The sequence below is a fragment of the Proteus sp. G2675 genome (genome assembly GCF_963886535.1).
In the GTDB taxonomy this organism is placed as follows: Bacteria; Pseudomonadota; Gammaproteobacteria; order Enterobacterales; family Enterobacteriaceae; genus Proteus; species Proteus mirabilis.
On sequence record NZ_CAWPCB010000014.1, the window covers coordinates 173,014 to 215,784 of the forward strand.

General features: G+C 38.2%; 34 protein-coding genes and 1 pseudogene (1 of these 35 only partly in view). 25 read left to right on the top strand and 10 right to left on the bottom strand.

Translation table 11 applies throughout. The features are described from left to right. The 3 genes from AACQ49_RS04160 to AACQ49_RS04170 all read right to left on the bottom strand — a co-directional run. Positions 1 to 1,621: the 5' end (the start) of an Ig-like domain-containing protein gene (locus tag AACQ49_RS04160; RefSeq protein ID WP_161778900.1), read on the bottom strand. 5,456 nt of this gene lie to the left of the window's left edge; only the first 1,621 of its 7,077 coding nucleotides appear in the window; it begins with the start codon at positions 1,619 to 1,621; its stop codon lies off the left edge, out of view. Positions 1,622 to 1,919: 298 nt separating this feature from the next. Continuing rightward, complete coding sequence (gene dkgA / locus AACQ49_RS04165; RefSeq protein WP_012367446.1) at positions 1,920 to 2,750, bottom strand: 2,5-didehydrogluconate reductase DkgA; 831 nt, start codon at positions 2,748 to 2,750, stop codon at positions 1,920 to 1,922. A 27-nt stretch (positions 2,751 to 2,777) separates the two neighbouring features. Then, positions 2,778 to 3,935, bottom strand: coding sequence for an iron-containing alcohol dehydrogenase (locus tag AACQ49_RS04170; RefSeq protein ID WP_087740912.1), 1,158 nt, complete (start codon positions 3,933 to 3,935; stop codon positions 2,778 to 2,780). A gap of 187 nt (positions 3,936 to 4,122) precedes the next feature. On the opposite strand from AACQ49_RS04170, the gene AACQ49_RS04175 reads away from it, so the two are divergent. Further along, a complete protein-coding gene (locus AACQ49_RS04175; RefSeq protein WP_004245193.1) occupies positions 4,123 to 4,905 on the top strand; it encodes a class I SAM-dependent methyltransferase in 783 nt (260 codons plus the stop codon). A gap of 177 nt (positions 4,906 to 5,082) precedes the next feature. On the opposite strand, the gene AACQ49_RS04180 is transcribed toward AACQ49_RS04175, so the two are convergent. After that, complete coding sequence (locus tag AACQ49_RS04180; RefSeq protein ID WP_004248983.1) at positions 5,083 to 5,754, bottom strand: DedA family protein; 672 nt, start codon at positions 5,752 to 5,754, stop codon at positions 5,083 to 5,085. 124 nt (positions 5,755 to 5,878) lie between these two features. Continuing rightward, positions 5,879 to 7,072, bottom strand: coding sequence for a cystathionine beta-lyase (gene metC / locus AACQ49_RS04185; protein WP_049217034.1), 1,194 nt, complete (start codon positions 7,070 to 7,072; stop codon positions 5,879 to 5,881). Between the two features lie 329 nt (positions 7,073 to 7,401). Here metC and exbB point away from each other — a divergent pair, with 329 nt between their 5' ends. The 14 genes from exbB (at position 7,402) to yedF (ending at position 21,944) form a co-directional block, all read left to right on the top strand. Continuing rightward, complete coding sequence (gene exbB / locus AACQ49_RS04190; RefSeq protein WP_046334269.1) at positions 7,402 to 8,412, top strand: tonB-system energizer ExbB; 1,011 nt, start codon at positions 7,402 to 7,404, stop codon at positions 8,410 to 8,412. A 6-nt stretch (positions 8,413 to 8,418) separates the two neighbouring features. Then, positions 8,419 to 8,847 (top strand): TonB system transport protein ExbD, encoded by a 429-nt coding sequence (exbD, locus tag AACQ49_RS04195; RefSeq protein ID WP_004245188.1) that lies wholly within the window; start codon positions 8,419 to 8,421, stop codon positions 8,845 to 8,847. Between the two features lie 1,838 nt (positions 8,848 to 10,685). After that, positions 10,686 to 11,810, top strand: a complete 1,125-nt coding sequence (gene hybO, locus AACQ49_RS04200) for a hydrogenase 2 small subunit (protein ID WP_004245185.1) — start codon at positions 10,686 to 10,688, stop codon at positions 11,808 to 11,810. After that, entirely contained in the window at positions 11,807 to 12,820 is a 1,014-nt protein-coding gene (hybA, locus tag AACQ49_RS04205; RefSeq protein WP_004245184.1) for a hydrogenase 2 operon protein HybA, read from the top strand. Before hybO ends, hybA begins: the two co-directional genes overlap by 4 nt. Further along, positions 12,807 to 13,988, top strand: coding sequence for a Ni/Fe-hydrogenase cytochrome b subunit (hybB, locus tag AACQ49_RS04210; protein WP_004245183.1), 1,182 nt, complete (start codon positions 12,807 to 12,809; stop codon positions 13,986 to 13,988). Before hybA ends, hybB begins: the two co-directional genes overlap by 14 nt. Beyond that, positions 13,985 to 15,688, top strand: a complete 1,704-nt coding sequence (gene hybC, locus AACQ49_RS04215) for a hydrogenase 2 large subunit (protein ID WP_004248989.1) — start codon at positions 13,985 to 13,987, stop codon at positions 15,686 to 15,688. The genes hybB and hybC overlap by 4 nt, the downstream gene beginning before the upstream one ends. Beyond that, entirely contained in the window at positions 15,688 to 16,176 is a 489-nt protein-coding gene (locus AACQ49_RS04220) for a HyaD/HybD family hydrogenase maturation endopeptidase (RefSeq protein ID WP_004245181.1), read from the top strand. Before hybC ends, AACQ49_RS04220 begins: the two co-directional genes overlap by 1 nt. Next, on the top strand, positions 16,173 to 16,667 hold the full coding sequence (hybE, locus tag AACQ49_RS04225; RefSeq protein WP_004245180.1) for a hydrogenase-2 assembly chaperone: 495 nt from the start codon (positions 16,173 to 16,175) through the stop codon (positions 16,665 to 16,667). The genes AACQ49_RS04220 and hybE overlap by 4 nt, the downstream gene beginning before the upstream one ends. A 61-nt stretch (positions 16,668 to 16,728) precedes the next feature. Next, positions 16,729 to 17,889 carry a hydrogenase nickel incorporation protein HypB gene (hypB, locus tag AACQ49_RS04230; protein ID WP_049256151.1) on the top strand — a complete coding sequence of 387 codons (1,161 nt, stop codon included), beginning with the start codon at positions 16,729 to 16,731 and terminating at the stop codon, positions 17,887 to 17,889. After that, positions 17,880 to 18,146: a hydrogenase maturation factor HybG gene (gene hybG, locus AACQ49_RS04235; protein WP_036919746.1), complete on the top strand. Its 267-nt coding sequence runs from the start codon at positions 17,880 to 17,882 to the stop codon at positions 18,144 to 18,146. The genes hypB and hybG overlap by 10 nt, the downstream gene beginning before the upstream one ends. After that, positions 18,133 to 19,269 (top strand): hydrogenase formation protein HypD, encoded by a 1,137-nt coding sequence (gene hypD, locus AACQ49_RS04240; protein ID WP_004248992.1) that lies wholly within the window; start codon positions 18,133 to 18,135, stop codon positions 19,267 to 19,269. The genes hybG and hypD overlap by 14 nt, the downstream gene beginning before the upstream one ends. Next, the gene (gene hypE, locus AACQ49_RS04245) at positions 19,266 to 20,285 is read left to right on the top strand and encodes a hydrogenase expression/formation protein HypE (protein ID WP_004245176.1); all 1,020 of its coding nucleotides are present in this window, start codon (positions 19,266 to 19,268) and stop codon (positions 20,283 to 20,285) included. Before hypD ends, hypE begins: the two co-directional genes overlap by 4 nt. Before the next feature lie 193 nt (positions 20,286 to 20,478). Continuing rightward, positions 20,479 to 21,705 (top strand): selenium metabolism membrane protein YedE/FdhT, encoded by a 1,227-nt coding sequence (yedE, locus tag AACQ49_RS04250; protein WP_004245174.1) that lies wholly within the window; start codon positions 20,479 to 20,481, stop codon positions 21,703 to 21,705. Beyond that, the gene (gene yedF / locus AACQ49_RS04255; protein ID WP_004245173.1) at positions 21,702 to 21,944 is read left to right on the top strand and encodes a sulfurtransferase-like selenium metabolism protein YedF; all 243 of its coding nucleotides are present in this window, start codon (positions 21,702 to 21,704) and stop codon (positions 21,942 to 21,944) included. Before yedE ends, yedF begins: the two co-directional genes overlap by 4 nt. 82 nt (positions 21,945 to 22,026) lie before the next feature. Here the strand turns inward: yedF and rdgC are convergent, their stop codons facing one another. After that, entirely contained in the window at positions 22,027 to 22,935 is a 909-nt protein-coding gene (gene rdgC / locus AACQ49_RS04260; RefSeq protein WP_004245172.1) for a recombination-associated protein RdgC, read from the bottom strand. A gap of 1,332 nt (positions 22,936 to 24,267) precedes the next feature. Between rdgC and AACQ49_RS04265 the strand changes: the two genes are divergently transcribed. The 4 genes from AACQ49_RS04265 (at position 24,268) to AACQ49_RS04280 (ending at position 29,994) form a co-directional block, all read left to right on the top strand. Then, positions 24,268 to 25,452 carry a porin gene (locus AACQ49_RS04265; RefSeq protein ID WP_223310093.1) on the top strand — a complete coding sequence of 395 codons (1,185 nt, stop codon included), beginning with the start codon at positions 24,268 to 24,270 and terminating at the stop codon, positions 25,450 to 25,452. An 86-nt stretch (positions 25,453 to 25,538) separates the two neighbouring features. Next, positions 25,539 to 27,494, top strand: a complete 1,956-nt coding sequence (locus tag AACQ49_RS04270) for a bifunctional 2',3'-cyclic-nucleotide 2'-phosphodiesterase/3'-nucleotidase (protein WP_004248998.1) — start codon at positions 25,539 to 25,541, stop codon at positions 27,492 to 27,494. 82 nt (positions 27,495 to 27,576) lie between these two features. Further along, complete coding sequence (locus tag AACQ49_RS04275) at positions 27,577 to 28,353, top strand: ribonuclease T2 family protein (protein ID WP_004245169.1); 777 nt, start codon at positions 27,577 to 27,579, stop codon at positions 28,351 to 28,353. A gap of 18 nt (positions 28,354 to 28,371) precedes the next feature. After that, positions 28,372 to 29,994, top strand: a complete 1,623-nt coding sequence (locus tag AACQ49_RS04280; protein ID WP_004245168.1) for a bifunctional metallophosphatase/5'-nucleotidase — start codon at positions 28,372 to 28,374, stop codon at positions 29,992 to 29,994. Positions 29,995 to 30,307: 313 nt separating this feature from the next. Here AACQ49_RS04280 and AACQ49_RS04285 read toward each other — a convergent pair whose 3' ends face one another. The 3 genes from AACQ49_RS04285 to sbcD all read right to left on the bottom strand — a co-directional run bounded on the left by AACQ49_RS04285 (position 30,308) and on the right by sbcD (position 35,991). Next, positions 30,308 to 30,907, bottom strand: a complete 600-nt coding sequence (locus AACQ49_RS04285; RefSeq protein ID WP_004245165.1) for a nitroreductase family protein — start codon at positions 30,905 to 30,907, stop codon at positions 30,308 to 30,310. 129 nt (positions 30,908 to 31,036) lie between these two features. Beyond that, positions 31,037 to 34,762: an SbcC/MukB-like Walker B domain-containing protein gene (locus tag AACQ49_RS04290; RefSeq protein ID WP_161778901.1), complete on the bottom strand. Its 3,726-nt coding sequence runs from the start codon at positions 34,760 to 34,762 to the stop codon at positions 31,037 to 31,039. After that, positions 34,759 to 35,991, bottom strand: coding sequence for an exonuclease subunit SbcD (sbcD, locus tag AACQ49_RS04295; RefSeq protein WP_004245162.1), 1,233 nt, complete (start codon positions 35,989 to 35,991; stop codon positions 34,759 to 34,761). The genes AACQ49_RS04290 and sbcD overlap by 4 nt, the downstream gene beginning before the upstream one ends. Before the next feature lie 221 nt (positions 35,992 to 36,212). On the opposite strand from sbcD, the gene phoB reads away from it, so the two are divergent. The 3 genes from phoB to brnQ all read left to right on the top strand — a co-directional run bounded on the left by phoB (position 36,213) and on the right by brnQ (position 40,053). Then, a complete protein-coding gene (gene phoB / locus AACQ49_RS04300; protein ID WP_004249004.1) occupies positions 36,213 to 36,902 on the top strand; it encodes a phosphate regulon transcriptional regulator PhoB in 690 nt (229 codons plus the stop codon). Between the two features lie 23 nt (positions 36,903 to 36,925). Continuing rightward, positions 36,926 to 38,218, top strand: coding sequence for a phosphate regulon sensor histidine kinase PhoR (gene phoR / locus AACQ49_RS04305; RefSeq protein WP_004245160.1), 1,293 nt, complete (start codon positions 36,926 to 36,928; stop codon positions 38,216 to 38,218). Positions 38,219 to 38,715: 497 nt separating this feature from the next. Continuing rightward, complete coding sequence (brnQ, locus tag AACQ49_RS04310) at positions 38,716 to 40,053, top strand: branched-chain amino acid transport system II carrier protein (RefSeq protein ID WP_161778902.1); 1,338 nt, start codon at positions 38,716 to 38,718, stop codon at positions 40,051 to 40,053. 280 nt (positions 40,054 to 40,333) lie between these two features. Here the strand turns inward: brnQ and AACQ49_RS04315 are convergent, their stop codons facing one another. Further along, on the bottom strand, positions 40,334 to 40,627 hold the full coding sequence (locus AACQ49_RS04315) for a helix-turn-helix transcriptional regulator (protein WP_004245158.1): 294 nt from the start codon (positions 40,625 to 40,627) through the stop codon (positions 40,334 to 40,336). Positions 40,628 to 41,036: 409 nt separating this feature from the next. On the opposite strand from AACQ49_RS04315, the gene AACQ49_RS04320 reads away from it, so the two are divergent. From AACQ49_RS04320 to AACQ49_RS04330, 3 genes and pseudogenes are all read left to right on the top strand, one after another. Further along, a complete protein-coding gene (locus tag AACQ49_RS04320; RefSeq protein ID WP_004252601.1) occupies positions 41,037 to 41,510 on the top strand; it encodes an Hcp family type VI secretion system effector in 474 nt (157 codons plus the stop codon). A gap of 21 nt (positions 41,511 to 41,531) precedes the next feature. Next, positions 41,532 to 42,383 carry a DUF3289 family protein gene (locus AACQ49_RS04325; RefSeq protein WP_004245156.1) on the top strand — a complete coding sequence of 284 codons (852 nt, stop codon included), beginning with the start codon at positions 41,532 to 41,534 and terminating at the stop codon, positions 42,381 to 42,383. After that, positions 42,383 to 42,771 (top strand): annotated as a pseudogene (locus tag AACQ49_RS04330) (DUF943 family protein); the annotation flags it as partial. The gene AACQ49_RS04325 and the pseudogene AACQ49_RS04330, both read left to right, overlap by 1 nt.

Genomic DNA, 42,771 nt, shown 5'->3' on the forward strand with positions numbered 1-42,771 from the left:
ACTTTTGGGTTGCTTCACCGTTAGCGAATAGTTGGCTCTGTTTAGGTGAAAATAGGCTATTACGCGTATTGATTAACGATTTATCTACAATAACCGTTGTTTGAACAGGCGCTGAACGATTGCCATGGGTATCAATGGCAACAGCACTAATGATATAGCTATTTTTCTCAATTGCACCAATTTGATATTGAGGCAAAATCACGGTGTAGTGAGTTCCACCATGATGTTTTATTTGCCCGCCTTGGGCATTTAACTTACTTGCGGACCATTCAATATTGGCTAACGGATATTTTGTTTTTACTTGAACTTGTAAATCGCGCTCCTCTTTAGCATAACCATTTATTGAATCAACCATAGAAAGGAAAACTAAAGTTTCCTTTTTATATTCTAAAATCATATCGTTATTACGATTAACAAAGTCATAACGACTTCCTGCTAATGTACGTATTGCTTTGACATTATCAGGATTAAGTTGTGAAGCGAGTGATTCTCCTATGCGGTAGGACAAGCTGATATTCAAGTTATTATCAGCACGATCATGTAAGCCAATACGACGCTCGGCATTTAATGTGACTAATGGTATCGGAGTATAATTAATCCCTAATGTGTAGGTATGTGGATTTTTGTCCCGTTTATCTTTGCCAAATAGACCAACTTCTTTACCGTAGTATTGTTCAAAGATTAATTTAGTGCCTAATTGTGGATAAGCTGGAAAATAGCCTTCTGTTCGAATGTCCCAACCATTCGCAGGGCGTTCACTATAATCTAAGATATTATTAGAGGCTCGCCAACTTGATAGACGGTGATAATGGTTAGAACTTAATTTGAAATAGTCTCGCCAAATTTCGGCGCCAATTCCCAAACGATTATGATGATGCGTTAAATCATGATCATAAAAGCCATTAATGCCGACCATAAATTTTTCAGTAAAATAGCGATAACCAATACCATAATTAAATTGGCTACGAAGATCTTTGCGATGATAGTTAGTTTGAGCAAAGATCAGCTTTTCTTTTTGTTCATATAATGGAATTAACAATTCCGCTGAGCTATTTTTTAAGGTGAGATTTTTATCTGCTGAAAGTGAAACTCGCGCATGCCCAAATTGATTAAGCCATTGTTCTATTTTCTGATTGGATTTACTGGAGATTTGGCTAATTGCATATTGTGTTACATCGATATCTTTATTGAGTAAAAATGAATTATCAACAATAATTTTAGCGAGCTCTTCGCCCTCTGTTGAGGGGATTGCCTCATCTTGATTATTGAGCCACTTTTTTTTTAATAAATATTCATTAGGAATATTAAGAATAGTTCCATCATTTATTTTTAGCTCACCCGTTAACGATACATGTTGTGGATTAGCTTCAATCAATTTAAATAATTTTATATTAAATTTTTTTGCGATAGATTCTGGGGTATCACCCGCTTTGACTTGATAAGTATTTTGTTGATTTATATCGCTAATATTATGTTTTTTAAAATTATTCTCATTGGCAAAAGTCTGCGTAGGCATGGTTGTCACAATAGGAAATGCTAATTGTATAAAAATATTAAGCCAAGCGACTTTTCTCGTAATAGAACTGGGGCGTGGGGAAGGTACATTATTTAACGTCGTCATTTTTAAACTCATCGTAACAAATAATGATGAGATTTTCGTATTTATAGTTTTTTTAGATATCAGAAACTGAACTTTAAGTAACTAACTTAACAATATATAAAAAATAGCAGATGAAAATTTTAAATGTAAATAAAGATTTAATTTGACTTAGTTAGACATGCGCTAATCATATATTAAAAAACAATAAATTTACTTTGTCTTATTTTAAAGTGTAATGATATAAAATATATATCATTGGTATAGTTAATAAAAAGCCAATAGCAAGAGTACTATTGGCTTACTTATAGAGCGTGAAATACTAGATATCAACAAAAGTATCAGGATCAGGCCCCAACCGCTTTCCTTTATCTAGTTGTTTTATTTCAGCAACTTCTTCTTTTTCTAATTTGAAATCAAAGATATGGAAGTTTTCTTCAATACGAGAAGGGGTAACTGATTTAGGAATAACAACCAAGCCACTATCTAAATGCCAACGTAACACAATTTGTGCCGGTGTTTTTTGGTATTTTTCTGCCAGTTTCTGAATAATAGGTTGATCAAACACGCCTTCACCACCTTGTGCTAAAGGACTCCATGATTCTGTCACAATATTATGGGTGGTATTCCAAGCTCTTAATGAAGCTTGTTGCATCAATGGGTGAATTTCAATCTGATTAATGACAGGGGAAACGCCCGTTTCTGTAATAATGCGCTCAAGATGCTCTTCTTTAAAATTACATACCCCAATACTTTTAACCAGTCCCTCTTTTTGTAACACAATCATCTGCTTCCAAGCGTCAAGGTATAGCTCGCGAGATGGCACTGGCCAATGCATTAAATAGAGATCAACATAATCAAGTTGTAATCGCTCAAGGCTTTCAAGTAATGCACCACGAGCATGGGATTGATCGTTGTTCCATAATTTGGTGGTAATAAATAATTCGTCTCGAGGAATAGTGCTTTGCTTTAATGCCTTACCAACACCTTCTTCGTTATGATAAATAGCGGCGGTATCAATCAGACGATAACCTGTGTCTAAAGCATGATGTACCGCTTTAATAACTTGATCATTATCTGCTTGCCAAACCCCAAGTCCAAGTTGTGGGATAGTGTTGCCATCAGATAGTTGGATCAATTTAGGATTACTCATTATATACCTCCAGTTGCCTTTAAGTACTTAGAGTGCTGCCATATAGATACGCTGGCTGACTTCCAAGGTGATATCCTGATGTTCACCGAGTGCGGTTTGTCCATGTTGTTGCAGTTTTTGCACTAAGGCAGGAATATCCGCTTCACTGATATTAAAGTCAGACAGCCGTGTTTTAAGTCCCATGCGTTCAAAGAATTTACGAGTCTCATTGATGGCGCTATCGATTTTAAATGCATCAGAGCCTTGATGGATCCCCCACACTTTTTGTGCATATTGGATCAACTTAGCGTATTTCTCCTGACGTTTTTCGTTTAATAGCGCGGGTAAGACAATCGCGAGGGTTTGTGCGTGATCAAGCCCGTGTAATGCAGTAATTTCATGGCCTAATGCATGGGTTGCCCAATCTTGCGGTACACCGACACCAAGAATACCATTAAGTGCTTGGGATGCTGTCCACATTATATTAGCACGGATATCGTAGTCTTGTGGTGAGGTGAGGGCTTTCGGTCCTTCTTCGATTAAGATCCTTAATAGGCCTTCTGCATATTCATCTTGTACAAGCGCATTTACCGGATAAGTAAGATATTGCTCTAAAATATGAATAAATGCGTCAACAACGCCATTAGCGGTTTGTCTTGGTGGTAAAGAAAACGTTGCAGTTGGATCTAAAATAGCGCAATGAGGATAAACATGTGGGCTAGCAAAACTTTGTTTATCCATCGTTTGTTTTTTACTGATCACGGAAAAACAATTGGTTTCAGAGCCAGTTGCTGGAAGGGTTAGTACACAGCTTAATGGCAGTGCTTTTTCAATTGCCTGACCTCGGCTAGAGACAATCTCCCAAGGCTCTCCTTGATAAGGTATTGCAGCCGCAATAAATTTGGTTCCATCAACAACAGAGCCTCCTCCTACAGCCAGTAAATGAGTAATACCGTGATAACGAGCGTAAGCAACAGCTTTCATTAGCGTTTCATACGAAGGATTGGGTTCAATACCGCCAAACTCATGAATTTGATACCCTGGTAAGGCCGCATGCACTTGATCAAGTATCCCATTGCGCTTAATACTTCCACCGCCATAAGTTAATAAAATTCTTTCATTTTTCCCAATTTCAGAACGTAATTTTGCAATTTGTCCTTGACCAAAATGAATTCGAGTGGGGGAGTAATAAGTGAAATTTTGCATGGTTGTTTCCACCTTAATTTTATGTTCTTGATATGCTGTAGCATGACAAATCATTAGGAAAAATTATTTCACTGTATATAGACGGGATAATATGACATGACTATAACAGCGGGGTTATGAATGCGGGTGTTAAACCCTTTTTTTCATAACTATAGTTATTAATTGTAGTTAATTTATAAGGAGTAGTATGAAAAGTCATTATTTAACATTAAACCAAGCTCATTGGGATAAACAAGCCGCAATGCAAAATCAATGGTCTAAACCCGTGGACGATAAAGAAATTATCGAGGCAAAAAAAGGAAACTGGAAAGTACATTTAACGCCGAATCCCGTTAAAAAGGAGTGGTTAGCAGATATTAAAGGTAAAAACATACTCTGCTTAGCTTCAGCAGGTGGGCAACAAGCACCTATTTTAGCTGCTGCTGGTGGCATTGTGACCGTTTTTGATTTATCTGAAGGGCAACTGAGTAAAGATAGTCAATTGGCACAAAAACATCAGTTAGCTTTAACTACTCAACAAGGGGATATGGCTGATTTATCGGTATTTTCTGATGAAAGTTTTGATATTGTTTTTCATCCAATTTCAAATCTTTATGTACCTGATGTTAATCCTGTTTGGCAAGAATGTTATCGTGTATTGAGAAAAAACGGGGTTCTTATGGCGAGTTTTTATAACCCTGTAGTTTTTGTTGATGACAGAAATCAGGCATTGCGTGCACAAGGATTAATGAGACCGACTTATCGTTTGCCTTATAGTGATCAAAATTCATTACCTTCAGATATTTTGCAAGAAAAAATTGCAAAGGGAGACGGACTTGTATTTGGTCATTCGTTGACAGATTTGATTGGTGGGCAATTAAGAGCAGGTTTTTTATTACAAGATTTTGTTGAAGATTTTGCTCCTCAGGCTCGTTTTTTAATTGATAGTTATATTCCAACATTTCTTGCTTCGAAAGCCATTAAAATATAATAAATCAATTAGTTGAAATATTACCATTACAATAATAAATCTGTTTTATAAATATCTTAATAGGATAGGAGATAAGAAAATGAACAACTGAACGTGTGTCACAGCATCGAATAATACATAAAAAACGCCATTATTTTCACTTTAAATAATGGCGTTTTTGGTGTTACTCGAAATGGCTTATTTGGCGCTGTTATTGCTACTTTTACGATGACGAATATACATCACAATAGAGCCAATTAAACCGGCAGTTAATAGTAATACTGGTAATGTCATAAGAATATTCATCACCAATGTTTCATGTTTTTGAATAAAAGGGATCAGGTTCAGTATATAACCTAATGAGACAATAAGACCGACCCATAAGAAGCCACTAATCCAGTTAAATAGTTGGAAGCGACGTTGTTGTAATTCAGATAAACCGGCCAAAGTTGGTAGTAATGTACGTACAAAACCGATAAAACGGCCAATTAATAGTGCGTACAGGCCTCGACGATGGAAAAGATCATTGGCTTTATGGTGATATTGTTCGGGTAATTGAGCCATCCAACGTTTGACCACTTTAGTATCACTTAGCCAGCGGCCTTGCAGAAATCCAAGCCAGCTACCAATACTCGCGGCAGTACCTAACACAATAATGGTTGGCAAGAAATGTAAAACATCTTTGGCAATTAATGCACCACAGAGAATTAATAATGTATCGCCGGGTAGAAATGCGGCAGGTAGAACCCCATTTTCCAGCATAATAATAACAAAAAGAACAATATAAATAATCCACAAAATATTTGGATCAGCTAGCACCATATAATCATGTTGCAGTAGCGCGTGAATTATCTCTTTTAATGTACCCATTCGGCGAACTCGCATCACAAAAAAACTATATGAGAGCTATTCTAACGTAAAAAGAAGATGATCGTTTGATTTAATCCCTGTGAAACCACAGGGATAGCTTTTTTTTAATAAAAAAAGAGATGAATTAGTTAGAAATACGTAAAAATGCTTGCTCTAGATCTTCAATTAAATCATCAATATTTTCTAAGCCGATATGTACTCTAAATAAGGTTCCTGCGAGAGTGGGCTGAGTGTCATATTGTCGCATCGCTTTAATATCATTGGGATGATAGCCTAAAATAAGAGATTCAAATCCACCCCATGAAAAGGCCATTTTAAACAGGGATAAGTTATCAAGAAAACGTGAAAATTCCTCAGTGGTGAGGATCTTTTTTAGACTAAAAGAGAACAACCCATTACTTCCAGTAAAATCACGTTGAAAATAGGTGTGCCCCGGACAAGAAGAGAGTGCTGGATGGTAGACATTATCCACTAGCGGGTGCTGTTTTAACCAACGCGCAATTTCTAATCCACTTTGCTCATGTTGTTTCATTCTAACTGCTAAGGTTCTTAAACCACGAGCTGCCATATAAGCTGTATCCGGATCTGCGCACTGGCCTAATAAATACGTGTTTTCACGTAATTGTGGCCAACAACGTTGATTAGCAACAGCAAAACCTAACATACCATCTGAGTGACCAATAATATATTTGGTCGCTGATTGGATAGAAATATCAGCACCTAAAGTAAGAGGTTTAAGTAATAAACCTGCTGCCCACGTATTATCAATCATTATAATAATATTTGGGTTATAGTGTCTTACCGCAGTGATAATACCTTGTAAATCTTGCACTTCCATCGTAATAGAGCCGGGTGATTCTAGAAAAACAATTTTTGTTTCAGGGCGTAATAATTGACTAATTTCAGTGCCGATTAAGGGATCAAAATAGGTTGTGGTGACAGAAAATTTACTTAATATCTGATCACAAAAATTTTGCGTGGGATCGTAAGCGGAACCAGTCACAAGGATATGACAACCTTGTTCAATAAACGCAAGAATAGATTGAGTAATAGCCGCCGCACCTGATGGAAATAATGCGCAACCGATCCCTTGTTCTAGTTCGGTTAGTGCCTCTTGTAGTGCAAAATGCGTGGTAGTACCTCTTCGCCCATAAAATAGAGCGCCTTCAGCTCGTTTTTGGGTGGCTTCACGTTTTTGGGCAACCGTATCAAAAATAACCGATGAAGTTCGCTGTATAATAGGGTTTACTGCGCCTTGTGAATATTTTTTTGATCGACCACTTAATAGCAGTGAGGTTTCTGGTTTTTTTTGCGTCATCCTTTATACCTACTTGTTATGTAATGATGTGTTTACCTCAAGTTAATGCATTTTTTACTGAAGTACAAAAGAGGATCGCGACAGTTGATAAAATTTCACGTTATATGAAATAACGAAAAATTGTCTTAAAAATCGACAAATGAAAAAAAATGGCTAAATAGTAATGATAATTACTATCAAAATGCTTCATGTTTGATATCATCTGAGCGTTTCTCTTTTTCCTGATGGCAACAGGATGATTGTAAATAAACGATTTTGGGTAAGTAGTGAAATAGAAACTTCATTACTGAATAGATAATTAGATAAGAAAGAGAGTAAAAGGCCAACTGATGCGTAATTTGACAGCTTCTATTATATTGGCAATCGGTCTGACAGGCTCTGCTTTTGCGGATACGACACCGGCTAAGCAAACTGAGCAACCTGCGACTACGGCCACTTCTTCAACCGCTTCTACACAGGGAACGGCGACTACAACGATTGCACCAACAGCAGAAAATACGGCAACGCCAACGGGGGAAGCAGCCAAAACGGCAACTTCTGAAACACCAGTGGCAGAAGAGAATACATCGACGAGTACAGGAGATGCTGCACAGACAGCTCTAGAGCCAGAAAATGCCACGCAAGGTGCGACACCTGAAATCGTCACTGGAGGGGGATTTGCTGAAGATCTCTCTGTTATGGGAATGTATCGCAATGCAGATCTCGTGGTAAAAAGTGTCATGATCGGTTTGCTACTCGCCTCTATTGTCACTTGGGCGCTGTTCTTTGCTAAAGGTAGCTACTTATTAGCATTACGTCGTCGTTTAAGAAATGAAAGTGCGCAATTAGTAGAAGCGAAATCCCTCAAAGAGGCATTAGCGATTAGCCAAAAATTTGGCAATAAAAGTGCGACAGCCGACTTTTTTAATGATGCTGAATTAGAGCGTACTTACTCTCAAGAGAGTCACGTTGCATCAGGTATTAAAGAGCGTGTTGAGATGCGCATGGAGCGTCGTGTCGCCGCTATTATTCGTGAATTAGGACGTGGTAATGGTTATTTAGCGACCATTGGGGCAATTTCTCCTTTTATCGGTTTGTTTGGTACGGTTTGGGGGATCATGAATAGTTTTATTGGTATTGCGCATTCTCAAACTACCAACTTAGCGGTGGTTGCCCCCGGTATCGCAGAAGCATTATTAGCAACCGCCATCGGCTTGATTGCAGCTATCCCTGCGGTCATTATTTACAATATTTTTGCACGTATGATTTCCGGTTATCGTGGTGAAATTGGCGATATTGCAACAGGTGTAGTGACCTTAGTCAGTCGTGACTTAGATATTGAAAACAGCAAATCAAGGTAATGAATTATGGCAATGAATCTTGGTAATGATTCAGGTGAAGATAATGAATTGCATGATATTAACGTCACACCTTTTATTGATGTGATGTTAGTACTGCTGATTATCTTCATGGTAGCAGCCCCCTTAGCGACGGTTGATATTAAAGTCAATTTACCTGCTTCGAGTGCCAAGCCTCAACCTCGGCCAGAAAAACCTGTTTATTTGACGATTAAATCAGATAAACAGATTTTTATCGGTGAAGAGATGGTAACTCATGAGACGATGGCCAGTGTCTTGGATTCTATGACGCAGTCGAATAAAGAAACGACTATCTTTTTCCAAGCCGATAAAACGGTCGATTATGAAACTTTAATGGGGGCAATGGACTCATTAAGGAAAGCGGGATACCTCAAAGTAGGGCTAGTGGGGATGGAAACCGTATCATCGGGTAACTAATTTTTTACTCATATTATACTTAAAAATATCAGCACTCTATCAGTCATATTGTAATGATTAATAGAGTGCTTTTTTTATTCACCAAAGATATAAATATGGTTATCTTTTTGTACTATTTATTTTTCTAGTATATTAATAGTTGCGCTAAAATAAAATTTAGCTTTAGTGTTAAATGTTATTAATCGTCTTTAGATTAAATTTTGTATAGCAGTATTAATTAAATTACTTAAGTGATTATGTGCTGAATCAATTAATAATAAGTAGATACTATTATTAAAGTTCCAATAGTATCAATATTCGTTAACTATTCATATTTTTTCACTTTTTATTTGATAAATATTTTTGTTCTTATGGTAAATATGACTATAACCACATGATTAATAATGTTTTTATTGCTATTTGGTTTAAGTGTAAAAAAACTTGCGCAAAAAATTCTATTGGATATAATGCATCCCAAGTTACAAATTGAAACATGTTGTAACCTGTAACAACGCCTAATTTATTTATTATCTAAGTTTCCGTTTTGGTTACTTACTTTTTTTATTACACCAGGTAGATCGTTGTTTTCAGTCATTCAATTACTGATAAGTTGATTTTATTTACTTATCTATACTGCAACGGATATTTTTGTCGGTTGTGAGTAAAATATAAAGAGAAAGGCAGAGAACTACACATAGCATTTTTATTATTTTAATAAATTTAAAAGCCATAGTACTTCGCGGTACTATGGCTTTTTGTTTTATTACGCAGCAAATGTGTGTTTCATCTTGTCGAGAGCCCGCTTATATCATCGGTTGTTTTCTTTCTATCTTTCTATCTATCTATCTATGTAAGTCCTGCTACACCAACAAATTGTTAACATTCTTCGAGAGGCGTTTTTAGATTTTGTGACACATTTTTCTGCTATTGTGTCAAAAACACATTATTACTTTGTCTTTGTCAGTATCAAGCATCAATTTGCTACCAATATTTAACATCAAAATTGAGTTAGCGTTATCCAACTAGCAAAATCGCAATGTTATAAAATAACTATTAGTAATAATTTCAAAATAATATTAATTAGCTATTGTGGAGTATTTCTGGGAGATAACCACCGGTTGTTATAATGGATTACTTATCTAACAAGTCGTTTTTACGACACTAAATTGTTATTCCAAAAACGAATATACTTATAACTATATGAAAAATTATGAGAAAAACAGGTTGATTGCTGGTTAAAATATAGACGGTTTAAGTATTGATTACGATAAAGTCATCAATAAAGATCATAATGAAGATAACTTTGTTGATTAATCAATCTAGTAATGAAATTAGAGATATTAATGTAATTATTTATTATTTATAAAATCCAGTTTTTAACAATTTATATAATGTAATACAAAGGTTGATAATATGAAAATAACCATCATATTTATAATTAAAAAAATATATTAAGTTATTTCTAATAATGTGGGTTGAAAATTAGAAATAATAAATTATTATTTTTGTATTATTTTAAATATATTGTCTTATAAATTGATTGTTTTTTGTGTTTTCCATATCTATTTGATTTTAAATGATTTGTATTATTTTTAATTAGCTCATTTTTTGATAATAAGAATTATTACTACTTATTTTATCATTACTATATAAAGAATAATTAATTTTAAATTGACCATATATATTAAAAATCCATCTTAAACATTAAATAGCTGAAACGTTTTTTCTCGCATAAAAGAATAATTTATTTTTTAATGAATTATCGCTTGATAATGATCAAGTCATTATTGTGTCGGAGTGTTAAAAAGGCGGTGTTTTAAAATTATTCCAATTAAAAATCATCATATCAGGAGAGATATATGGCCTTGGGGAATAATGTTTTTTCCCAACATGGTATTAACCGACGCGATTTTATGAAATTGTGCGCAGCGTTATCAGCTACCATGGGATTAAGCGGCAAAGCAGCCGCGCAAATGTCACAAGCAATGACATCACCTGAACGTCCACCTGTTATTTGGATTGGTGCTCAAGAGTGTACAGGTTGTACGGAATCTTTATTACGTGCGACTCACCCAACACTTGAAAACCTTGTTCTGGATGTTATCGCACTTGAATATCACGAAGTGCTCTCTTCCGCTTTTGGTTATCAAGCAGAAGAAAACAAACATAATGCGATGGAGAAATACAAAGGTAAATACGTCCTTGTTGTCGACGGTTCTATCCCTGACAAAGATGGCGGTATTTACTGTATGGTGGCAGGCAAACCTATTCTTGAGCATATCAAAGAAGCCGCTGAAGGTGCGGCGGCAATTATTGCTATCGGTTCTTGTTCTGCATGGGGTGGTGTGCCAGCTTCTGGAGGTAACCCTACTGGCGCTAAATCACTGGAAGCTATTTTACCGGGTAAAACAGTTATCAATATTCCAGGGTGTCCACCAAACCCACATAACTTCTTAGCTACAGTTGCACATATTATTACCTTTAATTCATTACCTAAGTTAGATAGCAAAAACAGACCGCTATTTGCATATGAGCGTCTAATACATGAAAACTGTGAACGCCGTCCTCATTTTGATGCGGGTCGTTTTGCTAAAGAATTTGGTGATGAAGGACACCGCCAAGGCTGGTGTTTATACCATTTAGGTTGTAAAGGACCTGAAACTTACGGTAACTGCCCAACATTAGAATTTTGCGATATTGGTGGAGGAATTTGGCCTGTTGGTATTGGTCACCCTTGCTATGGCTGTAATGAAGAGGGTGTCGGGTTTACGAAAGGTATTTTCCAACTTGCGAATGTTTATCAGCCAACACCAAAAGCACAAGTACCCGATGTTAACGCCAAAGAAGGTGGTGGTGTTTCTTATGGTGCAGCAGGCTTATTAGGTGCAGTTGTTGGTGCTGTTGCTGGGGTAAGTGTGATGGCTGTGCGTCAATTAGGCCGTGACAAAAATACCACAGGAGCCTCACAGGAGGATAAACGGTGAATAGGCGTCATTTCTTTAAGCTGGCATCAGGTGGGGTTCTCCTTGCGGGAATGGCACCCACTGCGAGTCATGCTGCGGCGCAGAACCGTCCTCCAATTCCTGGGGCTCTCGGTATGCTCTATGACTCTACACTCTGTGTAGGCTGTCAAGCATGTGTGACAAAATGTCAGGAAATTAATCATCCGGAACCCATGGAGCGTGGTGATACTTATGCTAATGGTGATCCGATCTGGTCAAACAATGACAAACTAAGTCCTTACACAAATAACATTATTCAAATTTGGCGTGATGGAACAGGTGAAAATAAAGATCAACTGGAAAACGGTTATGCCTTTATTAAGAAACAATGTATGCATTGCGTTGATGCTAATTGTGTTTCTGTGTGTCCTGTTTCAGCGTTAACCAAAGATCCGAAAACCGGTATTGTGCATTATCATGCAGATATCTGTACAGGTTGTCGTTACTGTATGGTGGGTTGTCCTTATAACATTCCTAAATACGATTATGATGATCCCTTCGGTAAGCTTTATAAATGTGAACTATGTAACCAAAAAGGGGTAGAGCGCTTAGATAAAGGCTTATTACCCGGCTGTGTTGAGGTTTGTCCAACAGGTGCTGTGATTTTTGGTACTCGTGAAGAGTTGCTTGAAGAAGCAAAACGCCGGTTAGCGAAAAAAGCGGGTGAAGAATATCACTATCCACGCCAAACCATTAATGGTGGCGATACTTATCTACATAAGATCCCAGAATATCAAGATCATATCTATGGTGAGTTTGAAGGTGGTGGTACGCAGGTGATGGTACTTTCCGCGGTGCCTTTTGAAAACCTAGGTATGCCAGAAGTGGCTCCATTATCAACGGGTGCGCGTTCTGAACATATTCAACATACGCTGTATAAAGGTATGGTTTTACCAATAGCAGCGCTTGCGGGCATTACTTATTTGGTTAACCGTAATAGTAAAAAACAAGAGCAGGAACACCATAAGGAGGATAACGATGTCGAGTCATGATCCTCGTCCACTTGGCGGTAAGTTATTTACTTTAGCTGTTAGAGTGTTTTTACCGCTTGCTGTGCTTGGTTTTATTCTTATTGGTAAGCGTTTGGTATTGGGTCTTGGGGATGTTTCCGATCTAAATGGCGGTTATCCTTGGGGTATTTGGATAGCCTTTGACTTACTTATCGGAACAGGCTTTGCGTGTGGTGGTTGGGCACTGGCATGGGCTGTTTATGTTTGTAATAAAGGTGAATTTCATCCCTTAGTACGTCCTGCATTATTAGCGAGCTTGTTCGGCTATTCGTTAGGTGGATTATCCATTGCAATCGATATTGGTCGTTACTGGAACATGCCTCACTTCTTTATGCCTCAATACTTTAACGTTAACTCCGTGTTGTTTGAAACAGCAACTTGTATGACCATCTACATTATGGTGATGGCATTAGAGTTTTTACCTGCACTACTGGAACGTTTAGGTTGGAAAGTTTCGTTAAGACGCCTTAATAAAGCGATGTTCTTTATTATTGGTCTAGGCGCCTTATTGCCAACCATGCACCAATCCTCCATGGGATCATTAATGATTTCGGCAGGTTGGAAGGTGCATCCTCTGTGGCAATCTTATGAAATGCTACCGCTGTTCTCTTTATTAACCGCTTTTATCCTCGGTTTCACTATCGTTATTTTTGAAGGCTCTTTATTAAAAGCGAGCCGTACTATTAATGACGATGAAACACCGCTATTTACCAAGTTAACTAAAATCATAGAAGTACTTCTGATCACCTTCTTAGTATTACGTTGGGGTGAAGTGATTTGGAACGGTAAGCTGAGTTATATCGCTAAAGGGGATATGTTCTCTTGGTTATTCCTTGCAGAAAGTGCCTTGTTGTTTATTCCTCTGGTATTGATGCACCTGAAAAATAATCGTCGTAGCCCAAGAATGTTATTTGTCTGCGCATTATTTATGTTAGTGGGTGCGGCAATGTGGCGTATGAACTATTCATTAGTCGCTTATAACCCAGGCAACGGCTATCACTATTTCCCAACTGCAAGTGAGTTGTTGATTTCTATTGGCTTCGTTGCATTCGAAGTTACTGCTTACATTCTTATTATCCGTTTACTGCCGGTACTACCAGCACAAACAGAGTCAAATATACAATTAAAAAAGGCTGAGGTTAAATCATGAGCCAACGCATTACTATTGATCCTATTACCCGTATTGAAGGGCATTTACGCGTCGACTGTGAAATCGATAACGGAAAAGTCGTTAAAGCTTGGTCTTCCGGTACCATGTGGCGTGGAATGGAGGAGATCCTAAAAGGAAGCGATCCTCGTGATGCATGGATTATTGTGCAACGCATTTGTGGTGTTTGTACAACGGTTCACGCAATAGCCTCAGTACGTGCTGTAGAAGATGCCTTAGGGATGGATATTCCGGTTAATGCTCAGTATATCCGTAACTTAATTCTGGCTTCTCACATTATTCATGACCATATCGTCCATTTCTATCAGTTATCTGCGATGGATTGGGTTGATATTACGGCAGCATTACAGGCAGATCCTGAAAAAGCCTCAGCGATGCTTAAAGGGGTTTCTCAATGGCAACTGAACTCTGCTGAAGAGTTCAGAAAAGTGCAGAAGAAAATTCAAGATTTGGTTGATAGCGGTCAGTTAGGTATTTTCGCCAATGGTTACTGGGGTCACTCGGCCATGAAATTACCTCCTGAAGTTAACTTGATTGCGGTAGCCCACTATCTACAAGCATTGGAATGCCAGCGCGATGCAAACCGCATTGTGGCCGTGTTAGGGGGTAAAACACCGCATATTCAAAACTTAGCAGTGGGCGGTGTTGCTAACCCAATTAACCTTGATGCACCGAATGTTCTCAATTTAGAACGTTTAATGTATGTAAAACACTTTATTGATAACTTGGGTGATTTTATTGAACAAGTTTATAAAGTGGATACTGCTATTTTTGCTGCTTATTATCCAGAGTGGTTAAAAATCGGTAAAGGGGCTAATTACTACTTATCTGTGCCTGAATTGCCTATTAATGGCAATAATACTGAGTTTTTACTCTCAGGTGGCTATATGGAAGGCGTTGATTTTTCTACTTATCGTCCAATCAAAGATTGGAAAGATCAAAACCTGAAAGACGGCATTGAAGAGAGTGGTAAACACGCATGGTATGAAGATGATGAACCATTAAAACCATGGGAAGGTTTAACTCGTCCTAAATACACCGGTTGGGATGAAAATAATAAATACTCATGGGTTAAGTCACCCACATTTTACGGCAAACCTGTAGAAGTAGGTACTTTAGCATGGTTAGTGTGTGGTTTAGCGGGTAAACATGAAGGCACAGTAAAACACTATAACGAAGTTAATCAGATCTACACCAAATTAACCGGTCAAACCTTGGTGACAGAGCAGTTAGAGTCAACTTGGGGACGCATTATTGGTCGTACTGTTCATGCTTGTGTATTACAAGATTCGCTTAACTTCTTATGGCAATCACTGGTTGATAATATTGGCCGTGGAGATACTGCTTCCTTTATTAAACCTGAGTTTGAGCCGGGTAAAGAGTATCGTGGCGTCGGTTTTGAAGAGGCTTCGCGCGGTATGCTATCTCACTGGATAGTCTTTAAAGATGGCAAAATCACAAACTATCAGGCTGTTGTTCCTTCAACATGGAATGCGGGTCCTCGTAACTTTAATGATGAACCGGGTCCTTATGAGTTATCACTAGTGGGAACGCCGGTGGCTGATCCTAACAAACCTCTGGAAGTGGTAAGAACCATTCACTCTTTCGACCCATGTATGGCTTGTGCTGTGCATATGGTTGATTTAACAGGTAAAGAATTAAGTAAGGTGAAGGTATTGTAATGCGTACACTTGTCTTAGGTATTGGTAATTTATTACTAAGCGATGAAGGCATTGGTGTTCGTATCGTAGAAGCGCTCGAAGAGCGCTTCTCTTTACCGGAGAACGTCGATGTTATTGATGGTGGCACATCAGGCATGGAAATTTTGCAAGATATTGCTGCAAGAGATTTATTGATTGTTGCTGATGCAGTAAGAAGCCAGCACGAGCCGGGCAGTATCTTTGTATTACATGATGATGATGTACCTGCATTATTTACCCAGAAAATTTCACCGCATCAACTCGGGCTATCGGATGTATTAATGGCCTTACGTATGACTGATGAATTTCCTCGCAAACTAATTTTAGTGGGTATTGAACCTGCTTCATTAGCGCCAAGTATGTCATTGTCAGATATTGGTCAGCAATCGATGGAAATAGCACTTGAACAAGTGGTTAATATTTTGCGTGAACATGGGATCACCGTAACCCCTAAAGAGGTAACAGCATGAGTGAATTAAATTGGGATATCACGGGATACGATGAACCACCTATTGAATTACTTGAAAGCAGTTTTCGAGAGATTGCCAAAAAAGAGATGCAAGCATTGCCTTTTTATAGAGAAAATATTCCCGTAAAAGCAGGGGGATTTACTTTATTTGAAAAGCAATGGATTGGAACAATTTTAACGCCTTGGATGCTAGAGCTTATTGTGTTGCCCGGGCCATCACAAGAGTGGCCAAGACGTAAAATTGGTGAGCGTATCGCCTTAGCGCTTCCTTGTGGTCAGGTTAAATTTGTCGTTGGTGAACTTGCTAATGGTGCTCAATATCTGGCTTGTTCATTAATGTCGCCACTTGATCGCCATTTACAAGGTGAGCAAGCGGTTGAGTTAGCAGAAAACAGTGCAAAAATGGCTCTTTCTCTTCCTGTTCAGACACAATCCGTCACAGAAGTTGATTTAAGTCGGCGTTCCCTGTTTCGTGGTCAGTTAAGATCATAATGTAGAACGTTTACGCGACACCGAGTCAAATTCTTCTTATTGAATAGTCAGGAGTCAGAATATGTGTAGCACTTGCGGTTGTGGTGAAGGTAATGTCAGCATTGAAGGCGTAGCGCCTCATTCACACGATCACCACCATCACTCTCACGACCATGATCATCACGACCATGGCCATCACCATCACGGTCATCACCATCATCATGGGCATGATCATCATCATGAACACAATGCTACTCCAGCGAATACTGTTCATAAATATATTGATAAGTCTGAGCAAAAGCATAAGCACAATTACGAAACTCATGGTCAGCCTATCATTATTCATCATCACCATTACCATAATAGTGGCGATGTTCATCTCCATTTTTATCATGATGCACAGCAAAATGAAGCCCAAGTGTTCCATGAGCATCATCATGGGAATGACGATCATCATGCACATTCTCATGAACATACTCATAGCCATGAACATAGCCATGAACACGAAGAACAATTTAGTCCAGTTATTGATAATGACAACATGCATTATGGGCAAGGGGAAGCCGGTACTCATGCTCCCGGAATTAGCCAAAAACGAATGTTAAAAATTGAGATGGATGTACTGGATAAAAATAATCGAATTGCCGTTCATAATCGTGAACATTTTGCCCAGCAAAATGTATTGGCGCTGAATTTAGTTTCAAGTCCCGGCTCCGGTAAAACAACGTTGCTAACTCAAACGTTAAAACAGCTAACGCAACGTGTACCTTGTGCGGTGATTGAAGGTGATCAGCAAACGACGAATGATGCTGATCGTATTCGTGAAACCGGGGTTGCTGCTATTCAAGTCAATACGGGTAAAGGTTGTCACCTTGATGCACAAATGGTGCATGATGCTACCCATCAATTAGGTTTAAAAGACAACAGTATTCTCTTTATTGAAAATGTTGGCAATCTGGTTTGCCCTGCTAGTTTTGATCTGGGTGAAAAACATAAAGTGGCTATCCTTTCGGTAACGGAAGGGGAAGATAAACCATTAAAATATCCACATATGTTTGCCGCTGCAGATCTGATGATTATCAATAAAATTGATTTAGTACCACATCTTAATATCGATGTGCAAGCGTGTATTGAATCAGCGCGTCGCGTCAATCCTAATATTGAGATCATCGCATTATCTGCGACAACTGGCGAAGGTATGGAAGAGTGGTTAGCTTGGTTGGAGAGCCGTTTATGTGCTTAGGTGTTCCTGCCAAGATAGTTGAGGTGGGCAATGATGTCCACCAACTCGCTTATGCTGAAGTCAGTGGCGTAAAACGTGCCGTCAATATCTCTATGGTTTGTGAGGGTGACCCGTCAGAGTTATTAGATAAGTGGGTGCTTATTCATGTTGGATTTGCCATGAGTATTCTTGATGAACAAGAAGCTCAAGATACTCTGGATGCATTACAACATGTATATGGTGTTACCCTTGAAGAGGCTGATGATGCAATACGTTGATGAATTTCGTGATCCCGAATTGGCCAAAGCATTATTAGCTCAAATACGTGAAACTATTTCACAATGGCCTCATCCCATCACTCGCCCATTACAGATTATGGAAGTGTGTGGCGGACATACGCATGCAATTTTTAAATTTGGTCTCGACCGCTTATTACCACAAGAGATTGAGTTTGTTCATGGTCCCGGTTGCCCGGTATGTGTGTTACCTATGGGGCGCATTGATGCTTGCTTAGAAATTGCAGCCCGTCCAGAAGTCATTTTCTGTACTTTCGGTGATGCGATGCGGGTGCCCGGTCGTCATGGTTCAATGCTTGATGCTCGTCGTCGCGGTAGTGATATCCGTATTGTTTACTCACCGCTTGATTCATTAAAAATTGCGCAAGATAACCCTGATAAACAAGTGGTATTTTTTGGCTTAGGCTTTGAAACTACCATGCCAAGTACGGCGATGACGCTGCAACAAGCGAAATTACGTGGACTGAAAAATTTTTCGCTATTTTGTCAGCACATTACTATCGTACCGACTTTACGTTGCTTATTAGAGCAAGAAGATGTACGTATTGATGGTTTTATTGCCCCCGGTCATGTCAGTATGGTGATTGGCTGCACGCCTTATCAACCTTTATGTGATGAATTTGAAAAACCCTTTGTGGTGACAGGTTTTGAACCGTTGGATTTATTACAAGCTATACTGATGGTAGTAAAACAGCTTAAAGCAAAAGCTGAGAATGCAGATTATGTTTTAAGTATTGAAAATCAATATAGTCGTATTGTCCCTAATGAAGGCAATAAACTTGCGCAAAAAGCATTGAAAGATGTTTTTATGCTAAAAGAGAGCAGTGAATGGCGTGGACTTGGGGAGATCCCTATGTCTGGTATTCAACTAACACCCGCTTACGCTGAGTTTGACGCTGAACGACGTTTTACACCAGCACCACAACAAGTGGCTGATAATCCACAATCACGCTGTGGCGATGTATTAACCGGACGATGTAAACCTTCTGATTGCCCATTATTTGGTAAAAGTTGTACACCAGAAACGGCATTAGGTGCCTTAATGGTGTCATCAGAAGGTGCATGTGCGGCTTATTATCAGTATCGCCGTGAAGGTAATATATGAAACAACCTGATGAAATCACCTTAGCTCAAGGAAATGGTGGGCAAGGTATGCAACAACTTATCGAAGGGCTATTTTTGAAAGCATTCGATAATCCATTATTGAATGAAAAAGAAGATCAGGCTCGTATTGCATTAGCCGATCTCACAGCACAGGGCGATCGTCTGGCATTTAGTACCGACAGTTATGTGATTGATCCGATCATTTTCCCAGGTGGAAATATTGGTAAATTATCTGTTTGCGGAACCGCGAACGATCTTTCTGTAGGTGGGGCTGTACCTCGCTATCTCTCTTGTGGTTTTATTTTAGAAGAGGGACTTGCTTTTGAAACGCTAGAAACATTGGTGATGGCGATGGCAAAAGCCGCACAACAAGCAGGTATTCAGATTGTAACGGGGGATACCAAAGTGGTTCCTCGTGGTGCTGCGGATAAGATCTTCATTAATACTGCGGGTATTGGGGTGATCCCAAGTAAAATTGATTGGGCAGCGAGTCACATTAAAGCCGGCGATAAGATCATCGTCAGCGGTACAATAGGCGATCATGGTGCCACTATCTTAAATTTACGTGAAAATTTAGGATTGGAAGCTGATCTGCAAAGTGACTGTGCCGTGCTTGAACCAATGATCGCGCCTTTACGTCAAATTGACGGTATTCGTGCATTACGTGATGCAACTCGTGGTGGCGTGACCGCTATTTTACATGAGTTTTCTCAAGCCTGTGGCTGTGGCATGAATGTATATGAAAACAAACTGCCAATGAAACAGTCTGTACGTGGTGTGTGTGAATTATTAGGGCTGGAAGCACTCAATTTTGCTAACGAAGGTAAAATTGTATTAGTCGTGTCACCGCAAGCAGAAAAACAAGTTCTTGAGGCTTTACATCAACATACTTTAGGCCAAGATGCTTGTACCATTGGTGAAGTAACTGAAGAGCGTTATATTCGTTTAACGGGAATTTTTGGCACAAGTCGTATTTTAGATCTCCCTTATAACGAGCCATTACCCCGTATTTGTTAATTAAATCAAATCACTCAACTGATCTTTTAAATACTCATAAGTTATTTCTCTGTTACAGAAGTTTGTTATAACGCAAACTTCTGTCATTTATCTTAATTCTGATCCTTTGATAAAAATATTTTTGGAGTAACATGTTCGACCAATCCTACTGCGTGGAGAGGGTCTCTCGTGGGGGTAAGTTCTAGGGAAAAACATGTCTTGGTCAGAATTTAAATCTCAATACCTGATCCGTTTCTGGAAGCCTCTTCCGGCGGTTATTGCAGCAGGTATCTTATCTACTTACTACTTTGGTTTAACCGGCACTTTCTGGGCAGTTACTGGTGAGTTTACTCGCTGGGGCGGTCATGTGATGCAATGGTTTGGTGCGCATCCAGAAGAATGGGGTTACTTTAAAATCATTGGTCTTGAAGGGACACCACTCACTCGTATTGATGGGGTAATGATTATTGGGATGTTTGGTGGTTGTATTATGGCAGCACTTTGGGCCAATAATGTCAAACTTCGTCATCCTCAACATAAAGTGCGTATTCTTCAGGCCGTTTTGGGCGGTATTATTGCCGGATTTGGTGCACGTTTAGCCATGGGGTGTAACCTCGCGGCATTCTTTACCGGTATTCCTCAATTTTCATTGCATGCTTGGTTCTTTGCTGTTGCTACTGCTATTGGCTCTTATTTTGGTGCCAAACTTTCATTAATGCCACTATTTCGTATACCGGTAAAACTGCAAAAAGTCAGTAAAGCATCACCTATTACGCAAGATAAACAACGTGCAAAACGTCGCTTTCGATTGGGGATGGTTATCTTTTTTGCCATGATCGCATGGTCATTAATTATTCTATTTGATTCACCCAAACTCGGCTTTGCTATGCTGGGGGGAATTGGCTTTGGGATCTTAATTGAACGTGCACAAATCTGTTTTACTTCCGCATTTCGTGACTTATGGATAACCGGTAGAACGCATATGGCGAAAGCGATTATTATCGGTATGGCGGTAAGTGCGGTGGGTATTTTTAGCTATGTACAATTAGGTGCTGCACCGAAAATTATGTGGGCCGGTCCTAATGCAGTTATTGGTGGTTTGTTGTTTGGTTTTGGTATCGTGCTTGCTGGTGGTTGTGAAACAGGCTGGATGTATCGTGCTGTTGAAGGGCAGATCCACTTTTGGTGGGTAGGCTTAGGTAACGTGATTGGTTCAACAATACTGGCGTATTATTGGGATGATTTTTCTGCGGTACTGGCTACCGACTACGATAAAATCAACCTATTAGATACTTTTGGTCCAGTTGGTGGATTAGCCATCACCTACCTGCTACTTGGTCTCTCTTTTATATTACTACTTTGGTGGGAAAAACATTTCTTCCGCAAAAGAGCGCAACAAGCGCAAGCGCTTTCAACACAAATTAATAAGGAAATCGCATGAACGAGAAAAAAACCATAGTGCCAGATTATCGTCTTGATATGGTCGGTGAGCCTTGTCCTTATCCTGCGGTGGCAACATTAGAAGCGATGCCGTCACTGAAAAAAGGTGAGATCCTTGAAGTGGTGAGCGATTGTCCTCAGTCTATTAATAATATTCCCTTAGATGCGAAAAACTACGGTTATACCGTATTAGATATTCAGCAAGATGGGCCGACAATACGCTATTTAATTCAAAAATAGCGGCGGAATAATTGATAAAAAAACAGCCTGATCATAGCGTGAGATAGGCTGTTTTTTTGTACTATGATATCGGGTGATAAAATTACTCGGCTTCACCACCAAGTACTTCGATAACCCTTTCAATTAGCGCGCTTAGTTCACCTGTCATTAAGACAAAATCGGCATCAAAACGCTGGGCAAAATCGGCTTTATCAATATCATCGTTTTGCTCACGCAAGGTATCACTAAATTTAATGCGCTTGATAGAGCCATCATCACAAAGCATGAATTGCAGGCGATCTTCCCAATCAAGAGAAAGCTTGGTGACAAACTTACCGGCTTCAATATGAGTGGCAATTTCATCAGAGACAAGCTCTTGTTTCTTACAACGTATCACGCCACCTTCTTCTAATACCGCTTTAAGCTCGGCTTCATCCATTAATGTAAAACCAGCAGGGAGTTCACCGGAACGAACCCATTGTGTCATTTTTGATTCGACAGACTCATTAAAATTGAGTGGAACCACGGGTAGCGAACCTAATGTTTTACGCAATAAGGCTAAATTATCTTCGGCACGTTTTGCACTACCTGAATCAACAATCACTAATTGTTTATCTAAATCTAACCAAATAAAGGTTTGTGAGAATTTGCTAAATGCGCGAGGAAGTAACGTGTGGACAACTTCATCTTTTAATGTCGCTTTTTCGGTTTTCTTTAATTTACGACCTTGTTCACCCTCTAACTTTTCAACTTTATCTTGTAGCGCTTGCTTAATGACGGTGGCGGGGAGGATCTTATCTTCTTTCCGTGCGCACATCATGACTTGTTTACCTGCAACATGGATAAGTGCTTCGCCACGATCACCCATAGGTGAAACCCAACCCGTTTTGGTCATATCTTGGCTACTACAAGGGGTGAATGCTAATGAAGCCAGCTGTTGTTCTAACTCATCCATTGACAGCGCTATCTCTTTATTTAAGCGATAGACCAAAATATTTTTAAACCACAGCATCTGACATTCCCCTTAATCATGATTAACAGCAATATGATACTGAATGTTAGCAGTATCTAAAAGGTAATATCCTTTAAAAGAAATTTATTATCGGCTCACAGTATAAAAACAGTGTTCAAGCTGAATCGAATAATTAGTAAAATTACTTTATGAAAATGAGTTTTATTCTTATTTGTTGCTAATTAACTTATCGTTTTACGGGAGAGATAATCTAAATCTCAAGGATTGTCGTAATGTGATAATTATCACGTAGTTGGGTTTTTATCCTATTTTTGAACGCTTTCTTTGCAACACTTTCAGATTTATCTCTGCATTAATTTACAAAAGAAAATTTATCTTGACGATTGGATGTGATTTTTATCACAGTTTTAAGAAAAAGTAACAGGTTGTTTTTCATGGTAACGATGGTGATCTAAATCACAAATATAAATATTTTTTTGCGGAAAATTGACAAAAACGCATAAATAGCCTTTTTATGTTAACTATGGTTATAGTTTAGCTTTAGTTATGATTAATAGAATCCGTCGTTCATAAACAAACATTGATTAGAGATTGTAATTAAACCTTACTCTTGTCCTATCTTGGTTGATATTTTTAGTTAATTATCCTTATAAAGTGTGTAGGTCATTCATTACTGCGAGTTAAATTGTAGTTAAATTTATTTTTAAGCTTATTTAAATAACAAGTAAATATAAAAATAGAAAATTATAGAATTGAGATAATAATATTTAAATCTTTAGGGTTATTTATTTAGTGGTTAAAAATAATACGTCCTTTTAAATATATTAAATAGCAAGGTAAATTTTTTTATTAGCAAAAACATTAGCTATGTAACAAAATGAAATATAAAAGAAAAATTAAAAAATGGTATTTTGAAAAAGTTGATTAAGTTCAAAAAATACGTATCTTTAAGCTTAATTGTGAAGCTCATCACTCAGGTATGTAACCATGAAAATATACTTTGATGTAATTGTGGGCTATATCACGAAAGTTAGGCTTTTTTTTGAGTAACATGCCAGCGAAAATTCAATGCTCTACTCGATTTGTGGATAGAAATAAAAGCAATGCCCTTATTTAAATAGTAATGAGGACATTATTTTTGTGTCTTATTGGTGAATATCTCTGTGTCAAGGAAATTAAAGCCTGTAAGAAAATTAAGTAGAGTAATAATAGCAGTTATAAAAATGAACGGTTGTAAAAGCGATTTTCTTGTTTGAGATCCGTGGCGGCGGCTCTTTGAACTGAAATCAGGGTTAATCATAGACGGCGGTATTATTTTTAACCTTAGAAAGAAAATCATAAAACTATAGAAAATAGATGGGTATTTTAATCATGAAAAGCTTAAAGCCTTTAGCAGCGCTGGTAGGTTTATTGGTTCTGTCGGGATCTGCAAACGCAGTAAATGTGTACAACGATAAAGGTACACGTTTTGATGTTAACGGTCAGTTCCGTTTAAAAACGCAAGTGACTAGCCAAAATCATGAAATGAAAATGAATGATGATGGTAGCCGTATCGGTTTCTTTGGTTCCCATGAACTGACTAACGATATCAAAGTGTTTGGTAAATTAGAGTGGGGTTCAGATACTCAAAAAACCAATAGTGATAACCCTAAATCTAATTTTGAGATGTATAACCGTGTAGGCTATGTTGGTTTTTCTCATCGCGATTATGGACAAATCCAATTTGGCCGTACTTATATCCCGATTGACTGGGTAAAAAAATCAAGCTACGGCTATGGTAATACAGGGGTATTTTACTTTAGTGATGTATTAGGCCGCGCTGTGGGTTATAGCAATGGTTATGCTGATGGTAAAGGGGTTGGTAAAAACAACTTTATGACTCGTTTACCACAAACTATCTTTATTGAAACAAACCGTTATGAAGGGTTTAAGCTTGCAGGTACGATAACGGGTAAAACTGGGGATGATAATACTCGTACTACCGGTGATATTACTCGTGCTTACTCCATTGTTGGTTTTTATAAATCAACCTTCGGTTTAGAGTTTGATGCGGGTTATTCTGCAGCTAAAGGTGAAGCAACCCATAGCAGTAAAAGTACGGTTCGAGGTAAAACACCAGAAAATAGTATCTTAGCATTCGGTGCAGAATACTTCTTCCCTGGTCGCGAATTCTCTATCGGTATCGACTATGGTCAATCTCGTGGGAAAAACTCAGGCTTAACTTTAGCGAGCAATGCCTCAGAAAAAGATTACAGATGGAACTCAGTTAAAGGCGATTGGAAAGCGAATTTATATGGTGTTGGTGTGAAATGGCACTGGGATCGTATCGAAAGTGGTATGTATGCGGGTTATTACCTGCGTGATGGCGATGCTAACACTTTCAACTACAAAAAAGAAACCTATACTGTGGGTGTAGATAAACGTTTTGCGGTATCTAAATACAACAACTTACGTTTATTCGCTGAAATGGCATATGATGATGCTCGTAGCGAAAACCCAGCCTATGAAGATAAAAAACAATATATCTTTGAAACTGGTATGCGTCTGTACTTCTAGTTTTATCAAAGCAAGTATTGTTTGACAGAAGTAATAAAAGGAGAGCAACTGTGCTCTCCTGTTAACCAATATATAAGGGGTGTGTAATGGTTAAGAATGTGTTGAAAATCTCAACATTAGCAATGTTGGTCGCATTCAATGTTAATGCTGCGACAGTCGATCTCCGTATTATGGAGACTTCGGATGTTCACAGTAACTTAATCGACTTTGACTACTTCAAAGACAAACCAACAGAACAGTTTGGTTATGTTCGTACGGCGAATTTAATTAAAGCCGCGAAAGCTGAAGCAACCAATGCGATTTTAGTGGATAACGGTGACTTGATCCAAGGTAGTCCACTGGCTGACTATCAAGCAGCTAAAGGCTTAGAGAAAGGGGAAGCTCATCCAGCGCACCAGTTAATGAATACCATGGGGTATACCGTAGGTAACTTTGGTAATCATGAATTTAACTATGGTTTAGATTACCTGAAAAAAGCCATTGCGGGCGCTGAATTCCCATATATCAATGCCAATATCATGGATGCGAAAACAGGCAAAAACTATTTCACACCTTATATCATTGTTGATACACCAGTAAAAGATCGTGATGGCAAAGAGCACACTATCAAGATTGGTTATATCGGCTTTGTACCACCACAGATTTTAATCTGGGATAAAGCCAATCTGGATGGAAAAGTCGTTGTCAATGATATTACAGAAACAGCGAAAAAATTCGTTCCTCAAATGAAAAAAGAGGGTGCGGATCTGATTGTGGCTATCCCTCACTCTGGTTTCTCTTCTGAACCTTATAAAGCTATGGCTGAAAACTCAGTCTATTATCTGAGTGAAGTTGATGGCATTAACGCTATTATGTTTGGTCATGCTCACGGCGTATTCCCAAGTAAAGAATTTGAAGGCATTAAAGGTGTTGATGTTGCTAAAGGCACTGTAAATGGTGTTCCAGCAGTAATGCCAGGCCAATGGGGTGATCACTTAGGTGTTGTCGATATGGTTATCAATAACGACAGCGGCAAATGGGTGATGACCCAAGCAACAGGTGAAGCGCGTCCTATCTTTGATAAAGCAAACAAAAAAGCATTAGTTGAACGTGATGCCGAGTTAGCGCAAATCATTGAAAAAGCACACCAAGGTACTCGTGATTTCGTCGGAAAACATATTGGTAAAGCGTCAGCTAATATGTATAGCTTCTTAGCTTTAGTACAAAGTGATCCAACGGTACAAATCGTTAACGATGCACAGGTTGATTATACTAAACACTTTATTCAAGGTGATCCGAACTTAGACGGCCTGCCAGTATTAGGTGCAGCAGCACCATTTAAAGCCGGCGGACGTAAAAATGCACCTGCAGACTTCGTTGAAGTAGAAAAGGGTGACTTAACATTCCGTAACGCAGCAGACTTATATCTGTATCCAAATACATTAGTGGTTGTAAAAGCAACCGGTGCAGATGTTGTTGAGTGGTTAGAATGTTCAGCGGGTATGTGGAACCAAGTTGATCCTAACTCAACCAAACCACAATACTTAATCAACTGGGATGGTTTCCGTACTTATAACTTCGACACTATCAGTGGCGTAGAGTATAAAGTTGATTTAACTCAGCCTGCTAAATATGACGTTGATTGCCAAGTTGTCAATAAAGATGCAAACCGTATCAAAAATGTCACTTACCAAGGCAAACCTATCGATCCTAAAGCAACTTTCTTAATTGCAACCAATAACTATCGTGGATACGGTGGTAAATTTGCGGGTACAGGTGAAAGCAATATCGCCTTTGCATCACCAGATGAAAACCGTGCAATTTTAGCTTCTTATATTGCTAAGCAAACGAAAGAAAATGGCGAAGTTGCAACAAAAGCTGCGAATAATTGGTCTTTCTTACCGATTAAGACAGATAAACAATTAGATGTTCGCTTTGAAACTTCACCAAGTGAAAAAGCCGCTAACTTTATTAAAGATTTTGCTCAGTATCCAATGACCTTTGTGGAAAATGACGATATCGGTTTTGCAATTTACAAAATCGACCTAACTGAGAAGAAATAATCTTATAGACCTGTCCATTCGGGCAGGTCGTTCTCATGTTTTGGCGTGAAAGAGTGCAGTTATTGCTCTTTAAGGGGATTTTATGCGCTTTATAAAGCTATTACCTGCTATTTTAGCTGTTATTTTAGCGGGTTGTGTGACACAAGCACCTGAAGTTAAACAACCATTAAAACCGCAAGCAAAATTAGTTGAAGGCGTATCTTGTATTTTACCTGATGCACCTACTGCCAATTATGACTATATTGCGACAAATGATCGTTATGGTCAAAATAGTAAAGCATCAACAGATTACTTTAAATTAGCCATTAATTACTCACCGGCTTTTTGTGATTATAAAAAAAATAATATTAAGCGTTTAAATAACGATAACGAAAAAGAGCGTGCTAAACGCGAATTCGATAAATTTGAAATCCAGTGTTTCTCAGATAATAAATTTGGCTGGATTGTTCATGGGCTATGGGCTGAAACCTGCGATGGTAAATCATGGGATGAATGCCGTGACTGGAAAGACATACGCAAGCATCCTCGTTTATGTAAAGGGGATTTACCACCATTAGAATACTCAGCGATTAAACCTTACTTATGTTCATCACCGGGTATTGACTTATTGCAAGGTGAATGGGAAAAACATGGCGTTTGTGCCTTTGATACGCCAGAAGCATTCTTTGGTCAGCAACAAGCGTTATTTGACGCATTAGTGTTACCAGAAGGCCGCCCTTCAAATAGTGAATTGATTAAGTTCTTAAAAGAAAATAATCCATCATTGAAGGATAAAGAAATTCAAATTAATCGAGATGAATTCTATATTTGTTATAGCAAAGATTTCGAAGTGATTGATTGTCCGAAACGTGAATATTGATCTAGGGATAAAACTTAAATGAACCATAAATATAAACTCGTAGCCCTTGCAGTAAGCTCCGTCTTATTAGCAGGTTGTGCTAAAAATTATGACGAAGCGAACGTCGTTGATGTCCGTGTGATTGCACTCAATGACTTCCATGGTGCATTAAAAGCACCAGGTCCAAACAAGCCTGGTGGTATTGAGCATATGGCTACGCTGGTCAAAGAGCTGAAAAAAGATAACCCAAATAATATTGTGGTAGCTGCCGGTGATATGGTTGGTGCTAGCCCACTGTTATCTTCAATGTTCCATGATGAGCCAACTATTGAAGCGCTGTCATTAGCAGGTTTAGAAGCAACTTCAGTGGGTAACCACGAATTTGATAAAGGTATGGGTGAGTTACTGCGTAAGCAAAACGGTGGTTGCCATCCAGTTACAGGTTGTCAAGGTCCTACTGAATTTAAAGGTGCTGATTTCCAATATTTAGCGGCTAACGTGACTGTTAACGAAACAGGTAAAACGTTATTCCCTGAATATGTGATTAAAGAGTTCAATGGTATTCCGGTTGCCTTTATTGGTTTAACTTTAGAAGGTACTGCGGCTATCGTGACACCAAAAGGAACTGAAGGTTTAAGCTTCCACAATGAAGCAAAAACAATCAACGCTTTAGTGCCTAAGTTACAAGCTCAAGGTGTACAGGCGATTGGTGTTCTGATCCACGAAGGTGCTGCACAGCGCCGTGATGGTGGTCCAGTAAATATCAACGCATGTAATGGTATTACAGGTAAAGTACTTGGTGTGGTTGAACAATTAGATCCAGCGGTTGACTTTGTTGTAACGGGTCATACTCACCAAGCTTATAACTGTACTATTAACGGTAGATCAGTGACTTCTGCACAATCTAATGGCGCAATGTTAACGCGTATCGACCTGAAATTAGATAAAACAACGAAAGATGTTGTTGATGTAGAAGCGCGTAATATTTGGGTTGATAACCGCAAATATGAAAAAGATCCTGCTGTCACTAAACTGTTAGAAGCTTACGAGAAAATTGCTACACCATTAGCGAACCGTATTATTGGTAAACTAGAAGGTAACTTAACCAAGCAAACTAACGATGCAGGCGAATCGGGTCTAGGTCAAGTTATTGCTGATGCCCATTTATATACGGCAAAACCAAAAGATATGGGTGGCGCACAAATCGCCTTAATGAACAGTGGCGGTATTCGTGCTGATATGACGGGTGGTGATGTTTCTTATAACGCTATTTATACCGTACAACCATTCTCTAATGTACTGTTAACACAAACATTAACGGGTGAGCAGATCAAACGCTTATTAGAGCAACAGTGGGATCGTTCACGTCCACAAGTATTAGCGGTATCGGGTAATTTCCAATATACATGGGACAGCAAAGCACCTGTTGGACAACGTGTGATTGTTGAATCAATGCGTATTGATGGTAAGCCTGTGGATATGAAAGCGAATTACCGTGTAGTTGCAAATGAATACTTAGCAACAGGTGGTAGTAACTTCTCTGTACTGAAAGAAGGTAAAGATCCGGTTTACAGCGTGCCAGATGTTGATGCAGTAGTGAAATACTTTGCTGAGCAGTCACCTATTGCTCAACCAAAAGCGAACAACATTACTCGTAAATAACATATTTTCATACGCCTTGTGAAAATAGCACCTCTTACGAGAGGTGCGTAACTAAATAAAGAGAGCAAAGTGTTGAACACAAAGGGTCCATCCCTACCTTTGTATTCATTACGCACTTTGCTCTTTTTTTTATATTTTTTTACTCATGGGTTGCCAATAAGCTGGAACTGTATTTATTACATATAGGCTCTCATGAAAATTTTTATTGCTCCCTTTATTATTTGTCGTGGGCAAAAAAAAGCCCACAGAGGCTGTGGGCAAGGAATGAAAATAAAAAGAGGGTATTTGGATCAGATGTCTATATTAAAGTCTATTATTTGAAGATTTTAAAACGAGCGTCATCTTCAATATAATTTTTCTCACTTGCTTCTTGTTCGATAGAGCCAAAGACCATTTGTGCTCTTAATTTCCAATGGCGAGGAATATCCCAAGTTGCGTGAACTTCATCATCAATAATTGGATTGTAGTGTTGCAGTGATGCCCCTACATTTTCAGCCGCAAGGGCAGTCCAGACAGAAAGCTGAGCCATACCACTGGCTTGCTCTGACCAAACAGGAAAGTTTTCAGCATACAGTGGGAACTGCTCTTGAAGCCCTTTAACGATATCAGTATCTTCAAAATAAAGGATGGAGCCTGCACCGGCAGCAAAGCTATTAATTTTGGCCTCTGTTGCGCTAAATGCATCCGCAGGGACTAATTTTTTCAGAGTATCTTTAACGATATTCCATAATTTCTGGTGTTGTTCACCAAATAAAACGACAACACGAGAAGTTTGTGAGTTAAATGCGCTAGGGCTTTCTTTAACCGCTTCTTTGATGATCGTAGCAACTCTGTCTTCGCTAATAGGCAGTTGATTACCTAAATGATAAATTGTTCTACGTTTTTTCATTAATTCTGTGAATGCGTTAGACATGCTTATCTCCTTGATAAATATAAGCGTTTAAAGCTGTTTAGCCTGAGCTAATCTATGCACATACTATAGACGCTGTGGGTGATTTATTGATATCTAAAAATTTTAACCACTTACATCAAATTATTAGAGCTAGTCTTTAACTGATTGATTTTCATTGCTCTTATTACCATATCTAAACTCAGGTGCTAGCTGACTTATTCCTAAACCCCCCGCTTTTTTCACTTTTATTTGTACCGGAATACGCTCTTTCATCGCTTCAACATGACTGATCACACCAATAATTTTGCCAGAAGCATTAAGGCTATCTAAGGCATCTAAAGCAATATCTAGTGTATCAGGATCGAGGGTGCCAAAGCCTTCATCTAAAAAGAGTGACTCAATTTGCGTCTTATTACTGACTAAATCAGATAACGCTAAGGCAAGGGATAAGCTGACTAAAAAACTCTCTCCACCAGAAAGTGTACGTGTATCGCGTAGAGCATCTGCTTGCCATGTATCGGCAATCTGTAATTCAAGGCTACCTGTCGTTTTGCGTTGTAAAAAGTAACGACCATGTAGTTTTTCTAAGCGACGATTAGCCAGATAGATAAGATGGTCGAGGGTTAACCCTTGGGCAAAGCGACTAAATTTATCACCAGATGCAGAGCCAACTAACTCATTTAAATAACTCCAATCATCATAATGCGCTTGCTGTTTGGCTATTTGCGCTAATAGTGTTTGTTGCTCTATCCGTTTTTCATCATCTTGGCGTAATTGTATTTGCAGACTAAATAGTGTTTCTTGCAACGCTTTGTGTTGCTTTGCTAAGTCGTCTAAATGGATATTACATTGCTCAGCAGTACATTGGGTTGAGAGTAATGGTTGTTGTAATAAATGTTGTTGATAGGCTTTTTCTTGAGTCTCAAGGCGCGTTTTTTCTTGTAAAAGTTTATCAAGTCGCTGTTTTTGCTGCTCTTGTAGACGTGTTCTTTCCTCTACCGATAATAGAGAGGCTAAAAAGTCATTTTCATCGTCAAAAAGACTCTCTTTTAACGCGTGTTGATAGTGTTCAGTGGCTTGTTGTGCTTGTGTTATTGCTCGTTGTAGGGCTTTTTCATTCTCTTGATATTGGCCAATTAATTGATTAAGTCGGTTTTCTAGTTGGTTTTTTTCTTGAGTATATTGCTCAATCTGGGTTTGTAAAAATTGGCTATGTTTATCAAGTTCACTACGTACCTGCTCTACAGATTGTGAACCAAATAAGGCTTGTCGTTGATCCTGCCATTGTGTTTGTTGGTGCTGTTGTTGGCTTAATTTTGCTAATAGCGCCTCAAGTTCAGCCTGTTTTTCTGCTAAATAACGTTTTTTTTCATTTTGCGTCACTTGCTGTTCACGTAGGCTTTGTTGTAATAGCTGAAGCTCTTTTAACTGACTTTGATATTGCTGGTGCTCTTGTTGACGAGCTGCCAACCATGGCGTGAACTGCTCAAATTCAGGGAGTGTATAGCCTTGTTTTTCAATCGCTGACTGAATATGTTGTGCTAATTGTTGTTGCTGTTGGTGCAAGTGCTCGTTTTGTTGCTGATAGGTTTTGATTGTTTTTTGCAAATAATCTAAATCATTTTGCTGTTGCTTAACCGATTGTTGTTGTTGATTAAATTGCTCTTTTGCATTGAGAAAATGCGTATTCTTTTGATGTGTTTGGGCTTCTAATTGCTGATAACTGTCAAGTTTTTCTGTGAGAATAAGCTCTTGCTGATTTAATGATTGTTCTAATGTCAGTAAGTTATCTGCATCATCAACTAACGGTAAATGGTGTGCTTGTGCTAACGTCTGCCACTGTTGGGTCAGTACGCTATTCTCTTGGGTTAACTGAGCGATATTGTCACTCAAGGTGCTATTTTGTGAGCCATAGTTTACCAGTTGGGTTCGCTGTTCGGCTAAGGTGACGGTGAGTGAATGCACCTGCTGTTGTAATGCTTCTAAACGTAGCTTTGTCTCATCTGGTTTGATGTCATGATAGGTTTCTACATAAGGATGTTGTGTTGAGCCACATAGAGGGCAAGGTTTATCTTTCAGTAAACGTGCGCGCTCTTGCTCATATTCGGCGACTTTTTGTAGCAAAAGATAGTTATCATTTAAATCTTTAAGATGTTGTGCTTTCTCTTTTAGTGCCAGATCATTTTCTGCAATCGTTTGGGTTAGAGTCGCTATTTTTTGCTGATTTTCACTCAATGTAGTTTGATAATGTTGCTGCTCTTTGCCATTACGTTGTAATTGAGTGTGTAAATTTATAATTTTTGTCAATGCATTTTTTTGCAGATTAATTTGTTGTAATCGCGGTTTTATTTCATCGGGTTTGTCTGCTTTTTGACGCGCTTCCAATTGTGTTTGATAAGATTGTAGTTGCTGTTGCTGTAAATTAAGTTGCTCTTGTTGGGTGGCTAATGTTTGGGTAGCTTGTTGTAATGCTTTTTCCAAACTTATGACTTTTTCCTGCTCTGCTGTTTCTCGTTTTTGGTTGGCAAGATATTGGCTTGATATTTCATTATATTGCTGAAAATAGTGTTGCCATAAGGGTAGATTTTCCGCAAGTTGTGCATGATAGGCGTGTTGTGTTAAGTCGTTATTTAATTGATTAACTTGTTGTTGTGTGGTGATTAATTTTTTCTCGGCTAACTGAGAATGTTGCAGATATTCAGCGCATATTTTTTCTAATTTATGCTTGTGTTGGTTATTAGTACTAATTTCTTGTTGTAACAGCACCAATTGATTATCTAAAGGCAGTACCTTCTCACGAATTAACTGTAAAGTGTGCTGTTTTTTCTCATGATGCGTTTTTAATTGTTCATGAAAGTCTGCCAATTTTTTATTGATAGGTAGGCTTTGTTGTTCAATGGCCTGTTTTTCTGTTTTTAAGCTTGTTAACTGTGTTGCTAAATAGTTTTGCTCTGTAAGACGACGATTTTTTTCATCATAAAGAGGGCGAATTTTTTCTGCTGGCTCATTTTTTTCTAAGCGTTGAATATCGGGTTGAGCAATAATTAATGCCTGTTGAGCCTCATTGAGTCCCGCTTGGGCTGATTGTTGTTGCTGCTGAATTTCTAGCGCTTTTTCTTGCCATTGCTTAGCAACTTGGTATTCCTGTTGTTCTTTTTGTAACCTTGTTATTTGTGTTTGAATATTGGCTTGTTGTGTTAATAGCTCTTGGCGTGTTGTTGCATCCAATAATGCCATCATTTGAGCTTGTTGTTTTAGCGTATTTAAAGCCTGCTCTTCCTCGCGCCAATGTTTAAAAATTGTTTGTGAAATATGGCGATAGATATCTGTACCAGTAAGCTCTTCAAGTAGCTCTGCACGAGATTTATCATCAGCGTTGAGAAATGCAGCAAATTGCCCTTGTGATAACAACATGGATTTAGTGAAGCGATCGAAATCTAATCCGGTGATCGAGATTATTTTTTCTTTTACTTGGCTAATTTTATTGGCTAAAACTTTATCTTCACCGCCTAAACGATTAATTTTTGCTAACTCAGCCTGTGGGGCTTGTAAGTTTCCCTCTTCTTTATAATTAGCACGACGTTGTTCCCAAAATGCCCGATAAGCAACCCCTTTAACTTCAAATTCCACTTCAGCTAAACATTCTGCAGTGTGACGAGTCATTAATTCATTTTGAGATTGGGTTACTTTATCTAAGCGTGGCGTTCTGTGATATAACGCTAAACTAATTGCATCTAAGAGCGTGGTTTTACCCGCACCTGTCGGGCCTGTAATGGCAAATAGTCCATTGCTAACAAAAGGCTCTTGATCAAAGTTAATTTTCCATTCGCCTTTGAGTGAGTTAATGTTTTTAAAGCGCAGACTTAAGATTTTCATCGTGCGTTGTTATCCTCTTGCTCTGCCATTTCAACCGCTTGCTTAAAGAGTGTGGTTAACCGTGTTTTGTCTTCCTCGGTTTCAAACTGGTGTTGAGCTAAGCGCCTTTCAAATACATCATATACAGTCAGTTCAGTTAGGGTTTCTTTCTCATTTTGCATCAGTGCTTGACGTTGTTTTCTCGCTCTTCTTAATACGATCACTTCAAAGAGTGGCGATTGAGTTAGCTCTTGAATACGGGTTTGAATATCACTGAGATAATCTTGAGTTGAAACTTCAATATCTAGCCAAATCGTGGTATCCATTTCATTATATTGTGTTGCTAACTTTTCGAGTTGTGTGGCAATTTCTTGTAACGAGCCTGAAAGAGTGCGTAATAGCTGAAACTCAGGGATGGGTAATAGTGTCATTTCCGCTAACTTATCTTGCTCAAAATCGATAAGACAAACACTTTTCTGTTGTGCACTTTCATCAAAACTTAATGGAATAGGTGAACCACTGTAGCGAATATGACCCGATTTATTGACGCGCTGTGGACGATGAATATGACCAAGGGCGATATAATCAAATGGAGGAAATAGGGTTGCGTTAAAGGCTTCTAATGTGCCGATATAAATTTCACGTACCGAATCGCTAACACTGGCGCCAATCGTTGTCAGATGCCCTGTGGCAATGATAGGGATGTTAACATTGAGTTGTTTTCGTAAGTCAAGCGCGGCTTGATATTGGCGTTGATAATAATCTGCGATCGCTTCTTTTAAAGCGCCCTGTTTGTCTGCTCCCGATTGCCCACTTTTGCTATTTATCATATCTCTAGGGCGTAAATAGGGGATTGCACAAAGTAATGCTCCAGGTGTGTGATTTTTTTGATAAAGAATAATAGGGGCTTGTGGGGTTTCAGTGTGAACATTAGCAATGACGGTGGTATTTAAACATGCTAACAGTGATTTAGATTCATTTAGCGTTGCCACAGAATCATGATTACCCCCTAAAATAATCAGTTGGCACTGAGTATCTCTTATTGCGACGACAAATCGATTATAAAGTTCTCGGGCATAACTGGGGGGGGAGCCAGTATCAAAGATATCCCCTGCAACAATAACTGCATCAACTTGTTGTTCACGGATTTGCGCTAATAGCCAATCGAGAAATTGTTGGTGCTCTTGGGCGCGAGTTTTTGTAAAAAAATATTGTCCTAAATGCCAATCTGAGGTGTGAATAATCCGCATTGCTATCCCTTAATGTTAACTGCCGTCAGTATAGCGCACCTTACTTTTTTAGTGAAAATCCACCTATGAGCTACGTATTTTGAGTGAAATTACACCAATTTTAGCCTTATTTACCTTAACAATGACACTGTATTCCAGTATTGTCATAGTCAGTCATAAATCTGTCATAAAAGTGCCTCATAATCATTATGACCCTCTATATAAATAACACAGGATAGAGTATGGCAAGGCGTATTCTTGTTGTTGAAGATGAAACCGCAATTCGAGAGATGATCTGTTTTGTATTAGAGCAAAATGGTTTTCAGCCTATTGAAGCTGAGGACTATGATACTGCATTGAGTTTTCTGATTGACCCTTACCCTGATCTGGTTTTATTAGATTGGATGATCCCCGGAGGCTCGGGTATCCAAGTGATTAAACAGATGAAGCGTGAAAATAATACCCGTGATATTCCTATTATTATGCTAACAGCAAAAGGGGAAGAAGAAGATAAAGTCAAAGGTCTCGAAACAGGCGCAGACGACTATGTGATTAAACCTTTTTCGCCTAAAGAGCTGGTGGCTCGGGTAAAGGCTATTTTACGACGATTGTCACCGATGTCGGCAGAAGATGTGATTGAATTTAATGGATTAAGTCTTGATCCTGTTTCACATCGAGTTACCAGTCAAGATAAACCCATTGATATGGGGCCTACCGAATTTAAACTTCTCCACTTTTTTATGACCCATCCCGAACGTGTATATAGCCGAGAGCAGTTGCTAAACTATGTTTGGGGCACCAATGTTTATGTCGAAGATCGTACTGTCGATGTACATATTCGTCGATTGCGTAAAGCTATAGAGCAAGATGGCCATGACCGAATGATACAAACGGTACGAGGAACGGGATATCGTTTCTCTGCTCGATTTTGAGTTGATAAGGGAGTAATTAACTGGTGTTAGAACGACTCTCATGGAAAGCCCTCGTGTGGGGGCTATTTCTATTTTGTTTACCTGCCTTTGTATTATCACTATTTATCGGCCACCTTCCTTGGTTGCTCGTGGTCTCATTACTGAGTGCCTTGATATGGCACGCCTATAATTTAATGAAATTATCTAAATGGTTATGGCTCGATAGATCGGTATTACCCCCAGAAGGGAAAGGGGGCTGGGAGCCTATTTTTTATGGTATACGACAAACACAGCAACGTAACCGTAAACGCCGTCGAGAATTAGGTGATTTAATTAAGCGTTTTCGTAGCGGGGCGGAGAGCCTACCAGATGCCGTTGTGATGATCACTAATGAAGGAAATATCTTTTGGTGTAATAGTCTTGCTCAGCATCTTCTAGGCTTTCGTTGGCCTGATGATAATGGACAAAATATTTTTAATTTATTGCGCTATCCCGATTTTTTACATTATTTCACCGTCGCCGATTTTAGCCGCCCTTTAACTATTGCATTAAATAATGGTGCGATTGTTGAATTTCGGGTAATGCCTTATGCGGATGATCAACGTTTAATGGTTGCTCGCGATGTGACCGAGAAGAATAAGTTAGAAAATTCGCGACGTGATTTTTTTGCTAATGTGAGCCATGAATTAAGAACACCTTTAACGGTTATTCAAGGCTATCTTGAGATGATGGAAGAGAATACCGCAGAAAACCCGGCTGAACATAAAGTGATTAAGACCATGCAAGAGCAAGCAAAGCGTATGGACTTATTAGTACAACAACTGTTACAGCTTTCACGTATTGAATCTGCGCCTCATATTGATTTGAACACGGTTGTCGATATGCCTGCGCTATTAAGCGTGCTTGAGCATGACGCGCACTCATTAAGCCAAGAACAACAAAATATCATCTTTGATATTGACCATAAATGGGCTGTTCGTGGTAATGAAGAGCAATTGCGTAGTGCCGTATCTAACCTTGTCTATAACGCCATAAATCATACCCCTGAGGGTACGACTATTCGCGTGAGTTGGAAAAAAGTACCACAAGGTATGTTGTTTAGTGTGTCAGATAATGGGCCGGGTATCAGTGCTGAACATTTAACGCGCTTAACCGAACGTTTTTATCGTGTAGATAAAGCGCGCTCCCGCCACACCGGTGGTACAGGGCTTGGATTGGCGATTGTCAAAAAGTCCTTACAACATCATCACTCAATACTGAATATTGAAAGTAAAGTCGGTGTAGGAAGCACTTTTTCTTTTATCATGCCGCAAACATTGTTAACAGAAAAAAAATAATTTCGTTTTTATCCTTATTTTATTAGTACCTTTATTACCTATTTTTAAAAGAGGTGATAAAGGTCTTTTTGTCATATACCCATCAAATCAATATCAATAAAATCTAATATCGTAGCGTTAAATTTTAATATTATTAATTAATGGGAACTTTAATTGATGGCTAGATTACTGTTTGGTGAGTAAAAAATATACAAATCATATCGGGGATAATTGGCGATATATAACAGTTATCACTGGCCTGAAAAAATACTTTAGATGATTATTCTGCTTTTTAGATCAGCTATTGCCTTTTTTCATTATAAAAGTTTTACTTGTGAGCAGTTATCGGCGCTTTTTTCTATTTAATATGTAATTGCTCTGTGTAAAATGATTATTCTTAAATATTATTCTGAATAACCCATCATGAAGCAAAATAGATACTGCTGATATTTTTGTTGTATTTACTTTATATAGTAAATGTAAATTAACCATCTAATAACGATATATTAACAAATCTTATGGCACATCGATTAACTTCCAGAGACATTCTGGCATTAGGTTTTATGACTTTTGCTCTATTTGTTGGAGCAGGGAATATTATTTTTCCCCCGATGGTGGGGTTGCAATCAGGGGAGTTTGTTTGGACTGCGGCCATTGGTTTTTTGCTAACCGGAGTTGGCTTACCTGTGCTAACAGTGGTGGCATTAGCGAAAGTGGGAGGGGGAATTGAAGCATTAAGCACCCCCATTGGTAAATCTATGGGACTTTTATTAGCAATAGTCGCTTATCTTGCTGTCGGCCCTTTATTTGCCACCCCTCGAACCGCAACGGTCTCTTTTAAAGTTGGCATTGCTCCTTTAGTGGGTGATAGTGATATTGCCTTACTTATTTATAGTGTCATTTACTTTTTAATTGTTATCGGTATTTCACTGTATCCGGGAAAATTACTTGATAGTGTTGGTCACATTCTGGCACCGATTAAAATTTTAGCCTTAGCTGTATTAGGTTTAGCTGCGCTATTTTGGCCAGCAGGAACGCCGATCCCCGCTACACAAGCATATCAAGATATGGCATTTACCCAAGGTTTTATTAATGGCTATCTTACCATGGATACGTTAGGCGCGATGGTCTTTGGTATTGTTATTGTCAATGCGGCCCGCTCAAGAGGGATTGATAATTCGTCTTTATTAACACGTTATACTATGTGGGCGGGAATTATCGCGGGTGTGTTATTAACGGCGATTTATCTTAGTTTATTTAAGCTTGGTTCTGCTAGCGGCAGCATTATTCCAGAAGCAAAAGATGGCGCAGATATTTTACATGCTTATGTGCAACATACTTTCGGTAATTTTGGTAGTTTCTTTTTAGCTCTGCTTATTTTCTTAGCTTGTATGGTGACAGCGGTAGGTTTAACTTGTGCTTGTGCGGAGTTTTTTAGCCGCTATTTGCCTATTTCTTATCGTACATTAGTATTGATTTTGGCTGTATTTTCCGCGGTAGTCTCTAATCTTGGTTTAAGTAAACTGATTGCGTTCTCTATTCCTGTTCTGGTGATGATTTATCCTCCTTGTATTGTGATTCTTCTGATGAGTTTCACTTTACGTTTTTGGCATAATCCAAGCCGTATTATTGCCCCTGCAATGGCAATAAGCTTATTTTTTGGCATTTTTGATGCCATTAAAGCGTCCGATCATTTAAAACATTTATTACCGGATTGGGCGGCTAAATTACCATTAAGTGAGCAAGGATTAGCGTGGTTAATTCCTGTATTAGTGACTATTGTTATATGCGCTATTTACGATAAAGTAGCTGGCTCACAACATAAAAAAGTGATCCACTCTGGGATAAACAAATAAGCTAAAATACATTAAATTAAAATCTAAAAGGGAAACGGAAGTTTCCCTTTTTTACGAAATTAAAGTAAGTGTTGATTTTCTTTTAGGCGATTAGTAAGCGTTTTATCAATATCAGCACGAACGGAATTTGAAACGTCATACTCTTTAGCTAACGATGAGAATTGACTAATAATATCAACAGTATGATGGATATACGTTTGTGCTTGTTGCCAACTTTCAAAACCAGCTATTTCTGCAAGATGTTTGATTATGTTTAATGGTGGTTGTTTACCATGTTAGCTTAAAATTCATCTTGTAATACCTCTTCAATGGTTCTTGGTATACGAGGCTTATTGGCTTTTTTAGGGTCAACAACGGCATAAAGGTTATTTAAATCATCAAGACACTGCCAAAGTAACAGTAGTTGTCGTAATGAAATTTTGCCTTGTAACTCAAATTTTTTAATTGTTGATGCAGGGACGGTACTGCGCTCGGCAAGATGTTCCCGAGACCATTTTTCTTTTTCTCGTCGTTTTCGTAAATGAGTAGCAAAAGCTCGACTAACATCAATATCGGTAAGTAATGAGAGTTTCATTATTAGCTCTAAACATAAAATGGACACTATAATGTCCAATTATAGCATAATATGGCATAATTGGATATTATAGTGTCCATTTTTACAAGCTAACTTCTGTGAGGATTTTTACTAATTATAAGCATTCAGTAAAATTATTCATTGCAACGGGGTGCTGTTTTTCATCTAAATAGTAGTAAGTACTCACCACAATATTATCTTCATCTATAAAAAGTTATATTAAACATAGAGAGTAATACCAGCGAATATATTTTATTGGTAAGTTGCTAAATAATCATCACCCATGTTGTTTCTAATACACTCCATTAATACCTATAGTAGGTTACTTGTATGTTTTTTTATCATAATACTATACTAGCAGTATTGCTTTAGAGTGTTTAAAACTGCTCATAATCAAGGTGAATTAATCATGGCTAATAATATTTACTTACGTTTAAATGGAAATAAACAGGGCTTAATTTCAGCAGGGTGCTCTACTTGGGACTCAATAGGAAATAAATATCAAGAAAACCATACTGATGAGATATTAGTAATAGCTTCTTCATTCAATATAAACAGAGCCCAAAATCTGAGCCACCATCCAATGTCAATTACCAAACATGTCGATAAATCAACGCCTTTACTCATTGTCGCCATCACAAATAATGAAATATTAAGATGTGAACTTGATTACTATCGAACCTCCGCTACTGGTTCACAAGAAAAATATATGACTGTTGTTTTAACTAATGCATCAATTGTTAATTATTCCCAGGTGAATGCCAGCACAATAACTCAAAGTGATTCATTACCCAGTGAAATAATTACAATACACTATGAAAGTATTACATGTAATCACATCATGGCTGGTACGTCGGGATATAGTATCTCAAGTACAATTTAAGAGTTTATACAAGGCAGAATTATGTCAGCGATAATTACTCCATTGGTTATATACCAAACTCAAAGACGTATGGATGATTACAGTGCAGATGATATGCGTTACGGAGATTTGAGTGGAGATCAGCTACGAAATCAATTTAATTTGCGTGATGTTTCAATGAGAGTAAATCCATACACTTTCCAAACAATAGAAAATGATGGATTTTTTAATAAAGTCTATGATGCGAATAATCATAACATAGTGATATCAAAAATAGGAAAAGCTGAATGTGCACAAATCTTGTTTGATGAATTTCGCCATTTATCATCAATGTTTGCCTTCCGTAGTCCTTATGCGATCCTTATTAATAAAATGATAACTCATATGCAATTTAATGATGGCGCACCTTATAATGATCCTTTATTAAACGATGCTATCAGAGAGCAAATTTTAGAAGATGATTCTGATAATAGTTCATTACTGAAAATAAGAGACGTTTTTAATAAATCTATTAATTGGAATACTCGAAGTATAAAAGACCGTATTGATATTCACTTGGTGCTAAAAAGTTATATAGGCGATAGCGTGCTTCCTAAATTCGATCGTCTTGAGGATAGAGTGAATGGATTGGGGATTACCGTACATGACACTTGGTCAACGACCATTACTTTACAAAAGCTAGAAATTTACAATGATTATTGTGATGCAATTATTCATTATAAAATTCAAGATCATTTTGGTTTAGATAGTAATGATATTATGTCTGCTCTTTATCATAATTTCAGATTTTTTAGAATTTGGTTTGTATTACAGCGATATGACAAATTAGGCTTTAAACCGTTTATGACCAATATGGAAGCGACTATTAATATAAAAATTCGGAGTCCAAAATAATGGCTTTTAAATATAAAATAACAATAATCATATTTTTGCTATCTTTTATTTTTTTTGTAGTGTATGAGTTTTTTATTCCCGTTAAAGTTATGGGAGTACATAAAGATACGTATACTACCTCTATTCTGGTTGAGGATTTTCCGATAACTGATTATGGAAAAATACTATGGTGGAAAAAAAATAAGGTTATCTTAGATGAACAGTATAATTTATTTAAAGCTAAAGATAGCTCCTTCTATATTTATATATGAAATTATGGTGATGGATATTTAGAAGAAGGAAAATACGATCGATTATGTTTTACTGAAATTAAAAGTAACAAAAAATGTATAGAAAAAGATAAAGTGATGTCAATAATGTATTCTTTAAATGAAGAGGAAATTAGGAT

Excerpts from the sequence above, each read along its gene's own strand:
- dkgA (WP_012367446.1), bottom strand. The coding sequence starts at position 2,750 with ATGAGTAATCCTAAATTGATCCAACTATCTGATGGCAACACTATCCCA.
- AACQ49_RS04170 (WP_087740912.1), bottom strand. The coding sequence starts at position 3,935 with ATGCAAAATTTCACTTATTACTCCCCCACTCGAATTCATTTTGGTCAA.
- AACQ49_RS04175 (WP_004245193.1), top strand. The coding sequence starts at position 4,123 with ATGAAAAGTCATTATTTAACATTAAACCAAGCTCATTGGGATAAACAA.
- AACQ49_RS04180 (WP_004248983.1), bottom strand. The coding sequence starts at position 5,754 with ATGGGTACATTAAAAGAGATAATTCACGCGCTACTGCAACATGATTAT.
- metC (WP_049217034.1), bottom strand. The coding sequence starts at position 7,072 with ATGACGCAAAAAAAACCAGAAACCTCACTGCTATTAAGTGGTCGATCA.
- exbB (WP_046334269.1), top strand. The coding sequence starts at position 7,402 with ATGCGTAATTTGACAGCTTCTATTATATTGGCAATCGGTCTGACAGGC.
- exbD (WP_004245188.1), top strand. The coding sequence starts at position 8,419 with ATGGCAATGAATCTTGGTAATGATTCAGGTGAAGATAATGAATTGCAT.
- hybO (WP_004245185.1), top strand. The coding sequence starts at position 10,686 with ATGGCCTTGGGGAATAATGTTTTTTCCCAACATGGTATTAACCGACGC.
- hybB (WP_004245183.1), top strand. The coding sequence starts at position 12,807 with ATGTCGAGTCATGATCCTCGTCCACTTGGCGGTAAGTTATTTACTTTA.
- hybC (WP_004248989.1), top strand. The coding sequence starts at position 13,985 with ATGAGCCAACGCATTACTATTGATCCTATTACCCGTATTGAAGGGCAT.
- AACQ49_RS04220 (WP_004245181.1), top strand. The coding sequence starts at position 15,688 with ATGCGTACACTTGTCTTAGGTATTGGTAATTTATTACTAAGCGATGAA.
- hybE (WP_004245180.1), top strand. The coding sequence starts at position 16,173 with ATGAGTGAATTAAATTGGGATATCACGGGATACGATGAACCACCTATT.
- hypB (WP_049256151.1), top strand. The coding sequence starts at position 16,729 with ATGTGTAGCACTTGCGGTTGTGGTGAAGGTAATGTCAGCATTGAAGGC.
- hybG (WP_036919746.1), top strand. The coding sequence starts at position 17,880 with ATGTGCTTAGGTGTTCCTGCCAAGATAGTTGAGGTGGGCAATGATGTC.
- hypD (WP_004248992.1), top strand. The coding sequence starts at position 18,133 with ATGCAATACGTTGATGAATTTCGTGATCCCGAATTGGCCAAAGCATTA.
- hypE (WP_004245176.1), top strand. The coding sequence starts at position 19,266 with ATGAAACAACCTGATGAAATCACCTTAGCTCAAGGAAATGGTGGGCAA.
- yedE (WP_004245174.1), top strand. The coding sequence starts at position 20,479 with ATGTCTTGGTCAGAATTTAAATCTCAATACCTGATCCGTTTCTGGAAG.
- yedF (WP_004245173.1), top strand. The coding sequence starts at position 21,702 with ATGAACGAGAAAAAAACCATAGTGCCAGATTATCGTCTTGATATGGTC.
- rdgC (WP_004245172.1), bottom strand. The coding sequence starts at position 22,935 with ATGCTGTGGTTTAAAAATATTTTGGTCTATCGCTTAAATAAAGAGATA.
- AACQ49_RS04265 (WP_223310093.1), top strand. The coding sequence starts at position 24,268 with ATGAAAAGCTTAAAGCCTTTAGCAGCGCTGGTAGGTTTATTGGTTCTG.
- AACQ49_RS04270 (WP_004248998.1), top strand. The coding sequence starts at position 25,539 with ATGGTTAAGAATGTGTTGAAAATCTCAACATTAGCAATGTTGGTCGCA.
- AACQ49_RS04275 (WP_004245169.1), top strand. The coding sequence starts at position 27,577 with ATGCGCTTTATAAAGCTATTACCTGCTATTTTAGCTGTTATTTTAGCG.
- AACQ49_RS04280 (WP_004245168.1), top strand. The coding sequence starts at position 28,372 with ATGAACCATAAATATAAACTCGTAGCCCTTGCAGTAAGCTCCGTCTTA.
- AACQ49_RS04285 (WP_004245165.1), bottom strand. The coding sequence starts at position 30,907 with ATGTCTAACGCATTCACAGAATTAATGAAAAAACGTAGAACAATTTAT.
- AACQ49_RS04290 (WP_161778901.1), bottom strand. The coding sequence starts at position 34,762 with ATGAAAATCTTAAGTCTGCGCTTTAAAAACATTAACTCACTCAAAGGC.
- sbcD (WP_004245162.1), bottom strand. The coding sequence starts at position 35,991 with ATGCGGATTATTCACACCTCAGATTGGCATTTAGGACAATATTTTTTT.
- phoB (WP_004249004.1), top strand. The coding sequence starts at position 36,213 with ATGGCAAGGCGTATTCTTGTTGTTGAAGATGAAACCGCAATTCGAGAG.
- brnQ (WP_161778902.1), top strand. The coding sequence starts at position 38,716 with ATGGCACATCGATTAACTTCCAGAGACATTCTGGCATTAGGTTTTATG.
- AACQ49_RS04315 (WP_004245158.1), bottom strand. The coding sequence starts at position 40,627 with ATGAAACTCTCATTACTTACCGATATTGATGTTAGTCGAGCTTTTGCT.
- AACQ49_RS04320 (WP_004252601.1), top strand. The coding sequence starts at position 41,037 with ATGGCTAATAATATTTACTTACGTTTAAATGGAAATAAACAGGGCTTA.
- AACQ49_RS04325 (WP_004245156.1), top strand. The coding sequence starts at position 41,532 with ATGTCAGCGATAATTACTCCATTGGTTATATACCAAACTCAAAGACGT.